The organism is Sphaerisporangium sp. NPDC051011 (assembly GCF_040653595.1).
Classification (GTDB): Bacteria; Actinomycetota; Actinomycetes; order Streptosporangiales; family Streptosporangiaceae; genus Sphaerisporangium.
This window is the reverse complement of sequence record NZ_JBFAGG010000024.1, coordinates 57,672-106,030: the sequence shown is the minus strand read 5'-3', so window position 1 is coordinate 106,030 and position 48,359 is coordinate 57,672. Positions and strand designations below refer to the sequence as shown.

Sequence of the window (48,359 nt, the reverse complement as noted above, 5' to 3'; positions counted from 1 at the left end):
ACGCTACCCGCCACCTTTTGGTCCCCACCTGGATCTTGCGCAGACCATAACTGGACCCTTACGGAACGATCAACCAGGTTCGCCAACGGAGTCCTTCAGGCCGGGGGTGAAGCGGACCGTCCCGCGTAGCGGGGCAAGAACAGCCGGTTCGCCGTCAGGCGAACCGGCGTCTACCCCCGATCAGACCGGTCGTTGCTGCTGCTCGATGTACTGCTTGAGCACGGTCGGCGGGGCCCCGCCGACCTGCCCGGCGAAGTAGGAGCCGGACCAGGAATGATCACCCTGCAGGTGCTCGCGGACGTGGGCGCCGAACTCCTTGCGCAGCATCCGAGCGAAAACCCCCTTCAACGAGTTGACCAGCTTGGACAAGGCGACCTTGGGCGGATAGCGGACCAGCAGGTGGACGTGGCCGTCCTCGCCGTTGAACTCATGAAGTTCGACCTCGAAGCCGGTACAGACCTCCCGCATGATCTGTTCGCATCGGACCGGCATCGGGCCGGTGAAGGCCCCACGCCGATACTTCGTGACGAACACCAAATGGGCGTGGAGGTTGGAGACGACATGCCGTCCGGTGCGCACATCCGGGTTCGGTTTCCCTCCCGGTGACGCAACGAAACGGTACGATCACGGTGTGGAGAGGGTAAAGCAGGCGCGGGCGCATGTGGCCCGCCTGGAGTTGAGCGTGGCCCAGGCGGCGGTGCTGGACGGTCAGGCGCATACCGCTCGCGCGCTGTGGAACCTGCTGCACGAGTACGCCACCTTCCGGCAGGGCCGGTTGGCGACGTTGAAGGACTGCGACGAGGCGATCCGGGTGGCTCGTCGTGAGATCGACTGGATGGGCCGGCTGCCCGCCCAGGCCGCCCAAGCCGTGCTGAAGACCTACCGGCAGGCGTGGGTGAACTATTTCAACCCTGATCACCCCGCGGGGCGCCCGAGGTTCAAGGCCCGGTTGCGATCCCGGCCCGCTGTCGATGTGCCCCAGGCCCGCGATCTGCAGATCAAGCGGGTCAACCGGCGGTGGGGTGCGGTCAGCCTGCCCAAGGCCGGGCGGGTGCGGTTCCGGTGGACCAAGGACCTGCCCGGCGTCACCAAGGGCGGCCCGGCCGGGCGGATCACCGGAGCCCGGCTGGTCAAACAAGCCGACGGCTGGCACATCGTGTTCCGGACAGAACGCCAGGTGCCTGCCCCGGTCCGCCATCCCGGCCCGGTCGTGGGGATCGACCGGGGGATCAACGTCGCCTTGGCGTTGTCGGACGGCACCCCGCGTGAGCATGGGCCCTGGCTCACCGGCGGTGAGCGTGAACACCTGCGCCGTCTGGAGAAGAAGTCCGCCCGCCAGCGCCGCGCACGCATTCCCGGGCGGCCCACGTCCAAACGGCTGACCCGCACCTACGACCAGATCGCCAAGGCCCGCGCGACAGCCAAGCGCCGAGCCGTCGACTGGCAGCACAAGACCACCACCGAACTCGCCGGCACCTTCGGCGTGGTCGTGGTGGAGGATCTGAAGATCACGAACATGGTCCGTTCCGCCACGGGCACGATCGAGCGGCCCGGCCGGAACGTGAGGCGGAAGGCAGGGCTGAACCGTGCCATAAGCGGCGAGGCGTGGGGCCGTACGGTCACCCTGCTGGAGTACAAGACCCGTGATCGCGGCGGGCTGGTGGTGAAGGTGCCCGCCCCGGGCACCTCGCAGACCTGCCACCGGTGCGGGCACCGCGACCCGGCCTCCCGTGACGGCACCCGGTTCTCCTGCGCCGACCCCGGATGCGGGTGGACCGGCCACGCCGACACCAACGCCGCGATCAACATTCTCAACGCCGCAGGGACTGTGGTGTCAGGACGTGGAGACCTCGGGGCTGCCCGGTCTGCGAAGCGTCAACCCCCGCGCGCCGCTTGACCGCGACGCGACGGGAGAATCTCCGGCCTTCAGGCCGGGGAGGAGTTCAATCCTGGGGGCGGTTCGTACGGGTCACCGCGGGGCGCTCGGCGCTCAACTGGGCCAGAGCGGTGGCGGCGCGGTCGCGGAACTCGGTGACGCGGGCGAGCTTGATGTCCTCGTAGCCGCGGATCACTTCCGGCAGGGCCGCGAGGGTGGCGACGTCGTCGGCGGTGCCCGGCGTGAGCCGGTCCAGCGCCTCGCGCACCATCTCCCGGTACTCACCGACGAGTTCGCGTTCGACCTGGCGTACCCGTGCGTAGCCGAAGACGTCGAGCGCGGTGCCGCGCAGCACGCGGGCCGCGCGCAGCACGCGGAACAACGCCCCGGCGCTACTGCGCAGCCTGATCTTGCGTTTCATGCCCATGGCGCGCAGCAGCGGCGGGTGCAGCAGCACCGACACGACGGCGTCCGGACCGAACTCGTGGTCGCGCCAGGCTCGCTCGGCCGGGTCGAGGTGCAGCCGGGCGACCTCGTACTCGTCCTTGTAAGCCATGAGCTTGTGCAGGCCGCGGGCATAGGCGAGGCCGATGCGCGTGCCGGCCTCCTCCCCTGCGCGTTCGGCGGCGAGCGCGGCGACGCGGCGCACGTCTTCGGCGTACGAGTCGGCGTAGGCCGAGTTCTGGTAGCCGGTCAGGTCGGCGATCCGCACGGCCAGCACGTCCGCCAGGGTCTCGCCGGTGGAGGTGGAGGCCGGCGCCGAAGGGTGGGCGGCCCGGAGCACCGCCTCGCGGTCCACGACGGCGGCGCGGCCCCAGCGGAAGGCTGCCAGGTTCTGGTCGGCGGCGGCCTTGTTGAGCCGGATGGCACGCTCGATGGCCTCGGCTGAGACGGGCAGGCAACCGTGCTGGTACGCGGCGCCGAGCAGGAGCATGTTGGCGGGCATGTGGTCGGCGAACAGCGCCTCGGCCAGGCCGTGGGCGTCGAGGTAGAGGTTGTCGGCGGACCGGGTGGCCGACTCGATGCGGACGATCGCGTCGGCGGGCGAGCCGGGCATCGCGGCGCGGCCGGTGACCATGGCGGCGGTGGGTACCACGGCGGTGCTGACGACGGCGATCGTGTGCTCGGGGGATGCGACGGCGAGGTTGCCGTCGGCGGCGGCGCCGAGCAGGTCGAAGCCGATCAGCACGTCGGCTGCGCCGTGGGAGGCCCGCACCGAGCCGTCGACGGGCCGCGGCGAGATGCGCACGTCGCTGACGACGGGACCCCCCTTCTGCGCGAGCCCCGTCTGCTCCAGCCCGGCCGCGTGCAGGCCTTCGAGGTGCGCGGCCATCTGCAGGATCTGCGAGACCGTGACGACGCCGGTGCCGCCGATGCCGGGTATCCGCAGCAGTACCGGCCTGCCGGGGAACCTCGGTGCCGGTTCGGTGAGTTCCACCGGCAGCGGCGGCACCTGCCGGGCGCGGCGGGCGCCCGGCTCCACGAGCAGGAACGACGGGCAGTCTCCCTTGAGGCAGCTCAGATCGGAGTTGCACGATGACTGGTGGATGTGGGTCTTGCGGCCGAATTCGGTCTCCACCGGCTGCACCGACAGGCAGGACGAGACGTCTCCGCAGTCGCCGCAGCCTTCGCAGACCCGCTTGTTGACGACGACCTTGGCCGTCGGGGTGGGCAGCTTGCCACGCTTGCGCAGCCGGCGCTCCTCGGCCGCGCAGCGGTCGTCATGGATGAGCACGGTCACCCCGTCGAGCCCGGCGAGCTCCTTCTCCACGGCGGGGAGGTCGTCGCGGTGCCGCACGCCGGCGATCGGCGCCAGCCGGACGCCCCGGTAGGTCTGCGGTTCCGCCGTCGTGACGATGATGCGGCGGACCCCCTCGGCGGCCAGCGCCCGGGTCAGCGCGGGCACGTCGAGGCGGCCCTCGGCGCGCTGGCCTCCGGTCATGGCCACGGCGTCGTTGTAGAGCAGCTTGTACGTGATCGGCACACCGGCGGCGACGGCGGCGCGGATGGCCAGGGAGCCCGAATGATGGAAGGTGCCGTCGCCGAGGTTCTGCACGAAGTGCCGGTCATCGGTGAACGGCGCCAGGCCGATCCACTGCGCGCCCTCGCCGCCCATCTGGGTGATGCCGATCTGGGTGCCGCGCCCGTGTCCGTCGAGAGCGATCATGACGTGGCAGCCGATGCCGACACCGACCAGCGTGTCGTCGGCGGTGCGAGTGGAGGCGTTGTGCGGGCAGCCGGAGCAGAAGTAGGGGGTGCGCGCGGCGACGATCGGCAGGAGGCCGCGTGAGCGCTTCGGGCGGGACAGGCGGACGGCCGCCCTGGGCAGCCTGTCGGCTCCGACGCACGCGGCCAGCGCCTTGGCGATGTCGTCGGCGCCGAGGGTGCCGCGGGTGGTCAGCAGCTCCCGGCCCACCACGACCGGCGTGCGCTCCCCGCCGTACAGCGCCTGCTTCAGCTGGCCTTCCAGGAACGGCACCTTGTCCTCCACCACGAGCACGCGCTCAAGGTCGGCGGTCATGGCGGCCAGGTCGCCGTGGTCGAGGGGGAACGGCATCGCGAGCTTGATGAGCCGCAGCCCGAGGTCGTCCATCGCCGCCTCGTCCAGGCCGAGGTCTTCCAGGGCGCGCTGAACCACCGCGTAGGCGGTGCCGGAGGCGAGGATGCCGAGCCGGGCACGCCGCGCGGCGAACGTCACCTTGTTCAGGCCGTTCGCGCGGGCGTAGGCGCGGGCGAGGTCGAGCCTGCGCGTCAGCATGTCGTGTTCGGCGTCCAGCGAGGCCGGGCCGACCAGGACGGATGACGGGCCCCGGTCGGCGGGCACGGGGGCGGGGACACCGTCGCGAAGCCGGTCGAGGTCGACGGTGGCCGACGCGTCGGCGACGTCAGCGATGATCTTCAGGCCGGTCCACAGACCGGTGGCCCTCGACAGGGCCACGGCGTGCAGCCCGAACTCGATGATCTCCGCCACGGAGCCGGGAGCGAGCAGGGGCATCGACAGGCTCTGGCACATCGGTTCGCACGAGCTGGGCACGGTCGAGGACTTGCTGCCCGGGTCGTCGCCGATCCAGGCCACCGCGCCGCCGAGTGGTGCGGTGCCCGCCAGGTTGCCGTGCCGGATCGCGTCGGCGGCTCGGTCCAGGCCCGGGTTCTTGCCGTACCAGAAGCCCGTCACCCCTTCGTGCCGCCGCCCGGGCACCTGGTCGAGCAACTGGGTGCCGGCCACCGCGGTCGCCGCCAGCTCCTCGTTCAGCCCCGGCCGGAACACCACGCCCGCCGGGTCCAGGAACCTCGCGGCCCGGCCCATCTCCATGTCCACTCCGGCCAGGGGCGAGCCCTGGTAGCCCGAGACGAAGACCTGTGTGTTCAGGCCATGCTCCTGGTCCAGGCGGCGCTGCTCCAGCGTGAGGCGGACCAGGGCCTGGATACCAGAGATGAGAACACGACCGGCCGTGGCCGTGTACTTGTCGTCAAGCGACACTGTGGCGGGACCCACGCTCACGCGAACCTCCTGGCTTGGTAAGGGGCACCACAAGCACAGCAACGCGGTTGACCTGCACGCAAGTATCGGCGGACAAAAGCGCAATAACACGCAAACCCTTTGCGCCATTGCTTGGAATGGATAGTGTTCTTTGTGCGATAGAGAGGGGCTCCACCATGCCTGACCTGGACGACATCGATCACCGGGTGCTGCGACTGCTGCGCGAGGACGGGCGGCGGACCTTCTCCGAGATGGCCACCGAGATCGGGCTGTCGGTGGCCGCGGTCAAGAGGCGCGTGGACCGGCTGCGGGAGATCGGCGTGATCACCGGCTTCTCCGTGCAGATCGACTACGCCAAGCTCGGCTGGGGCATCGAAGCCTTCACCGAGCTTCGCTACCCCGGCACCACCCCGGTCGGCCAGATCGTCCGCACGGCCGCCGACGCGCCGGAGGTGCAGGCGGTCTACACGATCGCCGGCGATCCCGACGCGCTCATCCAGGTCCGCGTCCGCGACCTCGGCCACCTCCAGCAGGTCATCGATCGGCTCCGCCGGGCCGGGGACGTCACCGGCACCAAGACGCTGCTGGTCCTGGGCTCCTGGACCCGCGACACCCTCACCCCGCCGGCACGCCGCACGGCGTGAACCGCCCCGCTCGCCACCGGCATCCCACCCGGGGCAGGAAAGAGCTCGTGCGGAGGCGCGGTGACGGGCGATCCTCCTGGTCCTGGATGTCCGCCACATCCAGGGAGATCTTCCGCGCCGCGCTTGACGGTGGTGGGGGGAAGGGGGTGTCCTGGATAGGTGGCACCTCGTTCGGTGAGGCGTCTGCGCGGACACAGGCCACTGACCCCACGACATCGAGAGATGCCCAGGGTCAGGACAGGTTTCCCCGGCTTAAGGGGTGACCCCAGGTGGCTTCCCTTCAAGGGATCACGCCGCGTAGTGCCGAAGCTCTTACATGAGGGGTGCCGGTCATTTATCGGTCCGCCGTCGAGACGGCGCGTGCGCGGGCGCCGAGGTGTGCCCGCGGGCGGTGTGAGGACGAGGAGGTGAAGCGAAATGGATGGCGATTGCCATAGTCGACCGTCCCGTTCCGTGACACCCCGCACCCATCGCCCGCGTCGGTACGGCTGAGGTAGAGTCCGCCACGGTCTCCACCGCGTGCAGCGTGCGGCGGTGCTTCTGCGGGGCGTTCCCCCTTGCGCAAGCAGAGGAGGTCCGCCATGACCATCACGATCACGCTGCCCCGGCTGCTGGTGAGCACCGACGTGCAGCGACTCCTGCGTGCCCTGTGGCCGCTGGCGGCCGTCGCGCTGCCCGCGGTCGCGGAGGCCATCGGGGCGTCCTTCGTCGTACGCCTGGCCGTGGAGATCGCCGTACGGATGGCCGACCAGGCCGTGAGTGCGTAGACCACCCGGGAGCGGTACCGGGACGGCGTCCGCCCGGTGGCCTCGTCAGGCCGCCGGGCGCTCGTCGTCGAACCGGCGGCGGAGCCGGTCCAGGTCTGCCATGAGGCTCGGTCGAACGCCACGATGACCTCCAGCCCGTACAGGAGGCCGATCGCGTCGCCGTAGACGGGATGCGGCATCTGGACGGCGCCGCCGTCGAGCTGCCCGCCGCCTTCTGTCCCCTGTGACAAACGTATCGGCACGCGAGGCGGTTCGTCCTGCCATTCCGCCGGGGGAAAAATCCCAGGTGCGCGAGCTACGTGCTCCTATAGCGTGTTCCGCGTGATTTCGACACCCCACCGCGCCGTCTCCACGAGGGCGCACCCATGTTGAGCCGCCTGCTGCGCATCCACCTGAGGCCCTACTCGGCGGCGCTGGCCGCCGTCGTGCTGTTCCAGCTGGTGGGCACCATCGCGTCGTTGTACCTACCGAGTCTGAACGCCGACATCATCGACCACGGCGTCGCCGCCGGGGACACCGGCTACATCCTGTCCGCCGGTGGGTGGATGCTCGCCGTGTCGCTGGTGCAGATCGCCTGTTCGGTGGCGGCCGTCTACTACGGGGCCAAGGTGGCGGCCGGATTCGGGCGCGACGTCCGGTCGGCGGTGTTCCACCGGGTGCTCGGGTTCTCCACCCGGGAGGTCTCGCAGTTCGGGGCGCCGTCCCTGATCACCCGGACGACCAACGACGTGCAGCAGGTCCAGATGCTCGTCGTCATGACGTGCACCATGCTGGTGGCCGCGCCGATCATGGGGCTCGGCGGCATCATCATGGCGCTGAAGCAGGACATCGGGCTGTCGTGGCTGATGCTGGTGTGCGTCCCGGCGCTGCTCATCGCGATCGGGCTGATCGTCTCCCGCATGGTCCCCCAGTTCCGGTCGATGCAGACGCGCATCGACGCGGTCAACCAGGTGCTGCGCGAGCAGTTGACCGGCATCCGCGTCGTGCGGGCGTTCGTCCGGGAACGTGAGGAGACGCGCAGGTTCGCCCAGGCGAACGACGACCTGACCGGGACGGCGCTGAGCGTGGGACGGCTGACCGCGCTGATCTTCCCCACCGTGATGCTGATCTTCAACGCCTCCAGCGTCGCCGTCATGTGGTTCGGCGCCGCCCGGGTGGACAACGGGGAGATGCAGATCGGCGCCCTCACCGCCTTCCTCATGTACCTGATGCAGATCCTGATGTCGATGATGATGGCCACCTTCATCTCGATCATGATCCCGCGCGCCGCCGTCTGCGCCGAGCGCATCGGCGAGGTCCTGGACACCGAGTCGTCCGTACGCCCGGCCGAGCGGCCGGTACGGCAGGTGGGCACGCGCGCCGAGCTGGAGATGCGCGACGTCGAGTTCCGCTACCCGGGCGCGGCGGCGCCGGTGCTGTCGGGCATCTCGTTCCGCGCCGCCGCGGGGCAGACCACCGCCGTCATCGGCAGCACCGGCTCGGGCAAGACCACGCTCGTCTCGCTGGTGCCGAGGCTGTTCGACGCCACGGCCGGGGCCGTCCTGGTCGACGGAGTCGACGTCCGCGAGCTGGAACCCCAGATGCTGTGGACGCGCATCGGCCTGGTGCCCCAGAAGCCGTACCTGTTCACCGGCACCGTCGCGAGCAACCTGCGGTACGGCAACCCGAACGCCACCGACGAGGAACTGTGGGAGGCGCTGGAGGTCGCCCAGGCGCGCGACTTCGTCGAGGCGATGCCCGAGGGCCTGGAGGCGCCGATCTCGCAGGGCGGCACGAACGTGTCCGGCGGGCAGCGGCAGCGGCTCTCGATCGCCCGGGCGCTGGTCAGCAAGCCCGAGATCTACCTGTTCGACGACTCGTTCTCGGCCCTGGACCTGACCACCGACGCCCGGCTGCGCGCGGCCCTGCGTCCGCACACGGCCGAGGCCGCCGTCGTCATCGTCGGCCAGCGGGTGTCCACCATCGCCGACGCCGACCAGATCATCGTCCTGGACGACGGCGTGATCGCCGGCATCGGGACGCACGAGCAACTACTGGAGACCTGCCCGACCTACGTCGAGATCGTGGAGTCCCAGGTGACCGCCGGGAGCGCAGTATGAGCCGGATGCACACCGGCCGCGAAGAGGGGGCGAAATGAGCGACCGGACCGCGGCGCCCGCGCGTCCACGGCCGCCCGCAGGGGGTGGCCCGTTCGGGCGGGGGCCCTTCGGGGGCGGGATGCCCGCGGAGAAGTCGATGAACTTCGGGCCCTCGGCCCGGCGGCTGATCGGCCGGCTGCGCCCCGAACGTACGAGGATCATCGCCGTCATCGCCCTCGCCGTGATCAGCGTGGTCTTCTCCGTCATCGGCCCGAAGATCCTCGGCCGCGCGACGGACCTCATCTTCAGCGGCGTCGTCAGCAGGCAGTTGCCCGCCGGGACGACCCCCGAGCAGGCGGTCGAGGCCGCCCGCGCGTCCGGCAACGGCAACTTCGCCGACATGCTCGCCCGGATGGACCTCGTCCCCGGCCAGGGCATCGACTTCGGCGCGCTCGGCACGGCGCTGGTCTGGGCGCTGGTGCTGTTCGTCGCGGCGTCGCTGTTCATGTGGCTGCAGGGCTACCTGCTCAACGACGTCACGCAGCGGACGGTGTACCGGCTGCGGTCGGACGTCGAGGACAAGATGAACCGGCTGCCCCTGAAGTTCTTCGACGGCCAGCCGCGCGGCGAGCTGCTCAGCCGGGTCACCAACGACATCGACAACGTGTCCCAGACCCTGCAGCAGACGCTGAGCCAGCTTCTCACCTCGCTGCTGACCGTGATCGGCGTGCTGGCGATGATGATCTTCATCTCGCCGCTGCTCGCGCTGATCGCCCTGGTGACGATCCCGCTGTCGATGATCGTCACCGCGCTCGTCGCCAAGCGCTCGCAGAAACTCTTCGTCGCACAGTGGGCGCACACCGGCACCCTCAACGCCCACATCGAGGAGGCGTTCACCGGCCACGAACTCGTCAAGGTGTTCGGACGCGGGCCCGAGGTCGAAGAGGTGTTCAGGGAGCGCAACGAGCAGTTGTACAAGGCCGGGTTCGGCGCCCAGTTCATCTCCGGCATCGTCATGCCGATGATGATGTTCATCGGCAACCTCAACTACGTCGCCATCGCCGTCGTCGGAGGGCTGCGGGTCGCCACCGGGACGATGAGCCTCGGCGACGTCCAGGCGTTCATCCAGTACTCCCGGCAGTTCACCCAGCCGCTGACCCAGGTCGCCTCGATGACCAACCTGCTGCAGTCCGGCGTGGCGTCGGCCGAGCGGGTCTTCGAGCTGCTGGACGCCGAGGAACAGACCCCCGACCCCGCCGACCCGGCGCTGCCCGCCGCCCGGCGCGGTCGCGTCGAGTTCGAGCACGTGTCCTTCCGCTACGACCCGGAGCAGCCCCTCATCGAGGACCTGTCCCTGGTGGCGGACCCCGGGCACACGATCGCCATCGTCGGCCCGACCGGCGCGGGGAAGACCACCCTGGTCAACCTCATCATGCGCTTCTACGAGCTGGACGGCGGGCGCATCACGCTGGACGGCGTCGACATCACGGCGATGCGCCGCGAGGACCTGCGTTCGCACATCGGCATGGTGCTCCAGGACACGTGGCTGTTCGGCGGGACGATCCGCGACAACATCGCCTACGGCAACCCGGACGCCACCGACGAGCAGGTGCACGCGGCGGCGCGGGCGACGTACGTCGACCGGTTCGTCCGCACCCTGCCCGACGGCTACGACACGGTGATCGACGAGGAGGGCGGCAACGTCAGCGCCGGCGAGAAGCAGCTTCTCACCATCGCCCGCGCCTTCCTCGCCAACCCGTCCCTGCTGATCCTCGACGAGGCCACCAGCTCGGTCGACACGCGCACGGAAGTGCTGGTCCAGCACGCCATGGCCGCCCTGCGCACCGACCGCACGAGCTTCGTCATCGCCCACCGGCTGTCGACGATCCGCGACGCCGACCTCATCCTGGTGATGGAGGCCGGCCGTATCGTCGAGCACGGCACGCACGAGGAACTGCTGGAGGCCCGCGGCGCCTACCACCGCCTGTACTCCGCCCAGTTCAGCGGCGCCCTGGTCGCGGCGGACGGCGACGCGCCCGCCGCGACCTGACGAACCGCAGGGACGAATCCTGCCACGGGAGGGCGAACCCGTGGCAGGAGGACGACGGACCCGCGGCCGGGCCGGTCACACGGCTCAGCCGGGGGTCTGGGCGGTCTCCAGCCTCCGGATGATCGGGGTGAGCAGGGCGTTCAGCTCTCTGACCAGCGCGGTCACCGCCAGATGAGCCATGTCGGCGAGGGTGTCGTCCGGGCCTTCGGGAGCGGGCGGCAGGGCGTCCAAGGGGACCGGCGCGTCCACGAGCAGGGTCGGCCGCAGGTACGGGCTGCGCGAGAGGTCCTGGTCGGTCGGGTCCAGGAACTGGCCGAACGTCTGCGGCCACTCGCGCCAGCCCCGGTCGCGCCACCACTCGCGCGAGGCGGTCAGCTCGGCCGGCAGAGGAGACACGAGCAGGACGTGCGCCGTGAGCGTGCCGTCCCACGGGTTGCGGTCGCAGGCCGCGGACAGCACGCGGCGGTGCCGCCGCACGTACGGCGGCGAGGGCGTGATGGCGAGCCTCCAGGCGGCGCAGGCGAACGTTACCGGCGCGATGTCACCCCACGACCCGTCGAACGCGGCGACGTGGCGCCGCACCTGCTCGGCGTACCGGCTGCGCCCGTCGCCGGCGAGTTCCCGGTCGTGACCGTGGTCGATCCAGAAGGCATCGTGCTCGCCCATATGTCCCTCTCTGACTCCGACGTCACTCCCCGGCGCCCAGTCAACGCCCTACACCCCACCCCAAGGCCCGATTTCTCGCAGAGCCGATATTTGGGCATCAGCCGGGATATCTGCACCCGGTCGCGTGACCGCCGGGGCGGGGTTCGCCCCGGACGGGGGTTCGCGGGCGGTTAGGATCCGGGGCATGCGGTCGCTGTGGCTCACGTGGGGGAGCGGATTCGTCTAGTGGCGCCGAGAGGGTCTCGGCGGTGCTGGAGGTTTTCGTGTCTCGTACCGCGCATCATGTCCGTTCCCGCCGTGCGCAGGACGGTGACGAGGGGCGTGCCAGAGGGTGGACTCCCTGGCGTGCCGTCACGGTCACCGGGCTGCGGTACGCGCAGGCGGAGGTCGCGGGGGCGTCCAAGGAGGGGAGGCGGCCCCGGCCGCGGCTGGTCCGGCGGCGGGTGGAGTTCTACTCGTTCCCCGGCGCGCATGGCCGGGGGAGCGTGACGCAGGACGCCACGATCGAAGAGCGCCGCGAGCGCTCTCGTCTGCGCGACCGGCTGTCGGCGGTGACCAAACGGGTCGGCGCGCTCCGCCTGAGCGAGGTGGACGACCAGGACGACCTGGACGTCCACCCCTATCGGCCTCGCCATGGCGTGCTGTGGCTCTACTGACTGATCGCGCTCGCCACCGGGGTGCCGGGAGCCGGGCTCCGGACGGCGAGCCGTCACCGATGACCAGGCTCCGGGCCGTCACCGGCGGGGCTCCCGGGGCATCACCAACGGTCCGGAGCCCGGGCCGTGGTTCCGTCAGCGCCCGGCCGAGCTCCGGGCCTCCGCTGCCGCGTCCAGTAGTTCGGCCACCGTACGGCGGGTGAGGGTGTCGGCGGGGGGCTCGGCTGCGTTGTGGAAGCGGCGGAGTAGTTCCAGGCGGGCGGATCCGGCCTCGCCGCCGGTGACGCGTAGCAGCAGCGCGTCCTTCTCGCTCGCGGGCAGAGCCCTGATCCACTCGGCCAGTTTCCCGGGGTCGGCGGTGCGTTCGGGGGCGCTGGCGGTGGCGGCCGTCGCGAGCAGGTCGGGGTCCAGGCGCAGGAACGCGGCGAGCGCCTGCTGGGACGGGGTCGGCGAGGCCAGACCGGCGGGGACGGGCGGTTCGGTCTCGTCCTCGAATTCCTCGTCGAAGGCGTTCTCATCGCGCTCCCACGTGCCGATCGCCGCCAGCCAGGCGATGTAGAGGGGACGCAGGTCGCCGGAGGCCAGGTCGGCGCGCACCTCGGCGATGAGCGCCAGCGAGCCGTCGTCGTCATCGTCCTCGCCGTCGCCCTCCTCGCTCAGCAGGTCGATGACGAGGTGGTCGCCCGAGCCCGAGACCCATGCCTCGACCTGCTCGTCGAGCAGGTAGGGCTCGGCGGCGCCGAGGTCGAGGGCCTCCGTCGGCAGCCGCAGCATCACCTGGCGGCTGCCCGAGCCGTCGGCGTACAGGTGGGCGTCGTAGTAGCGCTCAATCATCGCGGCCGGGTCGCCGCCGAAGTCGCCGGACTTGTACTCGCCGGTGAAGGCGGTCGCGGTGACGTCCGCCTCGGCGGACAGGGCGCGGACCTCGGACTGCTCGCCGAGGGTCAGCGGGCGGTCCAGCGCGAGGAATTCGTAGTACCGGTAGTCGCTCATCTGTCCACTCGTCCGGTGCCGATGGGTGCCGAGGTGCCCTTACCCGTTGGGGAGAGGCCGCGTGCGCGTGATCCCGCCGCCCGTGCCCGGATCCGTACGGGCGCCCGTTACGGGCCGGTCGGTCGCGATCACCGCGCGATGAGCATAGTGGAGGTGAAGTTCTGATGCGGTGCGCTCCCCCGGATCCACCGGACGGCCCCGCCGCGGCGCGCGGACGGGCACGTGGTCCCGGCGCCGATTCCAGGCCTCTGGTCCCGTCGCCGAGTCCCGGTCCGCGGTCCGTCCCCGAATCCTCGTCCCCGGTCTCGTCCCTGAACCCTGGTCCGCGGTCCCGGCTCCGGCTTCCTAGCCCAACCCCGTTCTGCGGTCCCGGCCCCGGTTCCCGGGTCGAACCTTGGTCCGGGAGACCCGGCGTGCGGCGGGAAAAGCGACCGGCACGGGTACTTTGGACAAGGTTCTTAATTACGCCATATCCGGTTATCTCTCCTGGTGGGCGGCAAGCTCATCATTCCATCCCGTAGGCATCGAAGAGGTGTTCCGGGATGGCAGATGAGGATCGTCCGGCTGGCCAATTTCGTCGCCCCACGCTCCGGCGGGCTCCGCACCGCCCTGAACGAGCTCGGCTCCGGCTACCGCGCCGCAGGACATGAGCCGATCCTGGTGATCCCCGGCCCGGGCCACGACGTGCGCGAGACCCCCGCCGGGAAGATCATCACGATTCCCGGACCCGTCGTTCCCGGCACGGGCGGGTACCGCGTCATCACCGCGCGCCGGTCCCTGCGCCGCCTGCTCGACGAGCTGCGCCCCGACCGCCTGGAGGTGTCGGACCGCACGACGCTGCGCTGGACGGGCCGGTGGGCGCGCTCGCGCGGCGTGCGGTCGGTCATGGTGTCGCACGAGAGCCTCGACGGCCTGCTGCGCCTGTTCGTCCCCGGCCGCGTGCCCGCCCGCGCACTCGCCGACCGGCTCAACCGCGCGACCGCGCGCGACTTCGACGTGGTCGTCTGCACGACCGCGTGGGCCGCCGCGGAGTTCGCGCGGCTCGGCGTGCCGAACCTGCGGCGGGTGCCGCTCGGGGTGGACCTCGCCCGCTTCGCCCCCGAGCGCCGCGACCCCGCGCTGCGCGCCACCCTGGCCGGGCCGGACGAGCCGCTGCTCGTCCACTGCAGCCGCCTGTCGTCGGAGAAGCATCCCGACCGGCCCATCGCCGCGCTGGCCGAGCTGCGCCGCCGGGGCGTGCCCGCCCGGCTCGTCGTGGCCGGGGACGGGCCCCGCCGCCGTGCGCTGGAGGAGCGGGCCGCGGGGCTGCCCGTCCGGTTCCTCGGCCACGTCTCCGACCGCGATCTGGTGGCGCGGCTGCTGGCCACCGCGGACGTCGCCGTCGCGCCGGGCCCGGTCGAGACGTTCGGCCTGGCCGCGCTCGAAGCGCTCGCCGGCGGCACCCCCGTCGTCGTGTCCCGCGCGAGCGCCCTGCCGGAGGTGATCGGGGACGCCGGCGCCGCCGTCGGCGACGACCCCCGCGCGTACGCCGACGCGATCCAGGAGCTTCTCGCCCGCGACGAGCGGAGCCGGCGCCGGGCGGCCCGCGCGCAGGCGGAACGGTTCGGCTGGCCGGCGTCGGTCGGCGGTTTCCTCGTGGCCCACGGGCTGCCCGGACTGATAGGAGCGCGGTGATGACCGTACGACTCGTGGCGCTCGGCGACTCGGTCACCGTCGGCATGGGCGACCCGCTGCCCGGCGGCGGCTGGCGCGGATGGGCGGCCCTGCTGGCGGAGTCGCTCGCCCCCGATGGTGAGGTGCGGTTCAGCAACCTCGCCGACTGCGGGGCGACGGCCGTCGACCTCGCCGCCGACCAGCTCCCGAAGGCTCTGGCGCTGCGGCCGACGCTGGCGTCGGTGCTGGCGGGCGTCAACGACACGCTGCGCGGCCGGTTCGACCTGGCCGCCATCGCCACCGCCCTGGAGGAGGTCGTCGGCGGGTTGCGCGGCGCGGGCGCGACCGTGCTGACCGCGCGCCTGCCCGACCCGGGGCTGATGCTCGGCATCCCCGGCTTCGTGCGCCGTCCGCTCACCCGCCGGGTCCACGGGATCAACGCCGTCCTCGACCACCTCGCCGTCAGGTACGAGACCGTGCACATCGACCTGGGCGCGGCCCCGGCGCTGTACGAGCGGCAGATGTGGGGGGTGGACCGGCTGCACCCGAGCGAACGCGGCCACCGCCTGATGGCCCGCCTGTTCGCGGCCGGTCTCGCCGAGCGCGGCCTCGCCCGGCCCACGCCGCCGAGCGCCGAGCCGACCGGGCGCGATCCGTCGGCGTGGGCGAGCGCGCGCTGGATGGCGATCGAAGGGACGGGCTGGGTGGTGCGCCGGTCGCGGGACTTCCTCCCGCAGTTCTGCGGCCTCGTCGTCAGCGAGGCGTGGCACGAGGTCCGCGGCAGGACCGGAACCCTCGACGAACTGCTGCACGCCGAGCTCGACGTCATCCTGCGGCGCCTCGGCGCGTCCGGTGGCTCCGCCGCCGCCACCGGCGCGTGAAGGAGGCCGCGCCGCCCCCGCGTACCGCGCTCCCCGCGTCGCCGAAGCAGCGAGAGAAGTGAGACCCATGAGAGTCGCCATCGTCTCCGAGTCCTTCCTACCCCAGGTCAACGGCGTGACGAACTCACTTGTCCGTCTGCTGCGCCACCTCGCGGACCAGGGGCACGACGCGATGGTCGTGGCGCCGAACCCCGGCCCGAAGACCTACGCAGGGTTCCCGGTCCACTCGACGCCCGCGTTCCGCCTGCTGCCGTTCTACCGGTCGTTCCGCGTGGGGCTGCCGAGCCGCGGCATCGGCCGGGCGATCGAGGAGTTCAAGCCCGACGTCGTGCACCTCGCCTCGCCCACCGTGGTCGGGGCGGCGGGGCTGACGGCGGCGCTGCGGCTCGGCGTGCCCGCGGTGGCGGTGTTCCAGACCGACCTCGCCGGCTTCGCGCGCCAGTACGGCCTGCGCGGCACCGACCCGCTGATCTGGGCCTGGCTGCGCCACATCCACGGGCGGGCCGCGCTCACCCTCGCGCCCTCGACGGCGACGATGGCCGAGCTGCGCGACCACGGCATCCCCCGGGTGTCGCTGTGGGGCCGGGGCGTCGACCTCGACCAGTTCGACCCCCGTCACCGCTCCGCCGAGCTGCGGCGCTCGTTCGCCCCGGACGGCGAGGTCGTCATCGGTTACGTCGGGCGGCTGGCCGCCGACAAGCGCGTGCACCTGCTCGCCGAGCTGGCCGGCATCCCGGGGACGCGGCTCGTGATCGTGGGCGACGGCCCCGCCGAGCCCCGGCTGCGCAAGCTGCTCCCGGACGCGGTGTTCTGCGGCCTGCGCACCGGAGAGGACCTTTCGCGGATCCTCGCGTCGTTCGACGTCTTCGTGCACACGGGGCGGAACGAGACGTACTGCCAGGCCGTCCAGGAGGCGCTGGCGGCCGGCGTGCCCGTCGTCGCGGCGGCGGCGGGCGGGCCGCTCGACCTCGTGCGACCGGACGTGAACGGCCTGCTCTTCCCGCCGGACGAGCCCGCCGAGATGCGCCGCGCCGTCGCCCGCCTCGCCGGAGACTCCGTCGCCCGCCTCCGCATGGGGTCGAACGCCCGCGATTCCGTCCTCGGCCGCGGCTGGACGGCCCTGTGCCACCAACTCTTCGGCTACTACCAGTCCGTCGTGGAGGGGGCGGACCGGGCGCCCGTCCGCGTGCCGCCGGTCACCGGTCCGGAGGCCGCCGCGTCACCCGTCCGCGTGCCGCCCGTCGCCGCTCCGGAGGACGCGGCGTCGCCCGTCGCGGCCGGGGCGGTCAGCGGAAGTCGTGGGCGTGGTCCCGCGCCCACTGGTGGAAGGTGGTCGCCGGGGCGCCCGTGACGTCCTCCACCGTCGTGGTGACCGGCTCGGGAGAGGTGACCAGCGCCGCCTGCCCGGCGATGATGGCGTCCACCATCTCGGGCGGCAGGCCCGCGGCCAGCATGGGTTCGCGCAGGGACGCGGGCGGCACCTCCTCCCAGTGGACCGGGCGGCCGATCGCCTCGCCGATGGCGGCCACCTGCTCGACCTGGGTGAGCGACCGCGGGCCGGTCAGGACGTGCTTGGCGCCCGCGTGACCGTCCTCCAGCATCGCGCGGACCCCCACGGCGGCGATGTCGCGCTCGTGGATCAGCGACCGCCGCGCCTGCCCGTAGGCCCAGCGGACGGTCCCGGTCTCGCGGATCTGCCCGGCCCACTGAAGGGTGTTGGTCGCGAACCCGGACGGGCGCAGGAACGTCCACTCGGCTCCGGAGTCCTCGATCAGGTGCTCCATGCGGGCGTGCGAGCCCATGATGGACCCCTGCCGCGTCTCCCGGTCCTCGGGTACGCCCCGGGCGGACAGGTACACGATGCGGCGGACCCGCGCGGCGATCGCGGCGACGGTCTCGGACGCGGCGTGGTCGCCGGAGACCGTGGGCCAGACCAGCAGCACCGCCTCCACGCCGTCCAGCGCGGCCTTCAGCGAGCCCGGGTCGGTCAGGTCGCCGCCGACGACCTCGGCGCCGTCCGGCAGGCGGGCCGAGCCGGGGTCGCGGGTCAGCGCGCGGACGCCGGCGCCCTCCTTCAGCAGTGCGGAAACCGCGTGCCGGCCGACGTTTCCGGTGGCCCCCGTTACGAGGAACATACGTTCTCCCTTGTACGTTCGAGTGCGGCTGCCATCGTGAAACGTCAACCTTGGTTGAGGTCAAGCCGCCCGCAGGTGCGGGGATCACGTGAGGGCGGGGAGAATGATCCCGCGGGCGCAGGGGAGGATTGAGCACGATGCCCGAGTCCGGCGATGCCCGCCCCGGGGATCCTTCGCGTGTGCGGCGAAGATCGGTGATGATGGATGAAGACGGTGCCGCCGAGCGCCGCCGGCCGAGGACGAGGTGAACGTGGTCGCCGAAGACACGAAGACTCCCGCCAGGAGCGGCAAGCGGAAGAAGGGCTCGTTCTGGCGGGAGCTGCCCGTTCTCGTGGTCGTCGCCCTGCTGCTGGCGCTCGCCATCAAAACGTTCGTCGTACAGGCCTTCTACATCCCCTCCGGGTCGATGGAGAACACGCTGCTGCTGAACGACCGCGTCCTGGTCAACAAGCTCGTGTACCACACGCGCGACGTCGAGCGCGGCGACGTGATCGTCTTCTCCGGCGTCGACTCCTGGAAGGGCGAGGTGGACATGCCGCCGCCGTCCAACCCGGTCGCCGCGTTCTTCCGCTGGGTCGGCACGGCCTTCGGCGTGGTCCCCGGCGAGAAGGACTACATCAAGCGGGTCATCGGCGTCGGCGGCGACACGGTGAAGTGCTGTGACGGCCAGGGGCGCGTCACCGTCAACGGCGTGCCGCTCAAGGAGGACGCCTACCTGTACCCGGGCAACGCGCCGTCGGACAAGACGTTCGAGGTCAAGGTGCAGCCCGGCCGCCTGTGGGTGATGGGCGACCACCGGCAGATCTCCTACGACTCCCGCATGCACATGGGCGACAAGGGGGACGGCGCGATCCCGGTGGACACCGTCGTCGGCCGCGCGTTCGTCATCGTGTGGCCGCTGTCCCGGGCGGGCACGCTGCCCATCCCCGACACCTTCGTCCAGCCCGCGCTCAAGGTGGCCGCCGAGCTCGGCGGGGCCACGCCGCTGGCGGCCGGGTTCGCCGGGGCGGTGCCTTTGATGTGGTGGCGGCGGCGCGCGCTGACCAGGCCGTACCACGACCGCCGGAGGGGGCTCGCGGCCCCCGTGTCCGTTCTCGACCGGTGAGGGGCCGGACCACGGCCTGAACCTCGGCGGCTACAAGATCGCGGCGCCGGCGACGGGCATGGGCCGGGACAGGAGGGAGAAGCGGCTCGCCGAGGTGCGCGCCGCGCCCGCCTTCTACGCCGGCCGCCGCTTCGACCCGAACGTGCGAGGAGACGGGCGTCAGCCGGGGGCGCCCCAGTCGCGGCGGTACCCGTCCCAGTCCGCCGCGGTGGCCGTGAAGTCGACGTACACGGCGACGCCGAAGGACGGCCGCGGGTCGCCGCCGAGCCCGAGGCGCACCCCGCGGATGGACGCCCTCATGGTCTCGGCCGACGGGTGGTGCGTCCAGGTCGGCTCGTGATAGGCGGGCACGCCGATCAGCAGCGTCGTGCTCGGCGGCACGGCGGTCAGGGCCAGCGCGGTCTGGCGGCGCACGTACCCGCTGAACAGGGCCTGCGTCGGCTGGGCCGTGTCATACGTCATGATCGCCACCTGGTCGAGGCGGCGCGCGACCTCGCGCAGGTAGCCGGCCGTCCACAGCGCGGCGCGTCCGAGCACGAGCTCGCTCGCGGTGCTCAGGCCGGGCAGCGGTTCGAGCTGGTGCACCGACAGCGACAGCAGCCTCCCGCGCGGCAGGACCGCGCGCGTGCGGTCCAGGACGTCCAGCAACCCGACGTCCCCGCTGTCCAGCGGCTCGAAGTTGTAGTGGACACCGTCGAAGCCGGCCGTCATGACCTGCGCGGCCGTCCGCACGATGTTGTCCCGCGTCCGCGCGGACGACAGGTCCATCAGGCCGGGGTCCAGGCGCTGCCCGAGCCACGCGTGCACCCGCACTCCGGGAAGCGTCTGGCGGAGGGCACCGGCCGCCCAGCCCGCGCGCGGATACAGGGAGGTGGGCAGGGTGCCGTCCACCTGGAACGGACCCGTGTGGACGTACAGGTCGCTCACCCCGGTTCCCCTGAGCCGGGCGGCGAGGGCGGCCACCTGCGCGCCGCCGTTGCGCCCGTCCACCCACGCGTGCCCGAGCCACACCGCGTCCCGGCCGCGCGTGACCGCGCCGGGGGACGGAGCGCCGAGGCCGTACAGGTACAGGGCGATCCCGCTGACGGCGAGCACCAGCACGGGCAGGGAGACCAGGATGACGACCACCTGAGACGCGCGGCGCCACGACCGGCGGCGTGACGGAGTCTCCCCGGGCTCCGGGGCCGCGTCGCGGGCGGGAAGCCGGTCTTCACGGTGCGGCTGGTCTTCACGGTGCGGCTGCATCGGCGTCGGCCCCCCGGGCGGAAAATGCGAGGCGGATCGGAGGGAGACGTCGGTACGCTCACCACGCTTTTCCCCCGAACACTCTTGAAATGGACTCTACGTGACGAAGATCGCTGTTACCGGTGTCACCGGAAACCTCGGCAGAATCGCGGCCGACGACCTGCTCGGCAGGGTGAGTCCCGCCGACGTCGTGGCGCTGGCCCGCACCCCCGAGAAGGCCGCGCCTCTGGCCGCGCGCGGCGTCGAGGTGCGCCACGGCGACTACGACCGCCCTGACACCCTCGACGGCGCGCTCGCCGGTGTGGACGTCCTGCTGCTGGTGTCCGGCCCCGACCTCACGCCCGGGGTGCGCGTCGCGCAGCACGAGGCGGTGATCGAGCGCGCGGTCCGGGCCGGGGTGCGGCGGATCGTCTACACCAGCGGCCTCGGCGCGGACTCCGCCCAGGGCTTCGCGGCCGACCACGGCCTCACCGAGAAGGCGATCGTCGCCTCCGGCCTGAGCCACACCTTTCTGCGCAACGCGCTGTACTCGGAGGCGTTCCTCGGGGCGGCGCTGGCGGAGGCCCGGAAGAAGGGGACGGTGACGTCCTCGACGGGCGGGCGTCCGCTCAACACGGCGCGGCTGCGCGACCTGGCCCTGGCCGCGTCGGCGGCGCTCACCGGGACCGGGCACGAGAACGCCACCTACGAGTTGCGCGGCCCCCTGTGGACGTACCCCAGGCTCGCTGAGGCGCTGGCGGCGGCGCTGGGCGTCCCGGTCGAGTACCGCGAGGTCGACGACGCGGAGGCCGGGTGGCTCGGCTCGCTCGGCCCGGCGGTCCGCGCGGGGGCCTTCGCCGAGACCGGGCCCGACCTGGAGCGTCTCCTCGGTCGTCCCGCGACCGATCTGGCCGGGACGGTCGCGGCCCTGCTCACCCGCTGACGACACGGGCCCCCGCCGGTGTGGCGGGGGATGTTTCGCAGGTAGGGCGGGTGTACGCGTGAGCGCGTGCGCCCGCCCGGCGTTTGGGATGTCTTGCGATGCGAGATATGCCTTGACTTCCCTATTACCTACCTGAAATATAGGCATTGTGCCGATTGTGAACTTGACCGTCCGGCGCGCGATCGACTTCATGCACGTGGACAGCAGCCTCTGTCAGTGAACGTGATCCGTCTCGCGCGGTCCTCGCGCTGGTAGACGACGTCTCCCCTCTGCCCGACCCCGCGCCCCCCGCCATGGGGGCCTCTCACCATGCCCTGCGGCCGGTCGCCGCCGGTATCGCCTTCCTCTCCCGTGTTAGGGGCTCGTCATCATGTGGAAAATCCGCGCGCCGTTTCCGCGCGGCCGGTCCGGCCGCCCGTACGGACGGGTCGCCGCCGTCGCGCTCGCCGTCTCCGTCCTCGGCCTGGCCGCCGCGTGCGGCACCTCGTCCGCCGACGGCGGCGCCTCGTCCTCCTCGGGAGGCGGGGCGGTCCTGAAGCTCCAGGATCCCGGCAACTCCGGGCCGCTCGCCTACGCCAAGCGCGAGGGCATCCTGGAGAAACGGCTCAAGGCGGTCGGCGCGACGGTCGAGTGGGGCGGTTCGTACGCCTCCTTCACGGCGACCGTGGACGCGGTGCACTCCGGCTCGGTCAACGTCCTCGCCGGAGCCATCTCGCCCGCCATCGGCTACCTGGCGAACAGCCCCGACATCAAGATCTTCTCGGTGACCGACCCCATCACCGACGCCGCCGCGCCGCAGACCGACGGGCTCGTCGTGAAGCCCGACAGCCCGATCAAGTCCGTGAAGGACCTGGTGGGCAAGCAGGTGGCGGTCAACAAGGGCGGCAAGGGCGAGTACCTGCTACTGCTCGCGCTGGAGGAGGCCGGCGTGCCCGTCGACCAGGTCAAACGCGTCTACCTCAACCCCGACCAGGGCGCCGCCGCCTTCGCCGCCGGCAAGGTGGACGCCTGGTGGGCCATCGTCAAGGCGTACCCGGAGGCCGTGGCCAAGGGCGCGCGGGTGCTCGTCCACGGCCGCGACCTGGACGACAAGGACCTCACGATCCTCGCCGCCCGCAATGAGCTGCTGGAACGGCATCCCGAGGCGGTCCGCGTCTACCTGGAGGTGCTCCAGGAGCTGACCGAGGAGGCCAAGAAGACGCCCGAGAAGTTCGAGAACGTCTTCCTCACGCAGGGCCCGACCGCCGTCACCGGCGCGCGGCTCGACCTGGACATCGCCACCGCCCGGTACGCCAACATCCCCCGGTACGTCACCAAGGACGACGGCGCCAACATCCGGGCGGTGTCCGGCCTGTTCCGCAAGTACGGGGTCGTGACCGGGGACATCAACCCCGACGACGTGCTGTTCGACCTCAAGGCGGCGGCCGGCGCGTCCCCCGCCGCGTCGGGGTGACGCCGTGACCGTGGAGAATCTGCGCGAATCCAGCGAGACGGCCGCCGGCCGTCCCACCCCTCCGGCGGACCGTGTGGACGCCGTGGCCGCGGACCGTGCCGTGCCCGCGGACCGCACGGACGGTGTGAGACACGCGGATGGTACCGGCGGCGCGAAGGGCGCCAACGGTACGGATGAGGCCGAGGCGCGCGGCCTGGAGACGCCGAGGTTCCTCGGGGCCCGGCGCCGACCAGCCGCGCTGTCGGCCGGGGTGCGCGTCGCGGTGCCGCTGCTGCTGCTCGCCGCCTGGTGGTACGGCACCACGAGCGGCCGCATCCCCCCGGACGTCCTCGCCGCGCCGTCCTCGGTGATCGGCGCGCTGCGCGAGCTGGCCGCGACCGGCCAGCTCACCGGCTACCTGCTCGCCTCCGGCCACCGCGCCGGGCTCGGCGTGCTGGTCGGCGGCGGTCTCGGGCTCGTGCTCGGCGTGGCCGCCGGCATCTCGGCGATCGGCGAGGAACTGGTCGACCCGACGATGCAGATGCTGCGCGCCGTCCCGTTCCTCGCGCTGGTCCCGCTGTTCATCTCGTGGTTCGGCGTCGGCGAGACCTTCAAGATCGTGCTCATCGCGGTGGCGGCGGCCATCCCCATGTACGCCTACACCTACCTCGGCGTCAGGAACGTCGACCGCAAGGTCGTCGAGGCGGCGCGCGGGTTCGGGCTGCGCGGCCACCGGCTGGCCCTCGGGGTCGTCATCCCGAGCGCGCTGCCCAGCATCCTGATGGCCCTGCGGATCAGCCTGGCCGTCTCGCTGACCGGCCTGATCGCCGCCGAGCAGATCGGCGCCACCGAGGGCATCGGCTACCTGGTCACGCTGGCCCAGCAGTACTTCCGTCCCGACTACATGGTGCTGTGCATCCTCATCTACGCCGCGCTCGGGCTCGTCTTCGACGGCGCGATCCGGCTGCTGGAGCGCTTCGCCATGCCGTGGCGCGGCCACGTGGTCGCCCGATGAGGCCGCCCACCCGAGAGGGGTTCCGATGAGCGAACCGGTGTTCCCCGCGCGCGACGAGGCCCCAGGCGGCCTCGCGATCCGGGTCAGAGGGCTGCGCAAGTCGTTCGGCGCCAAGACGGTGCTGGACGGCGTCGACCTGGACATCCGGCGCGGCGAGTTCTTCGCGCTGCTCGGCCCGAGCGGCACCGGCAAGACCACCCTGCTGCGCATCCTGGCCGGGCTGGAGCTCCCGGACGCCGGGACGGTCCTCGCCGCCCGCAGGCGCACGACCGTGTACCAGGAGCCCCGGCTGATCCCGGCCAGGCGCGTCCTCGCCAACGTCACCCTCGGCCTGCCCTCCGCCGCGCGCGAGGCCGGCCGCCGGGCCCTGGCCGAGGTCGGGCTGGACGGGTACGGCCGGGCGTGGCCGGCGACGCTGTCCGGCGGGGAGGCGCAGCGCGTCGCCCTGGCCCGGGCGCTGGTCCGCGACCCCGAGGCGCTGCTGCTGGACGAGCCGTTCGCCGCGCTCGACGCCCTGACCAGGCTCCAGATGCAGGAACTGGTCGCCGAGCTGTGCGCGCGGCACCGCCCGGCGGTCGTCCTGGTCACCCACGACGTGGACGAGGCGGTCCGGCTGGCCGACCGCGTGGTGGTGCTGCGCGACGGCGCGATCGCCGTGGACCAGGCCATCGACCTGCCCCGCCCCCGCGACCGGGACACCCCCGGCTTCGCCGGCCACCGCCGCCTGTTCCTGTCCCACCTCGGCGTCGCCGCCGCCCACTCCGAAGGAGTCGCATGACATCCGTGGACAAGCTCTGGTACACCCGCTGCCCCGTGCCCACCGCCAGCGGCCTGGCGCACAACCAGGGGTGGCTCGCCGAGGAGTTCCGGCTCGCCGGGCTGGACATCGGGATCCTGCAGGACGCCGGACCCGAGCTGGCCGAACGCCACTTCGACCATCGCCTGCTCGGGCTGTTCCGGGAGGGCGGCAACGTGCCCGCGCTGGCCGCGCGGTCCGCGGGCGCGCCGACCCGGCTGATCGGCCTGACCTGGATCGAGGAGTGGCAGTCCATCCTGGTCCGGGCCGATTCCGGCATCACGGACGCCGCCGGGCTGGCCGGCGCCCGGGTCGCGCTGCCCGCCTGGGCCGAGACCCGGGCCAAGAGCTTCCCGCGGGCGATGGCCCTGCACGGCTTCAAGGGCGCGCTGTCCCAGGCCGGGCTCACCCTGGACGCCGTCACGTTCGTCGAGGTCGCCGCGCAGGCCAGACCGTCGGTCGGCCGGGACGCGGGCGCCCGGGCGTTCTCCTGGCCGGGCATCGCCGAACTCGCCCGGGGCGAGGTGGACGCGGTGTACGCCAAGGGCGCGCGGGCGGCCGAGCAGGCGGCCGAGATCGGCGCGGTCGTCGCCGTCGACCTGGACGCCCATCCCGACCCCCGCACGCGCGTCAACAACGGCACCCCGCGGCCGATCACCGTGCACGCGCGGCTGCTCGACGAGCGACCCGACCTGGTCACCGGGTTCCTGGCGCAGACGCTGCGCGCCGCCGACTGGGCCCGGGGCGACCTCGGCCGGGTGCGGGAGATCCTGTCCGCCGAGACCCGGTCCGGCGCGGACGCCGTGGCCACCGCCTACCGGGGCGACTTCCACCACTCCCTGCACCCCGACCTGTCCGCCGAACGCCTCGGCCTGCTGCGCGTCCAGAAGGACTTCCTGCTGGTGCACGGCTTCCTGGACGCCGACGTCGACCTCGACGCGTGGGTGGCTCCCGAGCCGCTCGCGCTCGCCCGGGAGCGGCTGGAGGCGCCCACCGCCGTGCCCGAGGCCGGGGCTGTTTCCGGGGGCGCGGGGCTTCGGGGCGAGACCGCCGGGGCGGTGGCGTGATGGCCGTGCCCCCCGAGGCCCCCGACTTCCTCGTCACCGTCCCCACGCGCGGCGACGGGCGCGACCCGCGCCGCCAGGGCCGGGGCGACTGGCGGCCGGACGCGCGCCGCCCGCTGCCGTCCTTCGTCACCGACCCGCGCGCCGGCGCGTCCCGCCCGTCCGACCACCTCGCCCAGGTGGGCAGGGCCGCCGAGATCGCCGCCGTCGGAGGCGCGCTGGTCCCGTTCGACCCCGAGGGCGAGGAGGCGCTGGTCGTGGCCGCCGGGCTGCTCCGGCAGAGCCGCCACCTGCGCGTCGTCGCCGGGTTCCACCCCGGCGTGGCGACGCCCGTGTACGCGGCCAAGTTCTCCGCCTCGCTTCAGCGGTTCGCCGAAGGACGCCTCGGCTGGCGGCTCGACGTCGACCTCGACCCGGCGGTCGCCCGCGCCCAGGGAGACTTCCTGACGGGCGCGGACCGGTACGCGCGGGCGGAGGAGTTCCTGACCGTCGCCAAGGGCGTCTGGCACGAGGAGGGCTACACCTACGAGGGCCGGTTCTACCAGGTGCTCGCGGGCGGCTTCCAGTCGCCCAACTCGGGGCTGCCGTTCCCGCGCGTCCACCTGAGCGGCACCACCCCCGAGGCGCTCGCCCTGTCCGCCCGCCACGCCGACGTCCACCTGTTCACGGCCGGCGAGGACGTCGCCGCCGGCGTCGCCGCGCTGTCGGACCTGGCCGCCGCCGCGGGCCGCCGGGTCGCGTACGGCCTGCGCGTGCCCGTCCTGGCCCGCGAGGACGAGGACGAGGCGTGGGCCGAGGTCCGCAGGCTGTGGGCCCTCGCCGTGCTCACCGGCCAGGGCGCCCCCGGCGAGCCGCCCGCCCCCGACCCCCGTACGGGGCTGTGGCCGGGCTTCGACGTGATCGCCGGGACCGGCCCCCTGGGGTTCGCCGGGTCGTACGAGACCGTCGCCGCCGGGATACGCGCCTACCTCGACCAGGGCGTCACGACGTTCGTGCTGGACGCGCGGCCCGCCGTCGAGGAGACCTACCGGCTGGGCGAGCGGCTGCTGCCGCTGTTCGCGAAGGAGATCGAGCGTGTCCATTGACATCTACTGGCGCATCGGCACCCACGGCGACCAGCCGTCCCTGCGCCGCCGGGTGAGCAGCAGAGGAGAGTGGGCGCCGGTCGTCCCCGGCAGCCTGGCCCCCGGGGTGCGGGACGGCCGCCGCGACGGGTACTCCTACGTCGAGCACATGGCCGACGTCGCCCGCGCCTCGGAGAGCTCCGGCTTCGTCGGAGGTCTGCTGCCGTCGTTCCCGTTCACCGACGACCCGTGGGCCACGGCCGCCGCCCTCGCCCGTGAGACCACGACGTACCGCTTCATGATCGCCTACCAGCCGGGCTTCCTGCATCCGGTGCAGGCGGCGCGGATGTCCGCGACCCTCCAGCGCGCCACCGGCGGCCGGGTCGTTTACAACATCATCTCCGGCGGCGGCGGGCCCGCCCAGCTCTGGTGGGGCGACCGCGTCGACCACGACGACCGGTACGCGCGCACCTCCGAGTTCCTGGACGTGCTCAAGGGCGTCTGGGGCGGCGGGCCGTTCGACTACGAGGGCCGGTTCTACCGGGTCGAGGGCGCCGGGCTGCCCGAGCCGCTCGCCCGGCAGCCGTTCCCGGAGATCTACTTCTCCGGGTCCTCCCGCGCCGCGATCGAGGCGGCCGGGCGCCACGCCGACTACTACCTGTCGTGGCTGGAGCCGTTCCCCGACCTCGCCGCCAAGTTCGCGCAGGTCCGCGAGCACAGCGCCGCCATCGGGCGCACCCCCAGGTTCGCGGTGCGCATCGACGTGCTCGCCCGCGACACCGAGGAGGCCGCCTGGGACGAGATCCAGCGCGGCTGGGAGCACGTCGACCCGTCCGCGCTGAGCAGCCCCGACGGCGACTCGGTCGGATGGCTGCGCAGCCAGTCGTTCGTCTCCTGGCCGGTGCGCCACCACCGCGAACTGGAGGTGTCGCCCAACGTCTGGGGCGGCTTCCACCTGCTGCGCGGCGGGCCCGCCTTCGGGCTCGTCGGCAGCTACGAGCAGGTCGCCGAACGGCTCGACGAGCTGATCGGCATCGGCGTGGACGCCTTCATCCTCGCGGGCGTCCCGCACCTGGAGGAGGCCTACCGCGTCGGCGAAGAGGTGCTGCCTCTCCTTAAGGGGCACGAGCTCCGCGTCACCTCCCCTCTCTCGCCCCAGACCTCTGTATCCGTCTAGATCCGTGCAGAAAGGGTCCATCTGATGACCGTCCGCGTCGGTTACTTCCCCAACAACAACTCGCTGTGGGTGCTGCGCGCCCGTGGCGTCCTCGAACGTTCGCTGCCCGGCGTGCGGTGGGTCGACCTGCGTGACCTGCCGGCCGGTGAGCGCCCCGACCCTCGCAAGGGGCTGCCCTCCCTGCACGGCGACCACCTGTTCGACGGAGGGTACGACTTCATCGGCACCGGCTCCACGCCGCCCGTCACCGCCCAGGGCAAGGGGCACGACATCGTCTACGTCGCGATCTCCGGGTCGCGGCACGAGAACGGGCGCCTCGTCGTCCACGAGGACTCGCCGATCCACTCCCTGAAGGACCTCGCGGGCAGGCGCGTCGCGCTCGGGCACGGCTCCTGGCAGACCACGCTGCTGCTGTTCGCGCTCGACCGCGCCGGGCTGACGTGGAAGGACATCGAGCCGGTCGACGTCCACGGCGACGCCGCGCAGGTCTTCCTGGACCGCGAGGTGGACGCCTGGGTCGGCTCCTACCCGTCGCTGACCCGCGTCGAGCGGGAGACGCGCGTCCGGGAGCTCGTGGCGACGGACGGGCTGTTCAGCCACCGCTCGCTGTGGTTCACCCGGCGCGACTTCGCGGCCGAGCACCCCGAGGAGCTCGCCGCCATCGTCGCCGCCCTGCAGGAGTCCGACGCCTGGATCAAGGAGAACCCGCGGGCCGCGGCCGAGTTCTTCGCCGCCGACGACGGGGGAGACCTCGACGCCTGGGAGCACGCGCTGCGCCACCGCCCGTTCGGCCTGAACCCGGTCAGCGAGGACTTCGTGGCCGAGCAGCAGCGCGCGGCCGACCTCTTCCACGCCAGCGGCCTGATCGACCGCAAGATCAGCGTGGCGGAGGCCGTCCTGCCGGAGATCAACCGCCTGGTGGAGTCCACCCGCGCCCACTGACGGTACGAACCCCGGACCCCGGGGTGAGGACCGAGACCTCGCCCCGGTGGGGCAGGCGCGGGCCGGGCCGTTCCGGAGCCTCGGCCCGCGCCTCCTCAAACCCCGGACTCCTTCCGCGCCCGGGTTCCCATGAGCGGGCCCGGCTCGGGGAGGGATCGTGTGCGCCTGGTTTCATTGCCTTCCTCCGGCTTCGTCTGGCTTCCTCCTGGCCGATTCACCATCCAGGGCCGATCGCTGACAGGCTCGGACCATGCGGATCGATCTGCACACGCACTCCACCGCGAGCGACGGCACCGACGCCCCGGACGTCCTCCTGCGGGAGGCGGCCGGGGCCGGGCTGGACGTGATCGCGCTCACCGACCACGACACCACCGCCGGGTGGAACCGGGCGGCGTCCGCCGTCCCGCCCGGGCTGACGCTGGTGTTCGGCGCCGAGCTGTCGGGCCGCTGGTACCGCAGCGAGCCGTCGATCGGCCTGCACCTGCTGGCCTACCTGTTCGACCCCGGCCACGAGGAGCTGACCGCCGAACTGGCCCGCGTACGCCGGTCGCGCGACATGCGCGCCGAGGCGATCGTCGATCATCTCAACGCCGACGGCGTCACCCTCGCCATGGACGAGGTGCGCGGGCTGGTGGCCGGAGGGACGGTGGGCCGCCCGCACATCGCCCGTGCGCTCGTCGCGCGGGGCCTCGTCGGCTCGGTGGACGAGGCGTTCGGCCCGGAATGGCTGGGAGGGCGCTACCGGCTGCCCAAGACCGACATCGACGTGCTGACCGCGATCCGGCTGATCGGCGAGGCGGGCGGCGTCTCCGTGCTGGCCCACCCGATGGCGGGCAGCCGTGGTCACGTCCTGCCGGACGCGTTGATCGTGAGCCTCGCGGGCGCGGGCCTGTGGGGCATCGAGGCCGACCACCCGGACCACTCGCCCGAGGACGCCGCGCACACGCGCGCGCTGGCCCGCGACCTGGGCCTGCGCGTCACCGGCTCCAGCGACTACCACGGCGACAACAAGACCGTCCGCCTCGGCGCCTACACCACCGCACCGGACGTCTACGAAGACCTGGTGTCCACCGCCACCGGCATACCCCCCGCCCACGGCGCCCCAAAGCCGTAACCCCCACGACGGGCGGGACGGCCTGGGAACGTGGCGTTCACGGGCCGGCGCCAGCGACCCGTGGACGGTCGTCGTCCTGCGGTCAGAGCGGCTCACCGGGGAGGGCGGCGTACTCGCGGCGCAGGGTGGTCATGATCGGCTCGTCCGGCCGCAGCTCGGCCCCGTCGATCGAGCGCACGGGGCGCACGCCGATCGCGGAGTTGGTGACGAAAGCCGCCGTCATACCGGGCAGGTCGCCGAGGTCGACGGCGGCCATGGCGGACGGGACGCCCGCGCGGTCCGCGACCTGCTGGAGCAGCCGCATGGTCACGCCGGGGAGGCGGTCGTTCTCCGGCCACAGCACGCGGCCGTCGCGGACGAAGCCGATGTTCCAGGTCGGCCCCTCGGTCACCCGTCCGCGCGCGTCGGTGAACAGCGCGTCGTCGTAGCCGCCGGCCAGGGCGAACCGCCGGTGGAGGACCGGCCCGAACAGCCCGGAGTGCTTGACCTCGGGAAGATCGCGCTGGTACTCGGTCGTCCCGAGGACGAGCGGGGGCAGGTCACCGGGAACCGGACGGGTGCTGACCAGGATCTCCGGGTGGGCTTTCACGGCCGGACGCGCGAGGTCCAGCCCGGGGTCGAAGATGGTCACGCGCACGATCAGCGGCGTGCCCGGCGTCGCCACGCGCCGGACCAGATGGCGGACGCGATCGAGATCGAGATCGGCGCCGTGCAGGACCCGGCAGTCGCCGAGCAGCCGCTCCAGATGGAGCGACAACCCCCGGACGCGCCCGTCCTCCACCCGCATGGTGGTGAAGTGCCCGTAGTTGTACAGCGCCAGCGCCCCGAGCTCCTCGACGCCGACCGGCCGGCCGTTCAACTCCATCATGCCGCCCATCCTGGCATCCCCACGGACGTCCCTCGCCCTCCCGTTCCGCTCAGGGGTGGGTCAGTAGCCGGCCGCCGGGTCGATCTGGCCCTCCAGCGGGTGGGACTCGCGTAGGTGGTGGACGTTCCGTCGGATTCGTTCGCACAGCATGCGGGTGACGTACTCGGGGGAGTCGGCGCAGTGTGAGGTGATCAGCACCCTCGGGTCGTTCCACAGGGGGTGGCCGCCGGGGAGCGGTTCGGGGTCGGTCACGTCCAGGCCCGCGGCGGCGACGCGGTCCTCGCGCAGCGCGTCGACCAGGGCCTCGGTGTCGATGTGGGCGCCGCGGGCCACGTTGACGATCACGGCGTGCGGCGGGAGGAGCGCCAGCTCCGGGCGGCCGATCACGTGCCGCGTCCCGGCGGTGAGGGCGAGCGCGAGCACCAGCACGTCCGTCTCGGGAAGCGTCTCGTGCAGGGCCGATGACGGCAGCGTCTCGTCGGCGCCGTCCAGCTTGTCCGGGCGGCGGCGGATGACCGTGATGTGGCAGCCGAACGGCTGGAGCAGCCGGACGAGCTCCTCGGCGATGCCCCCGCCGCCCAGGATCGTCACCTTCCGCCCGCTCAGGGAGTTGGGCGGTATGGGCAGCCACCCCGGCGTCCGCGCCTGGCGGGCGATGTGGCGCAGGCACGCCAGCGTCAGAAGGAGCGCGTGCTCGCTCACCTGCCCGGCGTAGGACCCCTTGGCGCAGGTGAAAACGACCTCGCCGCGGAACACCCCGGCCGCCGCGTACGCCTCCACCCCCGCCCACGGGAACTGCACCCACCGGATGCCCGGGTGGGCGTCCAGGGTCTCTTCCAGCAGGTCGGGCCGCGCGGGGACGAGCCACACGAGCCCGTTCGCCTCGGCGAGCGGGACGACGGTGCCGCCGCCGTGGGCCACGGCCTCCTTGATCGGGGCGAGCGCCCGTTCGGCGTCGGGATGGACGGCGGCTTCCGGGCCGGCGGAGGGGACTATTGCGATTCGTGCTTCCACGACGGACATTCTGTCGCGCCCCGGATTCGGCTGGGCTCCCATCCCAAGATCGTCGGCCTGGTGGAGCGCCACGGCGTGTGGATCGTCCCGTCGGTGTTCGTGGTGATCGGCGTGGTGATCGTCGCCGACTCCGGGGTCCTGCGCCACTTGCTGTAGCGCTCGCGGCCCCCCTGCGGTCCTTCCCGTGATGGGCGGCGCGGTGCCGTGCGCGCCCGTATCCGACCGCCGTACACGCCCCGCCGGGCCACAGGGATAAGACGCTAATCCGCCGCGCGTCTCCGGAAATGGTCTACACCAATGTGGGTGGCCCTGAATCGGCGGTGAATCTACCGCCACCCTTCCGTGAATTGGTATACACCATTCCCCTGGCTGCATGAGTTTCCCTCCCATGGGCCTCCTCGGGGGAATGGATTAGACCGCTATATTGGGGTCTAGCAGGGAAGACGTCCCCCGGAAACGGGGGTGCCGTTTCCTCCGAGGAATCATAGGTAGAGTCCCCGCAACGAGGCGGAACCGTCGCCGTTGAAGTCGTTGAAGGAGCTCGAGTGCCCAAATACGTGTACGACTTCACCGAGGGCAACAAAGATCTCAGAGATCTTCTCGGTGGTAAGGGTGCCAATCTCGCGGAGATGACGAACCTGGGTCTTCCCGTGCCTCCGGGGTTCACGATCACCACCGAGGCGTGCCGCGGCTACCTGCGCGAGGGCGGTCTCCCCGCCGGGCTCGCCGAGGAGGCCGAGACCCACCTGGAGGCGCTGGAGAAGGGGATGGGCAAGCGCCTCGGCGCCGCTGACGACCCTCTGCTCGTCAGCGTACGTTCCGGGGCGAAGTACTCCATGCCCGGCATGATGGAGACGGTCCTCAACATCGGCCTCAACGACGAGTCCGTCCAGGGCCTTGCCGCCCAGGCGGGGGACGAGCGGTTCGCGTGGGACTCCTACCGCCGGCTCATCCAGATGTTCGGCAAGACGGTGCTCGGCCTCGAGGGCGACCTGTTCGAGACCGCGATCGACGACGTCAAGCGGCGCAAGGGCGTGAGCAGCGACCTCGATCTGGACGCGGCGGACTTCCGCGGCCTGGTGGACACCTACAAGGGCATCGTCCGCGAGCACACCGGCGGCGACTTCCCGTCCGACCCGCGCGAGCAGATGCGCCGGGCCGTCCAGGCGGTGTTCGACTCCTGGAACGCCCAGCGTGCGATCATCTACCGCCGCCAGGAGCGCATTCCCGAAGATCTGGGCACGGCGGTCAACATCGTGGCGATGGTCTTCGGCAACCTCGGCATGGAGTCCGGCACGGGCGTCGCCTTCACCCGCGACCCCGGCTCGGGCCAGCAGGGCGTGTACGGCGACTACCTGCAGAACGCCCAGGGGGAGGACGTCGTCGCGGGCATCCGCAACACGGTCCCGCTTCAGCGGCTGGAGGAGATCGACCCCGCGTCCTACCGGCGGCTCCTGGAGATCATGAAGACGCTGGAGGACCACTACCGCGACCTGTGCGACATCGAGTTCACGATCGAGCGCGGCAAGCTGTGGATGCTGCAGACCCGCGTGGGCAAGCGCACGGCGGCGGCGGCGTTCCGCATCGCGACCCAGCTCGTCGACCAGGGCCTCATCGACCTGGACGAGGCCGTCGGCCGGGTCTCCGGCGCCCAGCTCGCCCAGCTCATGTTCCCCCGTTTCGACGGGGGTGCCGACCGTCGGCTGATCGCCAAGGGCATGAACGCCTCGCCCGGCGCGGCGGTCGGCAGGGCGGTGTTCTCCTCCGAGCGCGCCAAGGAGCTTGCCGCCGAGGGCGAGGACGTGATCCTGGTCCGCCGCGAGACCACCCCGGACGACCTGGCCGGCATGATCGCCGCCAGGGGCGTGCTGACCAGCAGGGGCGGCAAGACCTCGCACGCCGCCGTGGTCGCCCGCGGCATGGGCAAGACGTGCGTGTGCGGCGCCGAGGAACTGGAGGTCGACGCCAAGGGGCTGCGGTTCACCGCGCCCGGCGGCGTGACGGTCGAGGAGGGCGACGTCATCTCGATCGACGGCGGCACCGGCGAGGTGTTCCTCGGCGAGGTCCCCGTCGTCGCGTCCCCGGTCGTGGAGTACTTCGAGGGCACGGGCCAGGAGCGCGACGAGCTCGTCCAGGCGGTCGACCGGCTCATGCGCCACGCCGACGAGCGCCGCCGCATGGCCGTACGCGCCAACGCCGACACCCCCGAGGACGCCGCCCGCGCCCGCAGGTTCGGCGCCCAGGGCATCGGCCTGTGCCGCACCGAGCACATGTTCCTCGGCGACCGGCGCAAGCTCGTCGAAGATCTGATCCTGGCCGAGTCGCCGGAGGAGCAGCGGGCGGCGCTCGACGCGCTGGAGCCGCTGCAGAAGTCGGACTTCGCGGGCATCTTCGAGGCGATGGACGGGCTGCCGGTGACGATCCGGCTGATCGACCCGCCGCTGCACGAGTTCCTGCCCGACCTCACGACCCTGTCGGTGAAGATCGCCGTCGCCGGGGACGACGCCACGCCGCGCGACCAGCGGCTGCTGGCGGCGGTCAAGCGGCTGCACGAGCAGAACCCCATGCTGGGCCTGCGCGGCGTGCGCCTCGGCCTGGTGATCCCCGGCCTGTTCACGATGCAGGTGCGGGCGATCGCGGAGGCCGTGGCCGAGCGGCGCGCGGCCGGGGGAGACCCCCGCGCCGAGATCATGATCCCGCTGGTGAGCGCCGTCCAGGAGCTGGAGGGCGTGCGGGACGAGGCCGAGCGCATCCTCGCGGAGACCGGCGTCGACGCGCTGATCGGCACGATGATCGAGGTGCCGCGCGCGGCCCTGACGGCCGGGCAGATCGCCGAGGCGGCGCGCTTCTTCTCGTTCGGCACCAACGACCTGACCCAGATGACGTGGGGGTTCTCCCGCGACGACGTCGAGGCCGCGTTCTTCTCGCGCTATCTGGATCTCGGCATCTTCGGCGTGTCCCCGTTCGAGACGATCGACAGGAGCGGCGTCGGCCGGTTGATGCGGATCGCGGCCGAGGAGGGCCGCGCGACTCGTCCGGACATCAAGCTGGGCATCTGCGGCGAGCACGGCGGCGACCCGGAGTCGGTGCACTTCTGCCACGAGATCGGGCTGGACTACGTGTCCTGCTCGCCGTTCCGGGTGCCGGTGGCCCGGCTGGAGGCGGGGCGCGCGGCGCTGGCGGGCGGGGGCTCCGATACCCGATGAGACGCGAACCGGTCCGGGCGGTGGCCCGGACCGGGGTGTGCGGGCCGACCGGCAGGGGGATCGTACGGGCACTTTGATCTGCGCATACTTCGGAAATGTCAGTGACGCCGTGAGTTTCCCGCATGTTAGTAATGGCGGACCCGTCCCGGGGGTAGCATCCCGCTACCGATGAGAGGCTATGACCAGTTCGACCAGGCCAGATGGGTGCCGGAACCCGCCGGCAACCCCGAGCGCAGCGCGTTCGAACGCGATCGCGCGCGCGTGCTGCACAGCGCGGCGCTGCGGCGGCTCGCGGCAAAGACGCAGGTCGTCGGGCCCGGAGAGTTCCCCGACCACGGCCGCCACATCCCCCGCACCCGCCTGACCCACTCGCTCGAATGCGCCCAGATCGGCCGGGAGATGGGCAAGGCGCTCGGATGCGACCCCGACCTGGTGGAAACGGCCTGCCTGGCCCACGACCTCGGCCACCCGCCCTTCGGCCACAACGGCGAGACCGCGCTCAACGAACTGGCCGCCCGGTGCGGCGGGTTCGAGGGCAACGCCCAGAGCCTGCGCCTGCTCGTCCGGCTGGAGGCCAAGGTGCTGACCGCCGACGGGCGCAGCGCCGGGCTGAACCTCACCCGCGCGGCGCTCGACTCCGCGCTGAAGTACCCCTGGACCTCCGCCCACGGCGCCAAGTACGGCGTCTACGCCGACGACCTGCCGGTCTTCGACTGGGTCCGCCAGGACTCCCCGGCCGAGAGCGTCAGCTTCGAGGCGCAGGTCATGGACTGGTCGGACGACGTCGCCTATTCCGTGCACGACCTGGAGGACGCCCTGCACTCCGGCCACATCCTGCCCGCGCAGTTCGGCGACGCGGAGGAGCGGCGGGAGGTGTGCGAGCGCACGCTCAAGTGGTACGCGGGCGACAGCGGCCTTACCGAGCTGGAGGAGACCTTCGCCCGGCTGATCGAGGAGCCGCTGTGGCCGCGGCGCTTTGAGGGCACCATGGGCGACCTGGTGGCGCTGAAGTCGTTCACGAGCGGACTGATCGGGCGGTTCTGCCTGTCCGCGCAGGCCGCCACGCGCGAGGCGTACGGACGGGAGGCGCTCACCCGGCACGGGGCCGAGCTGGTCGTGCCGCGCAGCACCCGCCTGGAGTGCGCGCTGCTCAAGGGGCTGACGGCGCACTACGTGATGGCCAGGGACGACCACAACGCCAACATGGCCCGGCAGCGCGAGCTGATCGCCGAGCTCGCCTCGATGATCATGCTGGGCGCGCCGGGGACGCTGGAACCGGCCCTGCGTCCCGCCTTCGCCGAGGCCGCCGACGACGCCGGCCGGCTGCGCGTGGTCGTCGACCAGATCGCCTCGCTCACCGACGTCTCGGCGGTGAGCCTGCACCGCGGCCTCGGCACGCGCCTGTAGACGGCGCGCGGGACCCTAGCCCCGGCGCACCTCGGAGGGGTCGGCGGTCTGCGTCGGCACGGGCTTGCGGGTCGGCTTCTTCTGCGGCTTGGACGCGCAGAGCGTGCGGCAGGGAGGCGCCGCCCCGGCCGCGGCGCGCTCGGCCGCCACCCGCGCGGCGGGGGACACCGTGGGGTTTCCGCTCAGCCAGGCGTCCAGGTACGTCCAGGGGTCGACCATGCCCCGGCGCACCCACCAGTACTTGGAGGACGTCGACCACGAGAGCGCGAAGTACAGGTTGGTGCCCTGGCCCTTGGCGTTGCCCGAGTCGCCGACCTGGCCGAGCACCTGGCCCGCGCTCACCCGGACCCCGGGCCGGATGCCCTGCGCCACCGCGTCGAGGTGGCCTCCGAGGTAGCGCACGCCGTCGTCACCGATGATCGAGACGAACCGGCCCTCGCGGTCGGCGCCGTGGTCGGTGGAGGCCGTCCAGCGGTTGTTGGTGTTGACCTCGTGCACCACGCCTCCGACGGGCGCGACGAACGCGCAGCCCTTCCCCGCCCAGATCGTGCTCTTGGGCAGGACGAGCTGCTGGTGGGCGTAGCTGACCCGGCACCCCTTCACCGGGAAGGCGTAGGTGAAGCGCGACACCTTGGGCGGGGGCACGGGGACCGGCTCGTCGCCCCGGGGAGGGGTCACCTTCGGGCGCGGGGTCGCGGCGCCGGTGGGCTCCCCGGACGACTTCAGCGTGGCCGCGTCGATCTCTCCCCGGCCGGCGCTCGGGGACGGGCTCGGCGTGCCCGTGTCGCTCGATGCCTCCGTGTCGCTCGGTGCGCCCGTGTCGCCTGGTGCGCCTGTGTCGCTCGGTGGCGCCTGCGGGGAGGTGGTGGCCAGCGTGCTGATGCCGGCCACCCCGGACGGGGCGGCGCAGGCCGCGGTGACGAGCACCGTCGCGGCAATGGCGGCGAGTCGCCCCGATCGCATGATCTCCACCTGTGTGACGTTACCGAAATCGAGCGTTTCCTTTCTAACCGACCTCCAAGCTCGCCACGACCTATTCACGGAAAATCACCCATCCCGGGCAGCTTGCGCCCAGCTTGTCGGCGGTGAGTCGTAGACTCGCGGCGTGGCAGGGCGGATCAGTGACGAGGACATCGCGCTCGTGCGTGAGCGCTCATCGATCGCCGACGTCGTGGGGGAGCACATCCAGCTCCGCAACGCGGGCGGCGGCAATCTCAAAGGGTTGTGCCCCTTCCACGAAGAGAAGTCGCCGTCCTTCAACGTGACGCCCTCGCGCGGCTACTGGTACTGCTTCGGGTGCGCCGAAGGCGGGGACGTCATCACGTTCGTCCGCAAGCTGGAGCATCTGTCCTTCGCCGAGGCGATCGAGCGGCTCGCGCAGCGCGCGGGCATCCAGCTGCGCTACGAGCAGGGCGGGTACGTCCCGGGGCGCGAGCACGGCGAGCGCAGCCGCCTGATCGATGCCCACCGGGTCGCCGCCGAGTTCTACGTCTCGCTCCTGTCGGACCCCGAGGCCGCCCCCGGCCGCCGTTTCCTGTCCGAGCGGGGCTTCGAGCGGGTCGACGCCGAGCACTTCGGGGTCGGGTACGCCCCCGCCGAGTGGGACCGCCTGGCCCGCCACCTGCTCGCCCGGGGTTTCACCGCGGCCGAGGTCATCAAGGGCGGCCTGGCCCGCGAGGGCCGCCGCGGTCCTGTCGACCGCTTCCGCGGCCGGCTCGTCTGGCCGATCCGCGACATCACCGGCGAGACGATCGGCTTCGGCGCGCGCAAGCTGCTCGAAAGCGACGACGGGCCGAAGTACCTCAACACCCCCGAAAGCCCCATCTACAAGAAGAGCACCGTGCTCTACGGCATCGACCTGGCCAAGCGCGAGATCTCCAAGCGCTCGCAGGCCGTCGTCGTCGAGGGGTACACCGACGTGATGGCCTGCCACCTGGCCGGCGTGCCCACGGCGGTCGCCACGTGCGGCACGTCCTTCGGCGAGGAGCACATCAAGGTCCTGCGGCGGCTCCTGCTCGACCAGGCCGAGTTCCGCGGCGAGGTCGTGTTCACCTTCGACGGCGACTCGGCGGGGCAGAAGGCCGCCCTGCGCGCCTTCGCCGACGAGCAGAAGTTCGTCACCCAGACCTTCGTGGCCGTCCAGCCCGACGGCCTCGACCCGTGCGACCTTCGCGTCAAGCAGGGGGACGGCGCGGTGCGCGACCTGATCGCCGGGCGCGAGCCGCTGTTCGCGTTCGCGATCCGCAGCGTGATCTCCCGGTACGAGCTGGACACCAACGAGGGCCGCCTGGCCGCGCTGGACGCCGCCGCGCCCCTGGTGGCCGGCATCAAGGACCTCGCCCTGCGCGGGCGGTACGCCGTCGACCTCGACCGCTGGCTCGGGTTCATGGACGAGCGGCTGGTGCTGCGCCGCATCCAGGAGGTCGCCGGGGGCGGGCGCCCGGCCGCCCCCGAGCGCGGCGGGCGGCGGGCCGCGCCGCGCCCGCCCGACCCGGCCGACCCCGCCGTCCGGCTGGAGTCCGAGGCGCTGAAGCTCGCCGTCCAGCGTCCCGCCCTCATGGGGCCGGAGTTCGACGCGCTCGGCGCGGGGGCGTTCACCGTCCCCGGGCACGCCGCGCTGTACGGGCTGATCATGGAGGCGGGGGGCACGGCGACCGGCGGCCCGGGCGGGCGCGACTGGGTCGACGTCCTGCTCGGCACCACGAACGACGACGCGCTGCGCGCGCTGGTGACGAGGTTCGCCGTCGAGCCGCTGCGGGCCGACCTGGAGGGCGAGGAACGCTACGGCGCGGCCGTCCTGGCGCGGCTGTCGGAGGTCGCGGTGACGCGCGCGCTCGTTCAGGTCAAGGCGAAGATGGAGCGGCTCAACCCGGTCGAGCAGCAGCAGGAGTACAACCGTCTGTTCGGGGAACTCGTGGCGCTCGAACAACAACGCCGCGTGTTAAGAGAACGAGCCGTCGGCGCATAAGAATCTTTACTTTCCGCTCATCGCCATGGCCAAACATTTGGTTGATATCGATTCGGTAATGAATTCGGCTTACCATCGGTGACAAAAATAGGGCCTGCCGTTTTACGGTGCCTATACAGCAGACTATGTGCCGTGGGTACATCGGTGCTGCCAAGTGGACCGCCATCGGTAGACCAGGTGGCGGATCTAGTCGCCAGAGGAAGAGAGCGCGGGAGCGTCACGGTCGACGACGTCGCCGCCGCGCTCGACCGCTCCGAGTTGCCACCCGACGCGCTGGAGCGCGTCGTGCGGATGCTCGCCGAAAAGGGTGTGGAGGTGCTCGAGCCCCAGGGCGACGACGACACCGTCCGCCCCGACGAGGAGGACGTCGGCAAGCGCGCGCCGACCAGCGACCTCGTCCGGATCTACCTCCGCGAGATCGGCAGGGTGCCACTGCTGACCGCCGAGGAGGAGGTCGAGCTCGCCAAGGCCATCGAGGCCGGGCTGTTCGCCGAGGACAAGCTCTGCGAGGTCGGGTGCCGGCTCGCCACCCCCGAGTTCGAGGAGCTGGTCTGGGAGGGCGTCCGGGCCAAGCAGCGGCTCATCGAGGCCAACCTGCGGCTGGTGGTGTCGATCGCCAAGCGCTACGTCGGGCGCGGCATGCTGTTCCTGGACCTGATCCAGGAGGGCAACCTGGGCCTGATCCGCGCGGTCGAGAAGTTCGACTACACCAAGGGCTACAAGTTCTCGACCTACGCCACCTGGTGGATCCGCCAGGCGATCACCCGCGCCATCGCCGACCAGGCGCGGACGATCCGCATCCCGGTCCACATGGTCGAGACCATCAACAAGCTCGTCCGCGTGCAGCGCCAGCTCCACCAGGACCTCGGCCGGGAGCCCGCCCCCGAGGAGATCGCCCTGGAGATGGACCTGCCCGTGGACCGGGTGGTCGAGATCCAGCGCATCGCCCAGGAGCCGGTGTCCCTGCAGTCGCCGATCGGCGAGGAGGACTCCGACCTCGGTGACTTCATCGAGGACGCCGACGCCGTCGTGCCCATCGAGGCCGCCGCGTTCATCATGCTGCAGGACCAGCTCGACGACATCCTCGCCACCCTCTCCGACCGCGAGCAGCGGATCATCCAGCTGCGCTTCGGCCTGTCCGACGGGCATCCGAGGACGCTGGAGGAGGTCGGGCGGGAGTTCGGCGTGACGCGCGAGCGCATCCGGCAGATCGAGTCCAAGACGCTCGCCAAACTGCGCCACCCGACCCGCGCGCAAATGCTGCGCGACTATCTCGACTGAACGCGGTGCCGGGACGGCGACCGGGAGGCCATCCCGATCGCCGTCCCCGCCGTGCGCCCCCGCGTTCCCCGGGAATTCCACGCGGCAAATTCTTAGCTCGATCTCGTATATGATTCCGACATATTTCAGGTCGTGATTCAATGGTGTGAAAAGAGCCGGCGGATTCTCCTTTGGCGGGCCGAATGAATCATGCCGCCCAATGAAGGGCTTCACATTCGGCGGCGGCGGGGGATGATGGGCGCACACGGGCACACATGGGCGACACGAACACGGCCCGCGTCCGGTCCAGGGCTTCACAGGCCATAGGCCGTGGACCGGGCGCGGGTCCTCAGGAGGGCGACCCCTACGGCTCGGCCGCCCGCACCCCGGGCGCGCCCGACCGGTAGCTTTCACGCATGAGACTTCCCTGGGGCTCCCGCGCCCTGCCCCCGGAGGCCGGCGTCACGCTGGAGCCGGGGGAGCGGGCGCTGGTCCACGCCCGGACGCCGGACGGCGGCTACGTCGTGGCCACCGACCGCGCCCTGCGCCTGCCGGGCGAGAGCCCGCTGCCCTGGTACCGCATCGACCGGGCCCAGTGGGACGAGGAGGGGCTGCAGGTCGTGGCCACCGACGGCGGCGAGTGGCGGGTCTCCCTGCCCGAGCCCGGCCGGCTGCCCGAGGCGGTGCGCGAGCGGGTCACCTCGTCCATCTTGGTCAACCGGCACGTGCGGCTCGGGGAGCGCGGGGGCGTGCGGCTGGTCGCCCGCCGGGTGCCAGGGCGGGACGACGCGCTGTGGGAGCTGGTGTTCGACCCCGGGCTCGACGCCTCCGACCCGGGGCTGCGCGCCGCCGCCGAGCAGGTGCTGGAGGACCTGCGCCGCAACCTCGGCATCTGAGGCGGCCTTCGCGTCCCGGCCGTGCGGCGTCGGAGGCGGCCTTCGCGATCGGACCGCGCGGCGTCGGAGGCGGCCTTCGCGATCGGACCGCGCGGCGTCTGAGGCGGCCCGCGCGACCGGAACGAACGAAACCCGCGTCGCGCGCGGGCCTCGTTCGCTCCGGACCGGTTACAACGGTCACACCGCTCGAACCGGTCGCATCCGGTCGGCTCCCGGTCAGGTGACGCGTTCGACCTCGCTGTCGGGCCAGCCGGTCCCGGTGTCGTCCTGGGCGGCCCAGCCGTTCTTGTGCAGGAACGGCACCCTGTCGCCGAGGACGTCGCCGAGCTTGTGTCTGGTGACCTCGGCGGCCTTGGAAGCCTGCGCGCCCGCCAGGCCGGCGGCCTGCTGGACGGCGGGGCTGTCGGCGACCCGCTGCGCCACGCGTTTGATCTGCTCGTAGCGCTCGCGGCCCGCCCGGCTGCCGAGGACGTACCCGACGGCCAGGCCCACGGTGAACGTCAATCGATATCGCATCTACTCACACCTCCGGTGCGGCTGGCATCTCCGCTTCCCGGTCCCCTACCCCGGCAGCGTGCGGTTATGGTCTGAACTCGCCCCGCGTTCGGGCGAGGAGCCCCCCTCCCACCCATGAGAGGGGTGATCGAGTGCGACACGCACCCTCCGGAATGCGCTAATCTAGTTCCGCGCCGCAAGGAAGGGCCTGAAAATCCTCCGGGCGACGTGCGCGATCCCGTGTAGCTCAATCGGCAGAGCAGCCGGCTGTTAACCGGCAGGTTATAGGTTCGAGTCCTATCGCGGGAGCCACGCTCCAGCAGCCCCAGTGACCATCGTCCTGGGGCTGTCGCCGTTCCTGACCCCCTCTCGCCCCGGACGCCGTCCGTCCACCTGGGAATCTCCGGAACCTCCGGACAAATCATCTGCGATGGCAGAAGATGTGGGTCTGCCGTGCTTCGTGGCATATCGCGCACGACCCGCCGCACACCGTGAGCGGGTGCGTCCGTGTGGGAGGCCACGACCGTACGGCGGCCGCGGATCATGCCCAGGGCAGCGGGGAAGGGCCGCTGCGCGCAGGACGCTCGCACCCCCGGAAGGTGCGCGGCGCCCGTGTAAGCACCCTGGTGGTTCTCGCATGCTCGTGTGGTGGAAATCTCGACGCCGTACCCCGTCCCGCGCCCCCGAGGGGCCCGTAGGTGAGGCGGTGTGCGGCGGCATGGCCCCGGACGCCGGGCCTCCGGCGCCGCCGGCGCACCGGGAGGGGGCCGGCACCGGGCCGGTGGACCCGGCCCAGGCGGAGGCGTTCCTCCGGCTCTTCCACGCGGAGAACCCCTCCGCGGGGCCGCTGCGGCCGCGATTACGGGAGGTCACCTCGCAGATCGCCCGATACGGCACCTATACCCACACCCCGGAGGAACTGGTCTTCGGCGCGCGGGTGGCCTGGCGCAACAGCAACCGGTGCATCGGCCGCCTGTACTGGCGCTCGCTGCGGGTGCGGGACCGCCGGTCCGTGCACACCGCCGAGGGGGTCGCGGGCGAGTGCGTCCGCCACCTGCGCGAGGCGACCGGCGACGGGCGCGTCCGTCCGACGATCACCGTCTTCGACCAGGACCGTCCGGGACGTCCCGGGCCGAGGATTCTGAACGAGCAGCTCATCCGGTACGCCGGGTACGTCGGCCCGCAGGGGGAGGCCGTCGCCGGAGACGCGCGCAACGCCGCCCTCACCGCCACCGCCCGGCGCCTCGGCTGGCCCGGCGGCCCCGGGACCGACTTCGACGTGCTCCCGCTCGTGATCGAGGCGGGGGACCGCCCGCCGCTGCTGGCGGCGATTCCGGGCGACGCGGTGCTGGAGGTCCCGCTCGAACACCCCGCCTACCCGTGGTTCGCCGACCTCGGGCTGCGCTGGCACGCCGTGCCCGCGATCTCCGGCATGTGCCTGGAGATCGGCGGCGTCTGCTACCCCTGCGCGCCGTTCAACGGCTGGTACATGGGGACGGAGATCGGGGCGCGCAACCTCGCCGACGAGGACCGGTACAACCGCCTGGGCGTGGTGGCCGAGCGGCTCGGCCTGGACACCTCCAGCGACCGCACCCTGTGGAAGGACCACGCGCTGGTCGAGCTGAACGTGGCCGTGCTGCACTCGTTCACCCGGGCGGGCGTGACGATCACCGACCACCACACCGAGGCCCGCCGGTTCATGGCCCATCTGGAGCGCGAGGAACGTTCCGGGCGCGTCTGCCCGGCCGACTGGTCCTGGATCGTCCCGCCGCTCTCGGGCTCGCTCACGCCGGTCTTCCACCGGTACTACGACGACGTCCATCTCACCCCGGCATTCGTCCACCACCCCCGCAAAACCGACGACGGGCACTGAACCGCCCAGCGGAGCGAGGCCATGGGCACGGCCTTGGTGCGAGTCCGCATGGGCGTGTAGAACTATATTCGGTAGCGGTCTCTCCCGGGAGGTTCCATGTCCGATCTCGTGCTGTCGTCGCTGGGCGAGGGCGTGCTGACGCTGACGTTCAACCGGCCCGAGCGGCTCAACGCCTGGACCGGCGCGATGGGCCGCCGGTACTTCGACCTTCTGGAGGAGGCCGAGCGCGACCCTGCGGTCCGTGTGATCGTCGTCACCGGCGCCGGGAAGGGCTTCTGCGCGGGCGCGGACTTCGAGACGCTCAGCGCCGTCCAGGACGGCTCCTACGACGAGGAGCCGGACAAGCGGCCCGGCACCTTCCCCACGACGATCCGCAAGCCGATCATCGCGGCGGTCAACGGCGCCTGCGCGGGGCTCGGCATGGTGCAGGCGCTGGTGTGCGACCTGGTGTTCACGGCGGCCGAGGCCAAGTGGACCACCGCGTTCGCCCGGCGCGGCCTGATCGCCGAGTACGGCCTGGCCTGGATCCTCCCCAGGCTGGCCGGGCAGGCCGCCGCCATGGACCTGCTGCTCTCGGGCAGGACGTTCACCGGCGCCGAGGCGGGCGAGCTGCGCCTGGCCGCCCGCGTGGTGCCGGGGGAGCGGCTGCTGGAGGAGGCCGCCGCCTACGCCCGGGAGCTCGCGGTCCACAGCTCGCCGGCCTCGATGGCCATCATCAAACGCCAGATTTGGGGCGATTGGGATAAAACGCTCGACGAGTCCGCCGCCGAGGGCGTCCGGCTCATGATGGAGTCCTTCGAACGCGCCGATTTCGCTGAGGGCGTTGCCAGCTATCTGGAGCGCCGCGCGCCGGCGTTCCCACCGCTGGACCGGCGGTAACGCCCTCCGACGGCCCCCACGCGCCGCCGCGAGGGAGTACGATCTTCAACGGCGCCGACCCCCCTGCGTTGGCCATGCCCCCGGGACATGGTGTTGAATAGGGAGCGGTTGTAGTAGAGGTTCGTTAACGTGTAGCAGCGCCTGCGGAGTTCTTACAGCGGGCGTTCCACCATGCGAAGCCACGTGCTTTCGAGGGGCGGTCGGTCGCTAGACAACCCGAGGAACCACGCCGTGGTCCTCGTAGATCGTCTCATGAGGAGATTCAGTTCATGGCTCAGGGAACCGTCAAGTGGTTCAACGCCGAAAAGGGCTTCGGTTTCATCGCTCCCGATGACGGCAGCGCGGACGTCTTCGTCCACTACTCCGCCATCGACTCCAGCGGCTACCGCAGCCTCGAGGAGAACCAGCGCGTCGACTTCCAGACGACGCGTGGCCCGAAGGGCCCGCAGGCAGAGCAGGTCCGCCCGCTCTAAGACCGAGCTCAATCCGTGCGCACGGGCCGTCAGACGGAACCCGTGCGGACAGGTTTCAAGCTCACGCGAGGACGGCGCCCGCCGTCCTCGCCCTAGGACGTCGGGGCGGTTCGCCCAAATGTGAACCGCCCTCTTCGTCCATCGATTGGAGGTCCTCGATGGACCTGCACCTCATCGTCCAGGCCGACTCGACCGTCCTCCGCGTCCGCGGTGACGTCGACATCTCCTGTTCACCCGAGCTGCGCGAGCGTCTGCTCGCCGCGCTCGAGCCACCACGCCCGCGCCTCGACGTCGATCTGTCCGAGGTGACCTTCATGGACGCGAGCGGGGTGGCCGCCCTGATGGCCGCCCGCCGCCGCTCACTGCGTCTCGGGGGAGGCGTGCGCCTCGTCTCCCCGTCCTCGTCCGTACGCCGGGTACTCGAGGCGAGCGGGCTGAGCTCACGGTTCCCTGTCCGCCTTGTCGCAGGGCCGGAGCCCGCGCCTCCCGGTGCCGAGGCGCGTCAGGCCACCTTCGGCGCCTCCGGTTGAGGCACTCCTGAACCACATCGTCTCCCCGGCGTCCACTTCACACGAGTGGACGCCGTTCGGCTTACCATGGTCTTGACGCTGTTCCATGTATTTCCTACCTTATAAATAGGTTAATAGCGGGAGGCGAGCGTGACCGGATCCATCTGCGTCGTCGGTGCCGGTGCGACGGGTATCCGGCTGGTGGAGCGGATCCGCGCCAACGCCGCCCGGGCGAGCTCCCGGCGCCCGCTGGAGGTCCACCTCGTGGACCCCGACGCGCCTCCACCCGGGGCGGTGAGCCCGGACCCGCAGTCCCCGGGCCTGCGGATCCACCTGCACCGGGCCGGCGCCATCGACCTCGCCGGCCGCCGCGTCCTCCTCGACGACGGCACGCGGGTCGACACCGACGCGGTCGTCCTCGCCCAGGGCTGGCCCGGCGTCCTGCCCTCGGCCCGCGAGCAGGAGCTGCGCCGGTTCGCCCACGAGCAGGGGCTCTACTACCGGCCCGCCGGGCATGTGGCCGACCGTCCCCTGGAGCAGGTGGCCGGCGCCGAGCCGGTGCTGGCGATCGGCCTCGGCTCGGTGCTGGCCGACGTGCTCACCCGGCTCACCGTCGCCCGGGGCGGGCGGTTCCGGCACGGATCGGACGGCGAGCTGATCTACCACCCAAGCGGGAGCGAGCCGCTGGTCCACGTCGGCTCGGTGCGCGGCGTGCCCCCGCACTGCCAGGTCGGATACCGGCTCACCGGCGAGCGCCCGCCGCCCCCGAGGTTCGTCAGGCGCGCGGGCGAGGGGGCGCGCGACTTCCGCGCGCAGGTGTGGCCCCTGGTGGCCAAGGACCTCGCGTACGCCTACTACCACCACCTGCTGACCGTCCACCCGGACCGCACGCGCGTGAGCTGGGACGCGTTCGCCGACGCCTTCGAGGCGGAGGAATGGGACGGCAGGGCCATGCGCGCGCTGATCCGCACGGCCGTGCCCCGCTTCGAGGACCGCCTCAACTTCGCCCGCCTGGACCGGCCGCTCGCCGGCATCAGGTTCGGCGACCTGGCCGGGCTTCAGCGGTGGATGCACGGCTACCTGTCCGCCGACCTGACCCGCCGCGCCGACCCGTCCCACAGCGCCGACCTCGCCATGATCCACGCGCTGCGCGGCGTGCTGGACCACCTCACCGGACGGGTGCCGGACGACCCCTGGTTCCACCGCCTGGCGCGCCACGCCGCCGGGACGCTGCCCGCCGCGCGCATCGCCGAACTCCGCGCGCTGGCCCGGGCGGGGGTGGTGACGTTCCTCGGCGCCGAGACGCGGGTCGAGCCCACCCGGGACGGCGTGTGGCGCGCGACCTCGGCCACCGTGCCCGGCGCCGTCACCGCCCGGGCGTTCATCGAGGCCAGGCGCCCCGGGCCGAGCCTGGACCGCACCCGCGACCCGCTGCTCAGGCGTCTGTACGCCCGGGGGGAGTGCGCCGAGGAGTCCGGGCGGCTGAAGGTGAGCCTGCCCGGCCACCGCATCGTCGACCAGAACGGGACGGCGCATCCGCACCGCTTCGCGCTCGGGCCCTGGACCACCGGCGGCCACCCCCTGTCCGCCGACGACCCGGCGATCCGCCACGCCGACACCCTCGCCCGCACCCTGCTCACCGCCGCGGCGGACCCCCGGGTGGCGCGGGTCGCCTAGGCCCGTGGCCCGCGGGTGACCGTCAGGCGAGGCGGCGGGCGCCCGGGGCGGGGGTGGCGGGGAGGAATCGGGGGGCGGCCCAGCCGCGGCCGGCGTACGAGCGGGCGACCTCCTCTTGGACGTGGTCCAGGCGGTCGGCGGCGACCAGCGCGATCGCCGAGCCGCCGAAACCGCCGCCCGTCATGCGCGCCCCGCGCGCGCCGCCCCGGACGGCGGCCTCGACCGCGACGTCGAGCTCGGCGCACGACACCTCGTACTGGTCGCGCAGGGACAGGTGGGAGGCGTTCAGCAGCGCGCCGATCTCGCGCAGGGCCCCGGCGCGCAGCAGGCCGATCACCGCCTCCACCCGGTGGTTCTCGGTGACCACGTGCTGGGTGCGGCTGCGCTCGTCGCCCCGCAGCAGCGCCAGGGCCGCCGCGAGGTCGGTGACGTCGCGCAGCGACTCGACGCCGAGGCGCTTGGCGGCGTTCTCGCAGTCCTGGCGGCGGCGGGCGTACTGGCCGTCGGCGAGCTCGTGGTGGACGCCGGTGTCGATGATCAGCACCTGGAACCCGTCGGCGGCGAGGTCGAGGGGGACGGCACGGGTGCCGAGGCTGCGGCAGTCCATGAACAGGGCGTGCCCCTCCTTGCTCAGCGCGGAGGCGGCCTGGTCCATGATGCCGCAGGGCATCCCGACGAAGTCGTTCTCGGCCTTCTGGGCGAGCAGGGCCAGGTCGAGCCCGCTCAGCCCCAGCTCGAAGAGATCATTGAGCGCCAGGGCGACCGAGACCTCCAGGGCGGCGCTGGAGGACAGCCCCGCGCCCCGGGGCACGTCGCCGTCGATCACCAGGTCGGCGCCCCGGACGTCGTGCCCGGCCTGGCGCAGCGCCCAGAAGACGCCGACGACGTAGCGCGTCCAGCCCTCGGCGCGGTCCCAGGCGCCGGCCTCGTGGACGTGAGCGCGCCCGGCGCCGTCCTGCAGGGAGATCAGCCGGACGGTGTCGTCATCGCGGCGGGCGACGGCGGCCGTCACCCCCCACGGCACCGCGAAGGGCAGCACGAACCCGCCGTTGTAGTCGGTGTGCTCGCCGATCAGGTT

At 72.3% G+C, this 48,359-nt stretch carries 40 protein-coding genes, 1 tRNA gene and 1 riboswitch (1 of these 42 only partly in view); of the genes, 30 read left to right on the top strand and 11 right to left on the bottom strand.

Annotation, left to right across the window (positions count from 1 at the left end; all coding sequences use genetic code 11):
* Positions 1-180: 180 nt before the first annotated feature.
* Positions 181-579, bottom strand: a complete 399-nt coding sequence (gene tnpA, locus AB0H21_RS37625) for an IS200/IS605 family transposase (RefSeq protein WP_358526368.1) — start codon at positions 577-579, stop codon at positions 181-183.
* A gap of 52 nt (positions 580-631) precedes the next feature.
* On the opposite strand from tnpA, the gene AB0H21_RS37620 reads away from it, so the two are divergent.
* Positions 632-1,897: a transposase gene (locus AB0H21_RS37620; protein ID WP_358526366.1), complete on the top strand. Its 1,266-nt coding sequence runs from the start codon at positions 632-634 to the stop codon at positions 1,895-1,897.
* Positions 1,898-1,943: 46 nt separating this feature from the next.
* On the opposite strand, the gene AB0H21_RS37615 is transcribed toward AB0H21_RS37620, so the two are convergent.
* Entirely contained in the window at positions 1,944-5,378 is a 3,435-nt protein-coding gene (locus tag AB0H21_RS37615; protein WP_358526365.1) for an indolepyruvate ferredoxin oxidoreductase family protein, read from the bottom strand.
* A gap of 155 nt (positions 5,379-5,533) precedes the next feature.
* Here AB0H21_RS37615 and AB0H21_RS37610 point away from each other — a divergent pair, with 155 nt between their 5' ends.
* From AB0H21_RS37610 to AB0H21_RS37595, 4 genes are all read left to right on the top strand, one after another.
* On the top strand, positions 5,534-6,001 hold the full coding sequence (locus tag AB0H21_RS37610; protein ID WP_358526363.1) for an Lrp/AsnC family transcriptional regulator: 468 nt from the start codon (positions 5,534-5,536) through the stop codon (positions 5,999-6,001).
* 159 nt (positions 6,002-6,160) lie between these two features.
* A riboswitch (M-box (ykoK) riboswitch) is annotated at positions 6,161-6,331 on the top strand.
* Between the two features lie 251 nt (positions 6,332-6,582).
* Entirely contained in the window at positions 6,583-6,768 is a 186-nt protein-coding gene (locus tag AB0H21_RS37605) for a hypothetical protein (protein WP_358526361.1), read from the top strand.
* Between the two features lie 365 nt (positions 6,769-7,133).
* A complete protein-coding gene (locus AB0H21_RS37600) occupies positions 7,134-8,867 on the top strand; it encodes an ABC transporter ATP-binding protein (RefSeq protein WP_358526359.1) in 1,734 nt (577 codons plus the stop codon).
* Positions 8,868-9,003: 136 nt separating this feature from the next.
* Positions 9,004-10,896 carry an ABC transporter ATP-binding protein gene (locus AB0H21_RS37595; RefSeq protein WP_358526358.1) on the top strand — a complete coding sequence of 631 codons (1,893 nt, stop codon included), beginning with the start codon at positions 9,004-9,006 and terminating at the stop codon, positions 10,894-10,896.
* An 84-nt stretch (positions 10,897-10,980) separates the two neighbouring features.
* On the opposite strand, the gene AB0H21_RS37590 is transcribed toward AB0H21_RS37595, so the two are convergent.
* Positions 10,981-11,562, bottom strand: coding sequence for a hypothetical protein (locus tag AB0H21_RS37590; protein WP_358526357.1), 582 nt, complete (start codon positions 11,560-11,562; stop codon positions 10,981-10,983).
* A 263-nt stretch (positions 11,563-11,825) separates the two neighbouring features.
* Here AB0H21_RS37590 and AB0H21_RS37585 point away from each other — a divergent pair, with 263 nt between their 5' ends.
* On the top strand, positions 11,826-12,218 hold the full coding sequence (locus AB0H21_RS37585; protein ID WP_358526355.1) for a hypothetical protein: 393 nt from the start codon (positions 11,826-11,828) through the stop codon (positions 12,216-12,218).
* A 135-nt stretch (positions 12,219-12,353) separates the two neighbouring features.
* Here AB0H21_RS37585 and AB0H21_RS37580 read toward each other — a convergent pair whose 3' ends face one another.
* Positions 12,354-13,211 carry a hypothetical protein gene (locus tag AB0H21_RS37580; protein ID WP_358526353.1) on the bottom strand — a complete coding sequence of 286 codons (858 nt, stop codon included), beginning with the start codon at positions 13,209-13,211 and terminating at the stop codon, positions 12,354-12,356.
* 549 nt (positions 13,212-13,760) lie between these two features.
* Here AB0H21_RS37580 and AB0H21_RS37575 point away from each other — a divergent pair.
* From AB0H21_RS37575 to AB0H21_RS37565, 3 genes are all read left to right on the top strand, one after another.
* Positions 13,761-14,885: a glycosyltransferase gene (locus tag AB0H21_RS37575; RefSeq protein ID WP_358526351.1), complete on the top strand. Its 1,125-nt coding sequence runs from the start codon at positions 13,761-13,763 to the stop codon at positions 14,883-14,885.
* Positions 14,885-15,745 carry an SGNH/GDSL hydrolase family protein gene (locus tag AB0H21_RS37570; RefSeq protein WP_358526349.1) on the top strand — a complete coding sequence of 287 codons (861 nt, stop codon included), beginning with the start codon at positions 14,885-14,887 and terminating at the stop codon, positions 15,743-15,745. The genes AB0H21_RS37575 and AB0H21_RS37570 overlap by 1 nt, the downstream gene beginning before the upstream one ends.
* 67 nt (positions 15,746-15,812) lie before the next feature.
* A complete protein-coding gene (locus AB0H21_RS37565) occupies positions 15,813-17,096 on the top strand; it encodes a glycosyltransferase (protein ID WP_358526347.1) in 1,284 nt (427 codons plus the stop codon).
* On the opposite strand, the gene AB0H21_RS37560 is transcribed toward AB0H21_RS37565, so the two are convergent.
* A complete protein-coding gene (locus AB0H21_RS37560) occupies positions 17,032-17,880 on the bottom strand; it encodes an NAD(P)H-binding protein (RefSeq protein ID WP_358526346.1) in 849 nt (282 codons plus the stop codon). The genes AB0H21_RS37565 and AB0H21_RS37560 overlap by 65 nt on opposite strands.
* Positions 17,881-18,124: 244 nt before the next feature.
* Here AB0H21_RS37560 and lepB point away from each other — a divergent pair, with 244 nt between their 5' ends.
* The gene (gene lepB, locus AB0H21_RS37555) at positions 18,125-18,985 is read left to right on the top strand and encodes a signal peptidase I (RefSeq protein WP_358526344.1); all 861 of its coding nucleotides are present in this window, start codon (positions 18,125-18,127) and stop codon (positions 18,983-18,985) included.
* Positions 18,986-19,144: 159 nt separating this feature from the next.
* Here the strand turns inward: lepB and AB0H21_RS37550 are convergent, their stop codons facing one another.
* A complete protein-coding gene (locus AB0H21_RS37550) occupies positions 19,145-20,230 on the bottom strand; it encodes a hypothetical protein (protein WP_358526343.1) in 1,086 nt (361 codons plus the stop codon).
* A gap of 100 nt (positions 20,231-20,330) precedes the next feature.
* On the opposite strand from AB0H21_RS37550, the gene AB0H21_RS37545 reads away from it, so the two are divergent.
* The 9 genes from AB0H21_RS37545 (at position 20,331) to AB0H21_RS37505 (ending at position 29,756) form a co-directional block, all read left to right on the top strand.
* Positions 20,331-21,152: an NAD(P)H-binding protein gene (locus AB0H21_RS37545; RefSeq protein ID WP_358526341.1), complete on the top strand. Its 822-nt coding sequence runs from the start codon at positions 20,331-20,333 to the stop codon at positions 21,150-21,152.
* Between the two features lie 370 nt (positions 21,153-21,522).
* Complete coding sequence (locus AB0H21_RS37540; protein WP_358526339.1) at positions 21,523-22,605, top strand: NrtA/SsuA/CpmA family ABC transporter substrate-binding protein; 1,083 nt, start codon at positions 21,523-21,525, stop codon at positions 22,603-22,605.
* Positions 22,606-22,609: 4 nt separating this feature from the next.
* Complete coding sequence (locus AB0H21_RS37535; protein WP_358526337.1) at positions 22,610-23,599, top strand: ABC transporter permease; 990 nt, start codon at positions 22,610-22,612, stop codon at positions 23,597-23,599.
* 25 nt (positions 23,600-23,624) lie between these two features.
* Positions 23,625-24,377 carry an ABC transporter ATP-binding protein gene (locus tag AB0H21_RS37530; protein WP_358526336.1) on the top strand — a complete coding sequence of 251 codons (753 nt, stop codon included), beginning with the start codon at positions 23,625-23,627 and terminating at the stop codon, positions 24,375-24,377.
* Entirely contained in the window at positions 24,374-25,462 is a 1,089-nt protein-coding gene (locus AB0H21_RS37525; protein WP_358526334.1) for an ABC transporter substrate-binding protein, read from the top strand. Before AB0H21_RS37530 ends, AB0H21_RS37525 begins: the two co-directional genes overlap by 4 nt.
* Entirely contained in the window at positions 25,462-26,544 is a 1,083-nt protein-coding gene (locus AB0H21_RS37520; protein ID WP_358526332.1) for an LLM class flavin-dependent oxidoreductase, read from the top strand. The genes AB0H21_RS37525 and AB0H21_RS37520 overlap by 1 nt, the downstream gene beginning before the upstream one ends.
* The gene (locus tag AB0H21_RS37515; RefSeq protein WP_358526330.1) at positions 26,534-27,700 is read left to right on the top strand and encodes an LLM class flavin-dependent oxidoreductase; all 1,167 of its coding nucleotides are present in this window, start codon (positions 26,534-26,536) and stop codon (positions 27,698-27,700) included. Before AB0H21_RS37520 ends, AB0H21_RS37515 begins: the two co-directional genes overlap by 11 nt.
* A 24-nt stretch (positions 27,701-27,724) precedes the next feature.
* On the top strand, positions 27,725-28,642 hold the full coding sequence (locus AB0H21_RS37510) for an ABC transporter substrate-binding protein (RefSeq protein WP_358526328.1): 918 nt from the start codon (positions 27,725-27,727) through the stop codon (positions 28,640-28,642).
* A gap of 250 nt (positions 28,643-28,892) precedes the next feature.
* Complete coding sequence (locus tag AB0H21_RS37505; RefSeq protein ID WP_358526326.1) at positions 28,893-29,756, top strand: PHP domain-containing protein; 864 nt, start codon at positions 28,893-28,895, stop codon at positions 29,754-29,756.
* 82 nt (positions 29,757-29,838) lie between these two features.
* Here the strand turns inward: AB0H21_RS37505 and AB0H21_RS37500 are convergent, their stop codons facing one another.
* Positions 29,839-30,624 carry an aminotransferase class IV family protein gene (locus AB0H21_RS37500; protein ID WP_358526325.1) on the bottom strand — a complete coding sequence of 262 codons (786 nt, stop codon included), beginning with the start codon at positions 30,622-30,624 and terminating at the stop codon, positions 29,839-29,841.
* A gap of 60 nt (positions 30,625-30,684) precedes the next feature.
* A complete protein-coding gene (locus AB0H21_RS37495) occupies positions 30,685-31,638 on the bottom strand; it encodes a D-isomer specific 2-hydroxyacid dehydrogenase family protein (protein ID WP_358526323.1) in 954 nt (317 codons plus the stop codon).
* Between the two features lie 545 nt (positions 31,639-32,183).
* On the opposite strand from AB0H21_RS37495, the gene ppdK reads away from it, so the two are divergent.
* A complete protein-coding gene (gene ppdK, locus AB0H21_RS37490; RefSeq protein ID WP_358526321.1) occupies positions 32,184-34,844 on the top strand; it encodes a pyruvate, phosphate dikinase in 2,661 nt (886 codons plus the stop codon).
* A gap of 168 nt (positions 34,845-35,012) precedes the next feature.
* A complete protein-coding gene (locus AB0H21_RS37485) occupies positions 35,013-36,251 on the top strand; it encodes a deoxyguanosinetriphosphate triphosphohydrolase (protein WP_358526320.1) in 1,239 nt (412 codons plus the stop codon).
* Positions 36,252-36,266: 15 nt separating this feature from the next.
* Here the strand turns inward: AB0H21_RS37485 and AB0H21_RS37480 are convergent, their stop codons facing one another.
* Positions 36,267-37,214 (bottom strand): peptidoglycan DD-metalloendopeptidase family protein, encoded by a 948-nt coding sequence (locus AB0H21_RS37480; protein WP_358526372.1) that lies wholly within the window; start codon positions 37,212-37,214, stop codon positions 36,267-36,269.
* Between the two features lie 142 nt (positions 37,215-37,356).
* Between AB0H21_RS37480 and dnaG the strand changes: the two genes are divergently transcribed.
* From dnaG to AB0H21_RS37465, 3 genes are all read left to right on the top strand, one after another.
* Positions 37,357-39,219 (top strand): DNA primase, encoded by a 1,863-nt coding sequence (gene dnaG, locus AB0H21_RS37475; RefSeq protein ID WP_358526318.1) that lies wholly within the window; start codon positions 37,357-37,359, stop codon positions 39,217-39,219.
* 177 nt (positions 39,220-39,396) lie between these two features.
* Entirely contained in the window at positions 39,397-40,500 is a 1,104-nt protein-coding gene (gene rpoD, locus AB0H21_RS37470) for an RNA polymerase sigma factor RpoD (protein WP_358526316.1), read from the top strand.
* Between the two features lie 395 nt (positions 40,501-40,895).
* On the top strand, positions 40,896-41,375 hold the full coding sequence (locus AB0H21_RS37465; RefSeq protein WP_358526314.1) for a hypothetical protein: 480 nt from the start codon (positions 40,896-40,898) through the stop codon (positions 41,373-41,375).
* Between the two features lie 216 nt (positions 41,376-41,591).
* Here AB0H21_RS37465 and AB0H21_RS37460 read toward each other — a convergent pair whose 3' ends face one another.
* The gene (locus AB0H21_RS37460) at positions 41,592-41,891 is read right to left on the bottom strand and encodes a YtxH domain-containing protein (protein ID WP_358526312.1); all 300 of its coding nucleotides are present in this window, start codon (positions 41,889-41,891) and stop codon (positions 41,592-41,594) included.
* A 215-nt stretch (positions 41,892-42,106) separates the two neighbouring features.
* Here AB0H21_RS37460 and AB0H21_RS37455 point away from each other — a divergent pair.
* The 6 genes from AB0H21_RS37455 to AB0H21_RS37430 all read left to right on the top strand — a co-directional run bounded on the left by AB0H21_RS37455 (position 42,107) and on the right by AB0H21_RS37430 (position 47,281).
* A tRNA-Asn gene (locus tag AB0H21_RS37455) sits at positions 42,107-42,182 on the top strand.
* Between the two features lie 394 nt (positions 42,183-42,576).
* Complete coding sequence (locus tag AB0H21_RS37450; RefSeq protein ID WP_358526310.1) at positions 42,577-43,743, top strand: nitric oxide synthase oxygenase; 1,167 nt, start codon at positions 42,577-42,579, stop codon at positions 43,741-43,743.
* A gap of 96 nt (positions 43,744-43,839) precedes the next feature.
* Positions 43,840-44,622, top strand: coding sequence for an enoyl-CoA hydratase-related protein (locus AB0H21_RS37445; RefSeq protein WP_358526308.1), 783 nt, complete (start codon positions 43,840-43,842; stop codon positions 44,620-44,622).
* A gap of 269 nt (positions 44,623-44,891) precedes the next feature.
* On the top strand, positions 44,892-45,095 hold the full coding sequence (locus tag AB0H21_RS37440) for a cold-shock protein (protein WP_114027418.1): 204 nt from the start codon (positions 44,892-44,894) through the stop codon (positions 45,093-45,095).
* 158 nt (positions 45,096-45,253) lie between these two features.
* The gene (locus AB0H21_RS37435; RefSeq protein ID WP_358526306.1) at positions 45,254-45,625 is read left to right on the top strand and encodes an STAS domain-containing protein; all 372 of its coding nucleotides are present in this window, start codon (positions 45,254-45,256) and stop codon (positions 45,623-45,625) included.
* A 129-nt stretch (positions 45,626-45,754) separates the two neighbouring features.
* Positions 45,755-47,281 carry an FAD/NAD(P)-binding protein gene (locus AB0H21_RS37430; protein ID WP_358526305.1) on the top strand — a complete coding sequence of 509 codons (1,527 nt, stop codon included), beginning with the start codon at positions 45,755-45,757 and terminating at the stop codon, positions 47,279-47,281.
* 22 nt (positions 47,282-47,303) lie between these two features.
* On the opposite strand, the gene galK is transcribed toward AB0H21_RS37430, so the two are convergent.
* Positions 47,304-48,359, bottom strand: partial view of a galactokinase gene (galK, locus tag AB0H21_RS37425; protein ID WP_358526304.1) — the 3' portion only. It continues 75 nt past the right edge of the window; the window shows 1,056 of its 1,131 coding nt (coding positions 76-1,131); the start codon falls outside the window, past its right edge; it ends in the stop codon at positions 47,304-47,306.

Coding starts and splice junctions, on each gene's coding strand:
- AB0H21_RS37610 (WP_358526363.1), top strand. CDS start 5,534: ATGCCTGACCTGGACGACATCGATCACCGGGTGCTGCGACTGCTGCGC.
- AB0H21_RS37605 (WP_358526361.1), top strand. CDS start 6,583: ATGACCATCACGATCACGCTGCCCCGGCTGCTGGTGAGCACCGACGTG.
- AB0H21_RS37600 (WP_358526359.1), top strand. CDS start 7,134: ATGTTGAGCCGCCTGCTGCGCATCCACCTGAGGCCCTACTCGGCGGCG.
- AB0H21_RS37595 (WP_358526358.1), top strand. CDS start 9,004: ATGAACTTCGGGCCCTCGGCCCGGCGGCTGATCGGCCGGCTGCGCCCC.
- AB0H21_RS37590 (WP_358526357.1), bottom strand. CDS start 11,562: ATGGGCGAGCACGATGCCTTCTGGATCGACCACGGTCACGACCGGGAA.
- AB0H21_RS37580 (WP_358526353.1), bottom strand. CDS start 13,211: ATGAGCGACTACCGGTACTACGAATTCCTCGCGCTGGACCGCCCGCTG.
- AB0H21_RS37575 (WP_358526351.1), top strand. CDS start 13,761: ATGAGGATCGTCCGGCTGGCCAATTTCGTCGCCCCACGCTCCGGCGGG.
- AB0H21_RS37570 (WP_358526349.1), top strand. CDS start 14,885: ATGACCGTACGACTCGTGGCGCTCGGCGACTCGGTCACCGTCGGCATG.
- AB0H21_RS37565 (WP_358526347.1), top strand. CDS start 15,813: ATGAGAGTCGCCATCGTCTCCGAGTCCTTCCTACCCCAGGTCAACGGC.
- AB0H21_RS37560 (WP_358526346.1), bottom strand. CDS start 17,880: ATGTTCCTCGTAACGGGGGCCACCGGAAACGTCGGCCGGCACGCGGTT.
- AB0H21_RS37550 (WP_358526343.1), bottom strand. CDS start 20,230: ATGCAGCCGCACCGTGAAGACCAGCCGCACCGTGAAGACCGGCTTCCC.
- AB0H21_RS37540 (WP_358526339.1), top strand. CDS start 21,523: ATGTGGAAAATCCGCGCGCCGTTTCCGCGCGGCCGGTCCGGCCGCCCG.
- AB0H21_RS37530 (WP_358526336.1), top strand. CDS start 23,625: ATGAGCGAACCGGTGTTCCCCGCGCGCGACGAGGCCCCAGGCGGCCTC.
- AB0H21_RS37525 (WP_358526334.1), top strand. CDS start 24,374: ATGACATCCGTGGACAAGCTCTGGTACACCCGCTGCCCCGTGCCCACC.
- AB0H21_RS37520 (WP_358526332.1), top strand. CDS start 25,462: ATGGCCGTGCCCCCCGAGGCCCCCGACTTCCTCGTCACCGTCCCCACG.
- AB0H21_RS37510 (WP_358526328.1), top strand. CDS start 27,725: ATGACCGTCCGCGTCGGTTACTTCCCCAACAACAACTCGCTGTGGGTG.
- AB0H21_RS37505 (WP_358526326.1), top strand. CDS start 28,893: ATGCGGATCGATCTGCACACGCACTCCACCGCGAGCGACGGCACCGAC.
- AB0H21_RS37500 (WP_358526325.1), bottom strand. CDS start 30,624: ATGATGGAGTTGAACGGCCGGCCGGTCGGCGTCGAGGAGCTCGGGGCG.
- AB0H21_RS37485 (WP_358526320.1), top strand. CDS start 35,013: ATGAGAGGCTATGACCAGTTCGACCAGGCCAGATGGGTGCCGGAACCC.
- AB0H21_RS37480 (WP_358526372.1), bottom strand. CDS start 37,214: ATGCGATCGGGGCGACTCGCCGCCATTGCCGCGACGGTGCTCGTCACC.
- AB0H21_RS37465 (WP_358526314.1), top strand. CDS start 40,896: ATGAGACTTCCCTGGGGCTCCCGCGCCCTGCCCCCGGAGGCCGGCGTC.
- AB0H21_RS37460 (WP_358526312.1), bottom strand. CDS start 41,891: ATGCGATATCGATTGACGTTCACCGTGGGCCTGGCCGTCGGGTACGTC.
- AB0H21_RS37445 (WP_358526308.1), top strand. CDS start 43,840: ATGTCCGATCTCGTGCTGTCGTCGCTGGGCGAGGGCGTGCTGACGCTG.
- AB0H21_RS37440 (WP_114027418.1), top strand. CDS start 44,892: ATGGCTCAGGGAACCGTCAAGTGGTTCAACGCCGAAAAGGGCTTCGGT.
- AB0H21_RS37435 (WP_358526306.1), top strand. CDS start 45,254: ATGGACCTGCACCTCATCGTCCAGGCCGACTCGACCGTCCTCCGCGTC.